We start from the raw sequence: 56471 nt of genomic DNA, 5'->3' as shown, positions 1-56471 counted from the left end.
CGAGGAAGTGAGAAAGGCCCTCCATAATTCATACAGATCCATACGATATGTGATGGGCGAATACACGAAGATGATGAAGGAGGTTTAGTATATCACCATTTCTGCGATCGATAGCTCCATTTTTTTTAGGTCTTTTATCTCGGTTACAAAAATTTGCCCTTCCCGCCGATAATCTTCTCTCTTCAATATCCAACCTTTTAAACCCTCGCATGGGAACAATGTATTTTGATAGTTGAAAAGTCTTACAAACTGGTCGTAATAGCTATTACTTATCTTGTCCGTAATCCAAAGTACTGAAATCAATTTTTGATTACTCACATCCAAAAGCTTCCATTTTTGACACCTGAAATTCAAGATGGTATCATATTCATTCAAAGCCTCAACTTGTAACAATGGCATATTAAGATCTATAGTAGGTGTAATTACCTCAAGATTTCCTGAAGCATCCATATTTTTCCGGGTCATGTTATCAGCATTGGAGTAAAGCGTCCCAAGGTTAATTGTTGGGGCTTTTGCTACAGACATAGTGTGTTTTTCTAAATGATCCTTAAACCAATATGTTGAAGAAGATGATGGAATAGTGTCTTTTTCAATTACACTGTAGCTTTCATAAGTCAGCCTACCTTCAAAGTTTTGTGCTGATGTCTTTAAAAATGAAAGTGAAATTAGAATTGCCAAGAAAAATTTCAAACTAAACCTCATAAGGTAAAAATGGATTGACATCACCACCATATCTGTGTACTTCACGTATGATGCTTGAACTTATTGGAGCTAGCTCCGGAGATGTAATCAAAAAGATGGTTTCCAAATCTTCATTTAAATACCTGTTGATCTGAGAAATACTGTTTTCATATTCAAAGTCAGTGGTGTTCCTGAGTCCTCTTACCAGAAATCCGGCTTCATATTTCTCAGCGAGTGAGGCGGTTAATTCATCGTAGACTTCCACTTCCACTCTGCTTTCATTTACAAAAGCCTCATTGATTTTATCAACCATCCACTCCAGCTCAAAGTAGCGTTTGTTCTTTTTTGTATTGTGACCGATTGCGATGATCACACGATCGAAAAGATCCAGGCTTCTCATCACAATATCGAAATGTCCTTTGGTGAATGGATCAAAAGATCCTGGAAAAATGGCTGTTTTCATACTGTTAAAATTATGAAGTAAAAACTCCAAATTTCATTTATAATGACACTTTTATTCTCATACTGGGAGCAGTTCGGAGTTGGTAAAAGAGGTGGTTTTCACTTAATCCAGATGATTAAACACATAGGTACCCACTCAGCACATCAAAATACTGGTGATCTTCCACTTCGTCGTATAGGTAGCTAAAACGCAAAAAGGATGGCTTGGAGCCAAAGGAAATGTTGCGGATATATCGTTTTAGAAGAGACATTTCTTCTGAGGCAGGTTTGATAAAGCCCCAAAGGAATACGTGACTTTCCTTTCCACTCATTTTCAGTTCGTTGAAAACCAGCATGATGTATTTGAGGTAATCCTCTTTCTTCCTTGCTGCAAACTGATTGTAGTAAAGTAATTTCTTACCCTCTGTAGCTACAATGTGAAGAATACCTCTATCCACATAGCAGTACATGCTTTTTTCATCAATGTGGTCGGCATGTTTCAGGAATCCTTCAATAAGAGCACTACCCTGATGAATAATGTGCACTTTCTTTTTCTTATAGATGGACTCAATCCATCTACACAGCTTTGTCTCTGCGGCAAAGACATTGACCGTATCTACTGCTACTTGCTTGTAGTAATTAACTTCTTCAAAAGATGTTTTTATTTCACTATTAAGCGCCAGATAGTCCGCCGCGCTTTCCTGCACAAACATATTTGCCGGAACCAGTGAAAATTTATGTGTTTTTAGGCAAAGCTTGACATTTTTCCAAAAACCCGCGGTTAGGTATTCATGATTGTCAAGGATGTCTTTGATTAGTCTAAGACGACCATTTACCGTTTTAATTCCCTCTAGCCGGTAATCCTCCAGACCCATCACTACATTGTCCTGGGAGTCTACAACTGCAAACTGCAGATCGTAAATCCCGACCTGCATGATAAGCGAGTAATGATCCAGTTCATCAATGGTGAACTTGGTATCCTTTACTCGCTTAACAAGCTTATAAGTCGATGTGTCTTGTGCAATCAAAATATTTTATTCCCAGTTACCTGCGGTGGTCACACTCGTACGTGATCCAAACCTCAATGGCTTTCTGGTGTTATATTCACTGTCTTCATCCCGGGTCGGATCTACCGGAGCAGGATTTTTCACCTCAATCGCATTTACATACAATCCAGCCTTCAAAATCTTGTCAGCCCAGACATCAAACTTAACAGGAGGTTGGCTGCCAGGCACATATGGCAAGGAAGCCAAATTAAATCTTGGCCATTTCTCTTTCTTGAAAAGGGAATCCATCACCGGTACTGTTCCCAAGGTATCGATTTCTACCACTATACTATCCTTTCCGTAAGGAAGTGTGATAATGGTCTCCGATTTCTCAGTCAGATAAAAACTGCCTGTATCAACGAAGGCAAGTAATTTATCCCAATCGCTCGTATACTGTCCATTGACAGACATGTAGGCAATTTCAGCTTCACGGATCATCTTGAGCTGCTCGATGATTCGAGCTTCTGCATTTTCGATTCGTTTGGCTTCATCTATGGATGATTTGATACTGTATACTAAAAATACGGCCAATGACACCCATACCACGAGCATGACCACAGAAACAATCTTCGTTTTACTCATTGCTAAATTTCTTTTTCGCTAGGTTTTTGCAATTATAAATATTTAATGGTGATTCTTGAAGCACCGAATACTATTAATGCTTAAAAGTAATCAAACCCCTAAGTTCGGCAATTTTATCTCTTGCATTAGCGGTGTGAAACGCATTATGAATGGCATTTTCACGAAGATTATTTAATTCAACCCCCGAAAAGAAGCGTGCTTCGGATAAAATTTGCTGATCCTGAGCCAATTCAGGGTCTTTTCCCAATTCTAATTCTCCCGAAATTCGAGATACTTTAAAGAATAATTCAATTGCATGATGCTTTTTACCGATAAATTCATTGGTAAATAAATACTCATCGATATCAATGTCCAGGTTCGTCTCCTCTTTAAACTCCTTTTTTAAGGTCTTTTCCAAGCTTTCACCAAAAGCAACACCTCCGCCCGGGGGAGCCCATAAATAACCTTCCGGACCGATATTATCATGTTTTAATAGTAATACACGATCATTTTCGAACAAAAGACCGCAAACCCTAACTCGGACGATATTCTCAAACTGTGATACTGTATTTTTTTTGTTCAACATTTAAATTTGATGTTCGTTAACTTTGAGTTAGAGAATTACACATTAAGCAAGGTAGGAGATGGACTATCCTTCTATGAAAATTTAAACAATTAACATATGAAATATTTAGCGTCATTGCTGTTGGTAGGATTTGCATTTTTTGCGACAGCACAGGAAGATGAGCCAATGACTGGCCCAAAGATTTCATTTTCAGAAAAATCTTTTGATTTTGGTGAAATCACACAAGGAGAGAAAGTAGAACATATTTTTGAATTTGAGAATGTGGGCAATGAGCCGCTCATTTTATCTGATGTCAGAACTACTTGCGGCTGCACAGCTCCGGAATGGCCGAAAGAGCCCGTAGCTCCGGGAAAAACGGCTAAAATCAAAGTGGTCTTTAACAGCGCAGGAAAAATGGGTATGCAAAACAAGGTGATCACGGTGATGTCCAACGCGGTTAATAACCCAGAGCGTGTGAAGATTGTGACCAATGTGATGCCTCCGGATCCTAATAACTAGTCATTCTGAACTTATTTTGGAATTTATGAGCGTGATCCAAATATTGCGCTACCGATTCTGACCATATTACTGCCTTCTTCGATGGCGATGTTATAATCGCCACTCATACCCATGGAGAGGATGTCCATTTGGACATTGGTATGGTCAGAATTTTTTATTTCATCAAAAAGTGCTTTAAGACTTTTAAACTCTCTTCTTACCTGATCCTTATCCTCCGTGAAAGTGGCCATGCCCATTAATCCAACTACCTTGATGTTTGACATTTCCTTGAGTTGATCGCTATTCAATATTTCGTCTAATTCCTCCCGATCCAGACCAAATTTGGTGTCCTCTTCAGCAATGTGCATTTGCAGCAAACAATCAATCACCCGATCTGCCTTTTTAGCACGTTTGTTGATTTCCTTGAGTAATTTGAAGGAATCCACGCCATGAATTAGGTGAACAAAATCAACGATGTATTTCACCTTGTTTCTTTGAAGGTGGCCAATCATATGCCAACGTATGTCTTTAGGTAATTCTTCTGCTTTTTGTGTGAGTTCCTGAACTTTATTCTCACCAAAATCCAAGTGACCGGAATTGTAAGCTTCTCTTACATCAGCGTTGGGTTTTGTTTTGCTTACTGCCACTAGTGTGCAGTTTTTTGGAAGGCTTTCCTTTAAATCTTTAAGTTGGCTTGATATTTCACTCATTATTGTCTCTTTTACATCCCTTAAATTTGAAATCTAAAGAATAAGTTTCAATCATATTGAATGGCAATTTTAGGTACATTACTCAAGAAGGGAATCATGTTGCGCGAAAGTCTGGAGCAACTGTATACTTCTCCGCTTGATCTTCAAAAACAGGAATTAAGAAACTTACTTATACACTGTCAAAATACGCAATTTGGAAAAGCGTACCAGTTTGATAATATACTAACCTCATTTAAAGGCGATCAGGATGACTTTTATAAGTCATTTACTGCCAATGTACCCATCTATGATTACGATAAGCTTTACGATGAATGGTGGCATCTGGCTAAAGAAGGTCAAAAGGATGTCTGTTGGCCTGGAAAAATAAAGTATTTCGCGCTGAGCTCGGGCACCTCCGGAGCATCTTCGAAATACATACCCATCACGAGGGATATGGTCAAATCCATCCGAAAGACCTCTATGAGGCAAATACTTACCATGAGTAAGTACGATCTGCCTGCCTCATTATTTTCAAAAGGGATTCTTATGCTTGGTGGTAGTACTGACCTCAAAAAAAGCGGTCATTACTTTGAAGGCGACCTATCGGGGATTACCGCTGCACAAATTCCATTCTGGTTTCAACATTTTTATAAGCCCGGAAAAAGAATCGCAAAGACCAAAGATTGGAATGACAAGCTAGAGGAGATTGTAAAAAAAGCTCCAGACTGGGACATTGGCATTATAGTAGGAGTGCCGGCGTGGCTTCAGATCATGATGGAGAAGGTTATTGAAAAATATCAATTAAAAACGATCCATGACATTTGGCCTAACCTTCAGATTTTCGTTCACGGGGGTGTTTCTTTCGAACCTTATAAGCGAGGCTTTGAAAAATTGTTAAGCAAGCCGCTTTATTACATGGAAACCTATCTAGCATCTGAGGGATTTATTGCTTTCCAGGCATATCCAAATCGAAAATCGATGAGACTGGTACTGAATAATGGAATATTCTATGAATTTGTCCCATTTAAAGAATCAAATTTTGATGATGATGGTAAGCTGATACCAGGTGCTGAGACCCTTAAAATCAATGAGGTAGAAGAAAATAAAGAATATGCACTGCTCATTACTACCAATGCAGGTGCATGGCGGTATATGATTGGAGATGTGATCAAGTTTACTTCCATTGAGGAGACTGAAATTGTCATTACCGGCAGGACTAAGCTTTTCATGAGCCTTTGTGGTGAACACCTTAGTTTAGATAATATGAATAAGGCCATTGAATTGGTTGAAGATGAATTAAAAATTGATGTAAGAGAGTTTACCTTGCTTGGTGACCGATCGGGTAGTTTATTTGCACATCACTGGTATATCGGTACAGATGACTCTGTAGATAAAGAAGAAGTGAAAGAAAGAATTGACTTTCATCTAAAAGAACTTAATGATGATTACAAGGTGGAACGAGGTTCAGCATTAAAAGAAATCAGAGTGTCTATTTTACCGACTCAAATATTTTATCAATGGATGGAATCCCAAGGAAAAGTAGGAAGCCAAAACAAATTTCCTCGTGTACTTAAGAAAGAAAAAGCCCAACTTTGGAAGAATTTTCTAATAGACCAAAATATCTCTACTAGCTAGATGCCCCCAATTATTAACGGACTGATCTTTGGCCTGATCTTCATTTTTGCATTAGGTCCTGCTTTTTTTGCGCTGATACAAACGAGTATTCAGCAGGGACTTAAAAAAGCGATTTTCCTGGCTGTTGGAATTTCTGTAAGCGATGTATTTTATGTTTTGATCGTTCTTTTTGGAATGGCAAAAGCATTAGAAACCGATGATTTTAAGTTTTGGATGGGGATCTTCGGTGTGATAATGCTCTGTGCTTATGGAGTTTACTCATGGTTTAAGATCCCAAAAATTCACACGGAAGATACCGTGGTAGATGAGTCCAATAACTTTAAGCAATTCGCGAAAGGGCTACTCTTAAATGGACTTAATCCTTTCATCATCGTTTCATGGGTAACATTGGTGAGTGCCATTGCTATCAATTTTGAATATCAGTTCAATGAGCAGATTCAATTTTTTGGAGGGATGCTTATCACCATTCTTACAATGGATATTGGAAAAGCATTTGTTGCGAATCGCTTGAAACATTTGATTACGGTGAGGTTTGTGAGAAATATGAATCGTACAGTAGCTGTGATCCTGGTTCTTTTTTCCCTACAGATTGTCTACTTTCTGCTAGTGAATTATGCATAAAAAAAGCGCATCAGTAAATTGACTGACACGCTTACCTTTGTTAACAACCTAACCTAACTATTTACTGAATAGTAAAACCAAATACTTTTTCGTCGTTTTTTGTATTTACAACCAGCGTGTAAGTACCCTCATCTAGCTTAGTGATTTCAGATAATTCCACTTTTTTTGATCGGATTTCTTTTTCTGCCTCGTTTAAGAAAATTTTGATTTCTTCTTTTTTAGGATTTGATAACCAGATTTTGGTTCCTTTATTAAAAACGGGTTGTCCGCTTTCGATGGCCACTGCTTTATCGCCGAATTGAATCTCCACATCTTGTGGTTGATTTTCAGCCTTGGTAGTACCAAATGAAACAACAAAGTTGAACGATACTACCGAAATAAGAATTGAAACTAACTTTATCATAACCTGCTTTCCTTTCTTTTACTAACACAAACAACGAGAAAAACCCTCACTTGGTATGAGGGTTTTAGTCAAGTCTTGAGAATTTTTAGGTGAATTGCAGGAATGAGCCGTTTAGGCTTTCAAATCCCTTTTATTGAGCACCCAGGTAATAAAAGTCATGTAAATAAATGCCCAAATGATAGGAATAATCCACTCAAACCAAAGTGGACCTTCTTTAATTTCCTGAAAGATGTATTTAGCAAAAGGACTCTCGTAAAACTTACCGCAAAGTTTTTCAATCGAGTAGATTGGGAAGAATTTGACTATTCCTTCTGTGTAGTCTTTCGTAAACGGCGCAAACTCTAAGATGCCGGTAATGATTGGCTCAAAAACGATGCTATATAAGAAAATAAGTACAATAGCGAACCCTGCCTTTTTAATCACCATGGCGATACTAAAAGCAAAAAGCCCAAAAACAACCAACTGCAAAAAGTAAGCTACCAGGTGTTCCATGTCTGCAAATACATACTTCAACTCTAATACATGAGAGTACTGAAAGCCTGCAATCAAACCTGATACAAAGAGTACCAGCGTACACACGGTTGCCAGAAAAAGGATCAGGGATAGCTTGGAAAGTAAAAACTCCCTTTTACTGATTCCATCTATGATGTTTTGACGTAGCGTATTATATGAGAGCTCATTGTTAACAGAGACAATGATGATAAATGAAATCAGAATTTTGACGTATGAACCCAACCAAGTGGAGTTGTGCCAGATGTCAGGGAAGTCATAGATAGGCAGCAATGTTGGTGAAATTCCTTCAATATCTGCTCCCTTGCTTTCCAACCATTCAAGGAAGAAAATTCCTCCATTGGTGATGATCAATTGTGCTAGCAAATAGAGACCAAACAGGATCCAGAAAACCCTATAGTGCTTCAGTTTAAGCCATTCCAGTGTAAAAGCTCTAATCATTTTCTTTTAATATTTTTAAGAATTCCTGTTCCAGTGATTTCGATTGTGGGATGAGTTTTTTTAATGCAATGCCTTGATCAAAACAGAATTGATTGAGGTGATCGGAGGTCTGACCGTCTTTCAGATAAGCCAGTAGCGAACCATTCTCCTTTTCTAACTTTTCTATGCCATCAAATTTTTCAACAGCATTTGATAGGGAGTCCAAATCAGAGGCTGCTATTTCTACTACGTTGGTTTCTCCGAGTATTTCATGTACAGAACCTTCGTGCAGTTTTACTCCCTTTCGGAGTATGCAAAAGTCGCTGCAAACCTTCTGAACTTCATCCAGCAGGTGACTGGCCATGATGATGGTTTTGCCCTGTGCTGCTATGTCACGGATGAGTTGCCTGACTTCAGCAATACCTTCCGGATCGAGACCATTTGTTGGTTCATCCAGCATAAGAACCGGAGGATCAGATAGGAGGGCAGCCGCTAGGGAGAGTCGTTGTTTCATTCCAAGACTATAGGCCTTGAACTTATCATTTCGGCGCTCATAAAGATTGACTTGCTTTAGGATATCATCTATTCTGTCCGTTCCACATTTTTTGATGTGAGCGACTATTCGGAGATTCTGAACGGCTGATAAATAGCTGTAAAAGCAAGGTGTTTCCAAAATGGATCCGATTTTTTGCCGGGCTTCTACATTATTCATTCCTCCAAACCATTCAAAACTGCCGCTGGTTGGCGCCACAACTTCCAGAATCATCCCTAGGGTGGTCGTTTTACCGCTACCATTTGGCCCTAGTATACCATATACCTGGCCTTCTTTGATTGTGAGATCAAGCTGATCTACAGCGGTTAGTCGGCCAAATTTCTTGGTGAGTTTATTGATTTTTAATACGCTCATTTAAATTGGTCAGTTATCATCGGTAGCAAATTGTCACTTTGGAAGCTTTGGATCAGTTCAGGAATTTTAGCGAAAGGTATAGCTCCTCGCAGGTAGAAGCACATCGCATTTTCTTCGACAGCTATCACTCCTACATATTCATCGTCTTTCCCGATGACTTTAACTTTCTGTTTTCCATAGAGGCTGATATATTCTTCATATCCTTCATTTTCATAGTCGCTTAAAAAATCGCCATATGTTTTATTGGCAACAGTAGTAGAGTCTAATGTATAAATCAGCACTTTTTCAATGTCATTGACTAGCTCATTAAATGCTGGATCCTGAGCGATATTGATCATGCGAAGGGTGCTTGGGTAAAAGCACAATGGATTCATCCAACGAGTGGTTCTCCTTGGCTCAGCAAATTCTTTGATGATGGATTCCTGCGCAAGAATGTTCCAGGATAGTGTGAAGGTGAATAAGAGTAGTAATATTTTTTTCATGTAGGTGCAAAATAAAAGGCGGGCGAAGAAAACCTCACACCCACCTTGTCAACTAACTGTCTTTAATCTACTGCTTTGTCAAGATTTTCTAAGTATTTCAATTGGTTTACCCTCATCAGGCTTGCAAGTTTTGAAATTTGCTTCAGGTCTATTTCTCCGTAGATACTCACCATCGCAAACTTCTCTTTGCCTCCTGCTATAAGTATCAGCTCTTCGATGATACCACCTTTTTCACGAATGGATATTTTCACATTTTCTTCGGCATCTTTTACAGTCATCAATTCTTCAAAGCCCGCTTTTTCTACATCTGCTACTGCTCCATCATACATGGCCTTTGGACTTGATACCTTTTCACTTGCAATCACTTTCATACCTTTCAGCTTGCTAGTAATATCGTAAAAAAGCTGTTCATCTTCTTCACTTCCCTCCATCTCTGAAAATAGAGAGAACATTTTACTACTGACGGACACTTTAGTAAAGGTCTCGTCAGTTTCATACTTATCCATGTATTTACTTACTACCTCTTGGCTAAATGCCAGGGTGGCTATGGATAGAATCATAATTGTTAATAATACTTTTTTCATGGTTATAATTTTTATGGTCTTAAATCGAGGTTTTGGTTTTCAGGATAGTTAAAAGTCCTTTAGGAATCTTCCTGAAGTTCTTCTTGTGCTTTGTTGAACTTGGAAAGTTCAAGGGTGTGTTCCTTTCCCTCTTTCAGCTCTCCACTAATCATCATCAAAGCATTTTTAGTTGCTTCAAAGGCCTTTTGAGGGTCTTCGATAGCAAATGGATCTTTTTTAGCATCATTGAACACCAATGCCGCCGTAATGATCCCAATGGTAACAGTAGCTGCAGCCGAAATCCATGCACGCTTTTTATTGACGCCTTTTGACCCTTCGTACTTCACTGACTTTTCGTTTGTGAGGTATCGGAAATAGTGACTTTCATTGGTGAGTGCCGGGTTGGATTTGAAATGCTTTTTGAGCATTTTTTCTTCCTCCAGACTGGTCTCTCCGTTCCAGTACTTTTCCAGTAGTTTATCAATTTGCGATCCCATAAGCATCTATTTTTTGCATTGCTTCTTTCACTTTCTTTCGAGCCCTGTGAATATTGACTTTTACATCACTTTCAGAGAGCCCACACGTTTCAGCTATGTCCTGATAGCTCAAGTCTTCCACTTCACGAAGGTGGAAGACCTCCTGCTGCTTAGCCGGTAGCTCTTTTAAAACCTGCTTCATCAATGACATAAAATCATTGGTGATGGCTTGGTTTTCTACCGGATCAGAATGTCTCATATTCACCACTTTCTCATCCAGGTCTGCATATCGGTTTCTTCGCATGATCTCGATGCATCGATTTCGGACGATACGAAAAGTCCACGCGTTGACTTTTTCTACTTTGTCCAGATCCTTGCGAATACTCCAGATTTTCGTGAGGCAGTCCTGCACGACATCCCTCGCCGTTTCCGGCTCACGTACAATTGATAACGCGTATCTGTACATGCCGTCACTGGCGGGTAGGATTTCTTTATGGTATAGTTTGTGTGACATTCAGTGAGATGATGGACATGTTGTAAGTAAAGTTACAGGAGTGGTGAAAAAAATTATCTTAAGGTAACTAAAACCTGATTTGAATATAAACTAGTTTAAAACCTTAATAGTATCAATAAAATTCTTTTGGTCTTTTAAATTTGCCGTTTAACGTAATAAAAAAGCTCTAAAATGACTAGTTATATTTTTTTCACTTTATTAAGTATAATAATAAGTTTTAATTCTTCAGCTCAATCACCAATTGGTTATTTTGATTCGGCTGGTACTGGGAGTAATTCTTGTTATGGGTGGGCAATAGACCCTGATTATCCCAATTCGTCTTTATCTATTCACTTTTACATTGATGGGCCAGCAGGTATTGGTCAGTTTATTGGATCAACAATAGCAAATAAGCCAAGACCTGATGTTAACTCAGCAACTGGATATCCAGGAGATCATGGATTTAACTTCACAATTCCAAATAGGTATAAGTCGGGATACAGGAAAATTTATGCATATGCTATTAATTTAGGTGGTGGCTCGAATTTACATTTAAACAATAGTCCTAAGTCTATTGGAAGCGTGCCTAATGGTAATTCTACTATATCAAATTGGGCAGGAGTTTCGAATATTGTAATTAGAACTAACAATAGGGTTGCCGGAGCAATATATTCTTTAAAATGGTATGGAAAGGAATTTATAAACAATTATGATCATGGAAGACAGTTACAATCTGCATGCATGTTCTATATGGATACTTATCTTGATGAAGCGACTGGTGAATGCTACAATCCTACGGAGGCAGGATCTGTTTTGGATGGCACAGGGAGCACTAGTACAAGTAATCTTCAAGCCCTATCAACAAATGGGGCAATTTTACAAACCCAAACGCAAATGGCATTTTATGGCGGAGTGGGATATTCTGGAAGAACTTATTATTGTAAGCAATTACCTAATCAAATTCAATATCAAAACACTCAACCAATCTCAAACCATATTTTAAAGAAAAAAGTTAAAATAGGGAGTCATGGTGTTGACCATGCTATTAAATATGATACTGAGTTTATTATTCCTAATAATGAGTCTTTTGCAGGCGCTCAGTTTGAAGTGAATGCAGTCTATTTAGATGGTAGCTTTAATAAATTTATTGGTTATGATCCTATTTCAGATACTCAAGTTTATTATAATTCATCAAATACTCCAGGGGAGCAAAGGGCATACTTACCAATAGCATATGCAAATTCTACCTATGCAATTGGAGTTTTTTCTGAAGATTATAAGCAAATAACTGGTCCTGAAATTGGTTATGTTATGCAGTATTTTGGAGGGATTAGTTCTCCAACTGGCAAAATAGGACTAGTGAGAAGAGTACCCAATATAGCCTCGAATTCAAAGCACAATTTCACGAGCTATATTGTTGTTGGGTCATTAGATAATGTTAAAGTCGCCATGCGGCAACTGTATTCTGAACTGGTTTCACCTTTAAATCTAGATTAGTGATTTGTTTCCTCGTATTGAATTAATACTACTTTGCTTTGCAAAAAAGGAAGTAAGGATTTTACCATTAACCAACATCATGTATTATTAAGTAGTATGAAACTAATATTTTTCAATGATTTACTTTAAAGTTTAAATGAAGTTTATAAATAAATTGAATAGGCTATTCAAAAGAAAAGGAACAATGAACCCACCTGATAATATAGTAAATATTAATAGTGGTGATTCATTAATAATTGGCAATGCATTCTTAAAACATTTCGTTGAATTAGGAGGACTAAAAAGGAATGATGACGTCTTAGATGTTGGATCTGGTTACGGACGGATGGCTATTCCTTTGACTGACTACTTGGAATCAAATAGCCGATATGAGGGAATTGAAATTATACCAAGAGCTGTCGATTGGTGTGTTAATAACATAACACCTAAATATGCCAATTTTAATTTCACAAGGATCAATGTGAAGAATGGACGTTATAATCCAAGTGGTACTATTAATGCACATGAATATAAATTTCCTTTTGAAGATGAGTCTTTTGATTTTGTGTTCTTAACATCTGTTTTTACACATATGCTCCCAAAAGATTTAGAAAATTATATGGCTGAAATATCAAGAGTATTAAGAAAAGGTGGGATATCATTCATTACTTATTTTATTTTAAATAATGATTCAACACCTCTTATTGATAGTGGAAATAGTACATATCATTTAAAATTTACATACGAAGGATGCCGTATAGAAAAACTAGAGGATCCAGAATATGCAATTGCATATGAGGAAGATTATATAAGTTCTTTGAACTCAAAATTCAATCTTAAGATTCAATCTACTTTCTATGGGAATTGGTGTGGACGAGATAAGTCAACTGATTTTCAAGATATAGTAGTTGCAGAAAAACTATAGTACCCCTGTCCTTTTAATTGAAGGTTAAGTCAGTTATGCTAACTACATATTATTGTAGGATTTCATTATAATATCGGTTGTTATGAAGTAATAAGTTGTGTGACATTCAGCAAGATGATGTGGAAGACAAATGAAAAGTTACAGAAGAATATAAAATTTTTTCTCAGCTATGATTTCTCACTCGAATATATTGGTCAGGTATTTGTTTCTAATGTCCCAGTAAATATAAAAGTCAGAGTCTATGGAGATGATCTCCCGATATCCTGAAAGCTCAGAAACAACCACCAACGTTGCATCTGCCAAATCCATGGGAACATCATTAAATTTTAGCGTGAGCTGTTTGATCCGTCCAATCTGATTTTCTGGTAAATCATATATTCGTAAACCTCCGCGATCCACCCATTCGAGAAGAGCTTGTTGTGCTTTTGAGTTGAAGTCCAACATATGTAGTGCTTCTGTTAAAACTGGCCAGGTCGTCCATAAGAAACCCTCATATCCTTCAAGAAAGCGCACTGCCTTGAGGTGATATTGATCCGATCGATCAAAGAGTGCAATGATCGGACCTGCATCAATGAGTGTGTTTCTCACGAAGCTTGGATTTTACTTTGCTTTTATAGGTAGCAGAGAGGTCTGCTTTCCCACTTTTGGCTGTGCCGAATAGATCACTGCCTAGTGCAAATGGAAGTTGCTTTGATTGTTCTTTATTGAAATACATGGCTAGTGCTTCTTTAACAATAGCGGATTTGGAAGAACCATGCTGCTCGCTATACTCAGTCAGTATTCGATTGGTGGCATTATCCAACCGAACATTCAGCATTTTTTCTTTTTTATCTTTCATTGTATTACAAATGTATTACATTCTTATCGGAATCAAAAATACGCTTATTTCAATCTTCTCTTTTTTCTTACCCAATAACCGATCAGGAGAAGAACAATTAAAATAGGAATTAGGTACCAACCCTTCCATTCAAATTGATACTCCAAAGGTTCCGGATCAAATAAAAGTGCAATAAGTATGAGTTGAATCTTAATCATTACAACAAGTTATGCATTAGGGGTATTTAAGCCAAATGGAGCTAGTCTGTCAACACATTGGTAATAAAGGTTGACTTGGAAAGTAGCCAAAGTAGAAGAAATACTGCGGCCCACTTCAGGTAGACATAATAGAAATCCGTCGTGTCTTTGTATCGTGTTTCTTTGATCTCAGCCTTTTCCAATCGATCAATTTCATCAAACACCTGAACAAGTGCCTCCTTGTCTGAAACACGATAGAATTTTCCATTCCCAATTTGAGCAATTTCTCTTAGGGTAGATTCATCAAAGGTGTTTTCTACCATTCTGGGACGACCGAAGAAGTCAGTACCAAAAGGGACCTTGCCCTCACGACCGATGGCAATGACATACATCTTAATGTTGTATGCATTTGCAAGGTTAGCTGCAGTGATGGGATCCACATTTCCTGCTGTATTATCTCCGTCACTTAGGAGGATCATCACTTTTGAATCTGAGTTTGATTCACGAAGAAAATTAATACCTGATGTAATGGCGTTACCAATGGCGGTACCTCTGCTTTCAATTTTATCAAAGTCAATGTCCTCAATCAATTCATAAAGAAGCCCGTAATCGGTGGTTAAGGGGCAGGACGGAAGCGCATCTCCTGAGAAAATCACCAGCCCTATTCGGTCCTGGAATCTTCCAGCCACGAAGTTTCGGGCGACCTCTTTAGCAGCTTCTAATCTGTTGGGTAGAAAATCCATGATTTGCATGGATTCAGAAATATCAATATTAAGAACAATATCAATTCCTTCGCTCCATTGCTCCACCTGTTCATTGGTTGTTTGTGGACGAGCAAGGCTGGTCATTATGAGTAGCAAACTAATGACGAAAAAAACAGAAGGAATAAATCTCAAGTACGTGATGGGATCACTTTTCAAGTCTTTCTTTGTAAGAGCGACCGGAAGGTTTTGTCTAAATCGATTGGCAATTATCCAGCGAAGGATGAAAATGAATGGAATAGCCAACATGGCATAAAACCAAAGTGGATTGGCCCAATCAAAGCTTTGCAACTTCTCCGGAGAAAACCATTCAAGTGAAAACCAATGTGCTACTTTACTTTCCATCTCTGATTTCGGCTACTTTTTTAGAATATCTATCCTGCGTAAAGTTTTCTAATTGTTGAAAATCCTGGTAAACATCCTCTTGCACTCTTTTTCCATAGACTACTCGATCAATTGATCTAAGAGGTTCAGTTAATTCATCAGTATAGTCAAAGCTTAGAATCTCTTTTGTAGTCAAAACTGAGAAGGGAGCCTTATCAAGATTTTGCTGATAATTTTTCCATAAAATGAGTGTCTTTTCTGCTAACTCCGGTTCCGGATCAACTTTCATTTTTTTGATATAACTGTTAAAGACTTCAGAAAATTGCTCATACTGAATACGCAACCTTCTCAGTTTAAACCATTTGATAATTCGCTTTCCGAAAATCAAAAGAAGAATGACAACAAGTATGATCAAACCTCCGATGATGTAGTACATCAATGGATAGTTAAACTGAGTATCGACTGCTTGATAGTCTAAGTTAGTCTTGAGTTTCGTAGAGTCTGAAACAATTGGAGCAAGTTCTGTTAGGAAGATAGAATCAAGGGGTGTTTCCAGGATCGTTGAATCCGAACCTTTCAGGATTACAGCTGGTAATTTTAAATATTGAACTTTATCAATCTCGAAAGACTGGATTGTATAAACAGTGGAGTCATAAGCCAGGCCATCCACAATTTGAGTGGAAAAGTAAGTTTTGCTGCTAAATTCAAACGGAGCGAATGAGTGAAGGCTATCCGGGAAAACCATCTCCAGGTCTGGAGGGTAGATGGCTGACATCCAGAAATTTACATCCTGACCGATGAGTAAGCTATCTTCTACAAAACCGCCTTTAACGGTGATTTCTTGTGCACTTAGATTAAATGCACATAAAAAGGCAATGATCGTTAACCAGCTTTTACCTTGTCCGTCTCGCATTGCTTCGGTTTCTGTGTCTGAAAAGTTTTATAAGTTTTGGTACGTAATCGTCCTCAGTGCCTATGGAGATATAATTCACGTCATTTCTTCTACAGAAGTCAGAAAGAGACTCTTTATTTTTTCCATGTGTTTTTTCCACTGCATTTTTAAATTCTTTCGAAGAGGTGTTTAACCAAACGGTCTTGCCGGACTCCTTTTCATGTAAAGGAACAATTCCTAAGTGGGGTACTGCGGACTCTCTTTTATCTGAAATATGAACAACGACTAAGTCGTGCTTTCTCGCCAATCCACGCATGGAATGGGTGAAATTTTCATCAATGAAATCTGAGATAATGAAGACAATGGCTTTCTTATTGAGGAGGTTTAGGGTATACTTTATACCTGCATCAAGGTCTGTTTTTTTAGATTTTGGCTTCAATGAAAACATGCGATTCACGATTTCATAGGCATGTTTCATCGTCTTGCTTGGTTTCACATAGTCTTCTACCTGATCCGAATAAGCAAGTAGTCCTACCTTACTCCCTTCTCGAATTGCAGATAGAGCTAGCAATCCGGCCATTTCTTTGGCAAGGTCAATTTTTTGACGTTTATCTTTTCCAATTTCCTGAGAGGCAGAAACATCCAGCAAGAAGAAAACGGTCTGTTCTTTTTCTTCAATGAAGGTTTTCATAAAGGTACCATGCCCTTTTGCGGTCACTCGCCAGTCAATGTTTCTTACATCATCTCCCCACTGATACGGGCGCACATCATCAAATTCAAGGCCTGAGCCTTTAAATATAGAATGAAAATCACCCTGCATTTGCGAGTTAATCGCCTTTCGAATGCGAATTTCGTACCTTCTGAGTCGTTTGAGGATGTCCTTATTCATTGATTTTTTTTGCTTATCAAGTTTGGCATTAATATGGCATCATTGATAATTGCAACGCATTGTATGATCTTTGTATTTGATCAAACAATTCTTTGACCTTCAAAATTATATTTTCACGAATTCTTAGACCGATTTGAGAAACATTTTTTTAACCGCTCTTGTAATACTTTACGCTTGTTCAGGTCCTGAAATACCGGAAGACCTGATTGGTAAAGATAAAATGGTAAAAGTGATGATGGAAGTTCATCTACTTGAGGCCAAAGTAAATAGTGTTCCAATCGATCCTTATGATAGCACGCAGGCTGTTTACGAGCATTACGAAAAGTTGTTGTTCAAGGATCTTGGAATTTCGCAGGATCAGTATGAGCGTAGTTTCAATTATTATGTTGACAACCCAAATGAATTTGAAAAAATCTATAGTGCGGTGGTTGATTCATTGATGGCAAGGGAGCAAAAGTTTAAATAGTGAAAGTTTATCCGCAGGATATTGAGGAGAAGTTGGGTTTTGATCAGGTGAGAGATCACCTGATTCGCTTTTGTCAAAGCAATAGGGGAGAAGAGCTTGCCAGAAAGGCTAAACCAACTGATACATATGAAGTACTGGTCAAATGGCTGAATCAGGCCAAGGAAATGATTCGGTTGAAGGGTAGTTCGGAAGATAAAGTTTCTTTTGAATTTCCTGATATTGATGATTATTTGACCAAAGTAAAAGTACCTGGATCTTTTCTTGATCCGGAAGACTTCCACGAATTGAAAAGGGGAGTAAATACGCTAACCTCCTGGGTTCAATTCTTTCAAAAGAAGGGTAGTGAGTATCCGGAATTACTTGCCTTATCCAGTCACATCGAAATAGACCCGAATCTCTCTATTCACATTGACAAAACCATTGATGATCGGGGTGAGGTGAAAGATTCAGCTTCTCGTGAACTTGCTGATATCCGGTCGAAAATTTCAAAATCTGAGCGAGCGGTTAGGTCTGCCATTCAAAAAGTCTTGAAAAAGGCGAAAGAAGATGAATTTACGGATGAGGACAGTACACTCACAGTGCGCGATGGGAGGCTGGTAATTCCGGTAAAGGCAGAGCATAAAAAGCGTATCCAGGGATTTGTGCATGATGAGTCTGCAACAGGTCAGACAGTCTACCTGGAGCCGGGTGAGGTATTAGACCTAAACAACCAGGTGAGGGAGTTAAAGTATGCCGAAAAGCGTGAGGTCATACGAATTCTAGTTGTGCTTTCTGATCATGTTCGAGCTAATCTAAAGGATTTAAAAAACGGAGCATCCCTTCTGGAAAAGCTTGATTTTATCCATGCCAAGGCGTTACTGGCAGATTTGATTAATGGAGTTATACCTCCAACGGATAAAGCCACTCAGTTTTCATTGATTAATGCAATTCATCCGCTCTTGTATCTATCCCATAAAGAAAATGGCAAGCCAGTAGTTCCACTCAATCTATCGCTTGATCAGGAAAAGCGAATTCTAATCATTTCCGGGCCTAATGCTGGAGGTAAGTCGGTGGCTTTAAAAACGGTTGGACTGCTTCAATACATGCTTCAAACGGGATTGCCTGTATCCATCAATGAGGAAAGTAGAATGGGGGTGTTCTCATCCATTTTTATTGATATTGGTGACACCCAATCCATTGAGGATGACTTGAGTACGTACAGCTCTCATCTCACCTCAATGAAGTATTTCCTTGAGCACACAGATAAAAGGTCGATGTTTTTAATCGATGAATTTGGAAAGGGTACCGAACCTCAGTTTGGAGGTGCTATTGCAGAATCTGTATTGCACGAGCTAAATAAAAAGCGTGCGCATGGAATTGTTACTACTCATTATCAAAATCTAAAAAAGATCGGTGATGAAACATCTGGCTTGCTAAACGGTGCAATGAAATATGACCTGGATGCGTTGGAGCCACTTTTCGAATTGGAGGTTGGAAAACCCGGAAGCTCGTTTGCTTTTGAGATTGCTGGAAAGATTGGCCTACCCAAAGACATCATTGAAAAGGCACGAAAGAAAATAGGAAGCTCGCATGTGGCATACGATCAGCTTTTAAATCAACTGGAAAAAGAAAAGTCAAGGTTTGAAAAGTTGACAAAGAAACTGGAGAAGGATCAGGGCGATATCAATAAGGTCCGTAAGGATTATGAGGATTTAAGATCCATGCTGGAGGATGATAAAAAGCGGATCATTAAAGAGGCCAAGCAAGAGGCAAAACAAATCCTTGAAAATGCCAATAAGGATGTAGAGCGAACGATCCGTGAAATAAAGGAGAGCAAAGCCTCCAAAGAGCGAACAAAAGCAGCTCGCGAAAAACTGGATCTGAAAAAGGAACGATTTGAGGAAAAACCAAAAAAGAAGTCTGCTGACTTAAAAGCCGGTGATGTGGTTAAGATGATCGGGCAAGATACCACTGGTACGATCCAAAAGGTCAAAGGGAAGCAGGCAGAAGTGCTTTTCGGATCTCTGAAATCGATTGTTTCTGTGGATAAGCTTCAAAAAGCAAACAGTTCACCTCAAGTAAGTTATCAGAAGAAAGTAAAGAAAATGGGCATTGATATAAGTAGTAAAATGGCCAACTTCAATCATGAGCTTAGTATCCGAGGCATGCGTGCAGATGAAGCAATGAATACGGTCGAGTCATTTATCGATGAAGCATTGCTGGTAGGTGCTGATGAGGTGCGCATCGTGCATGGGAAGGGCCATGGGGTGCTTAGAGAGATTGTAAGAAATGTTACCAAAGGCCATCCCAGCATAGCCAGTGTGGAGGATGAGCATGCAGATAGAGGAGGTGCGGGGATTTCAGTAATTAGGCTGCAGTAATGGAGTTTACTAAACACCAACTGGCTTTACGAAATGGCAATGAGAAAGAGGAAATCTGGATTGCCTACAAAGGAGTGATTTATGATGTGACTCATTCCAAGCTTTGGCGAAATGGAAAACATTATGAGCACTGGGCAGGGCAAGATTTGACAGATGAATTGCAGGATGCTCCGCATGATACAAAAGTTTTTGAGAAATTGCAGGTAGTAGGAAGACTCGTATGAAGATAATCGAATCAGGAATCAAGAATGGATCGAACGCTACCATTATGCCAGTTGAAATTTGTGATCATGTGGTTATAGGTGCAGGTGCTGTTGTTACGAAAAACATTAATGAGCCAGGGATTTATGCTGGTAATCCGGCAATGAAATTGAGGGATTTATGAGTGTTCCATTTGTGGATTTAAAGGCTCAATACGAGTCAATCAAAGAAGAGATTGATCAAGCTATGGCTTCTGTCATCAATCAAACAGCCTTTATTGGAGGTGATGTTATTGAGGCGTTTGAATCAGACTTTGCTAAGTATGTTGGAGCTTCCCATTGCATAGGAGTAGCAAATGGTACGGATGCCATTGAGATATCACTTAAAGCACTTGGAATTGGTGAAGGCGATGAAGTCATTGTACCAGCATTGACCTGGATTAGCACAGCCGGAGCTGTAAATAACGTAGGGGCAGAACCAATTTTTGTAGATGTCTCAGCAGATGAACGAACAATTAATCCTGAGCTAATCGAAGGTAAGATATCAGATAAAACCAAGGCAATAGTCCCAGTTCACCTATACGGCCTACCTGCTCGAATGGGTCAAATTATGGCTATAGCCAAGAAGCACAATCTAAAAGTGATAGAAGATTGTGCACAAGCACATGGTGCTGAAATAGACGGAAAACGTGTGGGGACAATAGGTGATATTGGTACATTTAGTTTTTATCCAGGGAAGAACTTAGGAGCCTACGGCGATGCAGGTGGAATAGTTACCAATGATGAAGAGCTAGTAAAAACCTGCCGGATGCTTTCCAACCACGGCCAACTTAAAAAACATAATCATCAGGTCATCGGTAGAAACAGCCGTTTGGACACGATGCAGGCGGCCATTCTAAAAACCAAGCTGCCCCATATTGAAAAATGGACAGAAGCTAGAGTTCAGGTAGCGAAATGGTATGAAAACCGATTAGCAGATGTGATTAAACCTATAACTCCAGCTAACATGCGTCATGTATTTCATTTATATGTTATCCAGTCGGAAAAACGTAATGAATTGATGGCTAAGTTGAAAGAGGAGAATATTGGATGTGCTATTCATTATCCAACACCACTCCCTCATCTTAATAGCTATTCATACAAAGGACATAGTAAAGGGGACTTTCCGGTTGCGGAGAAACTGTGCTCAGAAATCTTATCACTTCCAATTTTTCCGGAAATGGAGGAGCAGCAAGTCTCTATGGTTTCTAAAGTTATTGCTAGTTGAAAATCTCATCTCCAATTGGAATTTTTACCAATCTGGACTATAAAGATATTTTTCGACTGAGCTGCTCGAATAATCAAGAGTTGATCGATAAAGTATTGTAAAATTGCATACCCTTATCAAAACGATATCTACTCGAAGGTAGTTGAATATGTATTTTCCAAACTTAATTATAGGTGGACCCCCAAAAACTGGCACAACCTCACTCTACCAATGGCTAAAAAGTCATCCCGATTGTTATGCTTCTCCAATAAAAGAGACTTTTTTCTTTGATGATTACATCAATGCTTATAATAAGAATCTAAATTTTAAAAATCATGGATTAAGTTCTTATGCTAAATATTTTGATGGAAATAATGGCGAAAAAATCTTATTTGAAGCAAGTACTAGTTATATAAATTCTTCAACTGCCTTAGAGCAAATTCCTTTACTTCATTCTAACCCGAAAGTGCTTTTTGTTTTTCGAAACCCGATAGATAGAATTGTTTCTGAATATTTATTCCTAAAAGAAAAGAAGCAGTCCGTAACTGTAAGTTTTGAAGATTACCTTGGCTGGAACGGTACAGATTTTACAAGTTTGCAATTTAGACGAGGCAAAGTGGTTAGTCAGATGAATAAATGGATTAAGAGAATGGGTGAGGATAATGTGATTATTATTCGGTTTGAAGATTTAAAGCGACCTCATATTCTAATGAATAAACTGTCTGAACTACTTAGAATTGATGCTGATTTCTATAGCACTTATGATTTTAAAAAACTAAATGAAACCTTCAAAGTAAAAAATAGAACCTTGCATGAAGTGGCTAGAAGGTTAGGAAACAGACTACCAGAACCTATTAAATCCACGATTTTGAAAACTTACATGAAGATGAATGTTTCTAAAGTTGATAAGTCGATCATTAGCACTACGATGCTCGAACAACTTAAAATGGCTTATCACAATGAGTCTGAAGAGTTTTTATTAAAAAAACCACTTTCATAGTGACCCCTTTTCACATAAACAGTCGGTTTGTCACTAAGCTACTGCCAGAGGTAATTAAGACTTATCTTGGACAGAGTGTATATGAAAGAGTGTATGATAAGAAAAAGTTAATTTTTATTCATACACCAAAGACTGCTGGTACCAGTATTTCATCTGTGCTATATGGAACTGATCCGTGGCACTACTCTGCTAGTGAACTTAAAATGATCAATAAGAAGAAATTTTTAAGCTATCCTAAAGTAGGATTTGTCCGAAATCCATTTAGTAGATTGTTATCTACTTATCACTATGCATTCCAGTGGATAAAGCAAAATCCAAAAACTTCCGTGGCTTTTGTAACTAATTATAGTGATTTTGAAGCATTTATAAATAGAGGATTGACATCCGAAATAGTAAAGAATCATTATTTTTTTTGGTCCTACACTAGATATTTAAGTGAAAATGGAAAGATGTGTATGGATAAAATTGGGAGATTTGAAAACCTCAAACGTGATTTTAAGGACATTTTTGGAGAAGAGATGCATCTACCGGAATTGAATAGAAGTAAATCCTCACTTAATTACAAAGATTTCTATGATGCCAATATGATTGTAAAGGTTAAGGATTTATATAAGGACGATCTCATCTCATTTAATTATGATTTCTAAGAATAGGTTAACTGTTATTATTTGTACCTATAATAGGAAAGATCTTCTTAAAGAATGCTTGAATTCACTTACACGGCAAAAAAGAAAAGACTTTGACACTTTGGTGATCAATAATAATTGTACGGATTCTACTTCTGAGGTAGTGTCACAATTTGCTGATCTACTTAATATTCAAGAGATTTTTGAAGAAAATCAAGGATTAAGTTATGCCAGAAACACCGGTTATAGAGAAGCGCAAACCGAATGGGTCGCTTACCTTGACGATGATGCTAAAGCAAAAGAAGACTGGATCGAAAGAATCTACACAACTATAAAAACTCAATCCTTTGAAGGGTTTGGGGGGGTGTACCTTCCTTGGTATTTGTATGGAAAACCCAAGTGGTATAAAGATAGATACGCATCAAATAGTCATTTTTTTAAGAAAAAAGGAATACACGCATTAAGTGGTATCCAATTTATTAGTGGTGGAAATGCCATTTTCAGAAGAGACATTTTACTGGAATCATCCGGGTTTCCTTTAGAATTAGGAATGTCAGGGAACGAGTTGAAGTATGGGGAAGAGATTATTTTGCAACGGGAGCTGATAAATAAAGGCTATTCTCTTGGGGTAAATACTGAACTGATAATCTATCATCTTGTCCCAAAATATAAACTTAACGTCTCCTTTTTTCTGGAAAGCTATAAAAGGAAGGGTAGCGTATATTTTTCTCATAGAAATAACGCTCCTTTCAGGGTTATTTCATTCATAATTCAAGGCTTACTAAGTGTTAGTTTTGTCTTGTTAAAAAGTACTCTTCTTTTTTTAGCTAGAAACGATTACTATTTAGAAAACTGGAAAATTGATACCTTGACAAAATTCTACTTTTACATTCATGCTATTAAAGGCTATCAAGAAAAATGATTCCTAAAATCATTCATTACTGCTGGTTTGGAAAAAATGAACAACCCCCGTTAGTTAAAAAATGTATTGCTAACTGGCGGAAAACGCTTCCAGATTACCAAATAAAACTTTGGGATGAGACCAACTCCCCTATGGATATACCGTGTGTCAAGTATGCTTACAAAAAAAAGCACTGGGCATTCGTTTCAGATTACGTGAGGATTTATGCTGTTTTTCATGAAGGAGGTATTTATTTAGACACTGATACTGAGGTGATTAGAGATTTTAGCCCCTTATTGAACAACCACTGTTTCGTTGGATTTTCTCAAAAACGATATGTAACCAATGCTGTTTTAGGAGGCGAAAAAGGCTTTCATTTTTTAAAAGACATGCTTTCTTTTATGGATCAGATGCACTCAGACAAAAAGAGCCAATTAACGTCACCAAAAGTTACAACCGCAGTACTTAAAAAATATGGTTTAAATAGCTACGGTGAACAGTTGATTAATGGAGTGAAAATATTACCAACTGAAGCATTTTACCCTTATAATCCATTCGATCCAGATCGACCTTTAAATAATTTCTTTTATGAAGATGTTAAACCTGAGACATATTCAGTTCATCATTATATGGCCAGCTGGAATAAGCAAACGTGGATACAAAAAATAATTAATTACATAAAATCGAAAAAATGACACGATTTAGTATCAAAAAAATACCAATACTTGGCAGTTTGATCAGTAGGGTTCATGATAGATATAAATATGAAAAGAGAAAGCGAATGTTCATTTCTTCAAGCGATTTTTGGAAAAATAATTACAAAGCAGGTGGGCATTCAGGATATGGCTCCTATAATGAACTCGCAATTTTTAAGGCAGAAGTAATTAATGAATTCATAGATAGCAATGAATATGAATCATACGCTGAATTTGGTTGTGGAGATGGTAATCAAATTGATTTAATTCACTATCCGAGTTTTTCAGGATATGACATAAGTGAAGAATGTATTGAAATCTGTAAACAGAGATTCAAATCAAAAGAAAACATGTCATTCTCCACGATGAAGGAATATGTTGGCCAACAATATGATGTTACACTTTCTCTTGATGTGCTTTTTCACCTGGTTGAAGATGAAGTTTACAAAGAATACTTAGATACGCTTTTTAAAGCGAGTAGATACCAAGTAATTATCTACTCTTCCAATACTAATGACAACAGTTCAAACTACTATCCTCAGGTAAGGCATAGGAAGTTTACGGAAGATATAAAGCTATGGTACCCTGATTTTAAGTTGAAGGATACCATTTCAAACAAATTTCCATTCAAGGGGAGCTCAAAGTCAGGATCTTTCTCGGATTTTTATTTTTTTGAGAAAAGTTGACTTTGCTTTAGGCTAAAAAATGACATTATTAAGAATAATAAAATCACAAGTAAAGAGCTTATTAAAACGATAGTATTCCCCAGGAAGTAAGTTTTTGGCTTAAATTCAAAAACAATCTCATGATTACCACTTGGAATCTCAAGAGCTCTCAGAACATAATTTGCACGAAGAATCTCAACAGACTTTCCGTCAATCGTAGCTTCCCATCCTTCCGGATAGTATATTTCTGAGAATACTCCTAGTGCTGTTCCATTTGATATATCCGCTTGATAACTGACTCTATTTGGGGTTTTCTCAGATAGAATTATCGTACCGGATCCGGAAATTTGTGGAATTTCAAACTTTGTTTGATCTATTAAAGCTTCATTTTTTGTATCAATCGAACACACATTAGAAATTTCTTCGTCAGGAGAATTGACAGGTATGACATTTGAAACCGTCCATGCATTCCCATTTGCATATCGATTTGGAAATACTGCATTTTGCTGTGTACCCGCATAAAGCACTTTTGTGTTGAGCATATTCAATGCCGGAAGATTTGAAAAATCCATCGATTGATTTTGTAGCGATTGATACGCGCTTTGCAATTCCGATTGCAAGCAATAGTCTATCAGATCCTGATAGCGCCGGATTTTAGCTCCATGATATCCCCCAATAGACTCATGATAGTAGGATGTTCTGTTTTCATTGAATGGATTTTGCAGATTTAACACACGGTCTCCTGCAGTAGTGAGTGAAGCTATTGCCTTGTCAGCTTCAGTCATAGAGAAAAATTCTTTTGAAGGATTTTTGGTAAACTTTTCTTCTCCTAAAAAACGCTTTGTTAATGAAAAACTATCAACCAGAACTATCACCAAGAATCCAATCATCACTTGCTGTGCTCTTACTTTCTTTTTAAAGAGGGACCATAGAAGTACTGCAAATGACACCACGAACATGAGTGCTCTTAGTGTATCCTTCACAAGTAGGGATTGACGATCTTCTCTGATAGCTTTTAGAAACCAGTCAGGAAGTTGAGAATCAATTGCACCTCTATACCCTAGCGCTCCTGAAAAAAGTAATAGAGCAATTAAAAATCCGCCACCAATCCCAAAAAGGATGAATACCTTTTTCTTCAATTCAGTATTCCACTCTGAGCTAATCAGCTTTTCAAGTGCTACGAACCCTAATAAATTCATAGCAAAAATGGTGATGATGATCGTGAATGTTACAGATCTGAATTTATTGTAACCAGGCAAGTAGTCGAATAAGAAATCATTGAAACCCTGAAAATTTTTACCCCAACTCATCATAATACCAAGAACAGCAATCGATATCAACCACACCTTTTGGTTTTTTGGAAGAATGAGAATTCCTAAAATAAAGAGCAGGACGGTGAATGTTCCGGCATAATAAGGGGCGGTTAAAGGTTGATCCCCCCAATACGTAGGAATGGCCTGAACCTGCTGGGCTATTTGTGATCGATTATACCCAGCATCTTTTAATGCGTCCGCTACAGCAGATTTGGTAGAAAGCTCTTGTTGAGAAGAACCTCCAAAAATGTTCGGAACGAAAAGAAAAAGCGGCTCTGCTATTCCATTGCTGTATCTAAATGCATATTCTCTATCTAGTCCGGAAGATGATTGTTGATCACTTTTCAACTCCGATTTTCCCCGGATGGTGTATTTACTATATTCAAGTGTTGTAGCTAGTCGGCCATAATTAGCACCGACAGCCAATAAAGCTGCTAAAATCATCAATGCAGCATTGATACTAAACGATTTAAAATTCTTTTCCTTGATTACATCAATAAGAGTATTTATTCCATAAGCTGCTACAATTATGACGAGGTAATAAGTAATTTGTGGGTGATTCGTTCGAATCTGAAGGCCCAGTGCAAGAGCAGTTAATCCAAATCCAAACCACCTCTTACCAGTAAACGTCAGGTGTATTCCGGCTAAAACAAGTGGAATTAGAGCAACCGCCGCAATTTTAGCATTATGACCTGCCATAATACCTATAACATTAAATCCATTTAGGCCGAAAGCAATTGCTCCTGCTGCAGCTATTAATGGTCTTACTTTGAAACAAAGCAGCAGTATATAGAAACTTACAAAACAGGCAAATAGAATACCTTCTGGATGCCCTAATCCCAGGAGATATATCTGGTAAACATGTTTGAGCATATCACCTGGGTATTGAACCCCCGTCAAGTAAGCCGGCATGCCACTGAACATATTTGGATTCCAAAGTGCTTCTTTACCGGTTTCTGTTCTGTATTCTGTTAATTGATTATTACCACCTTGTCCTTGAAGAATATCATGTTGGTCTATCTGTTTATCTCCAAGTATGGTTGGATAATGAACTAAAATGGTTATCAAAAGAAAACCAAGAATAATCAGGCCATGTGTAAGTATATTTTTCTTAAGCTCAGCGTTCATTTTGGCAGGTTAATTTTTAAAAATCGATCAAAGGTAGAATGAATGATTTTATTGATATCCTCGGAGATTCTGAATCTATAAATCAGAAAAATAAAAAAGACTGAAGTCAAAACAGAACGAATGAGAATATCAATAGCAGGATGAAATCCTGGTTGAAAAAAGTATGCAACAGTTGCTACTACCACACCAATTACAAGTAATGGGAGATGGGCAGGTATAAGAGGTTGAATACCAAAGTGATAATTTACAAAAAGCACTTTTAGTAAAATATGAAAAACAATTGCTACTAAATAACTAATGGCTGCACCATTTAAACCCCAAATAGATATTAGGTAGTAATTCAACACAATCAGCATGATGGCTGCAAAGGCTTGGAAAAAAAGATTATATCTATACAAATGAGAAAAATTAATGATTTCGCCAGCAAAGCTAGAAGCCATCAAGGCTAACTTCGCTAAGCATACTGCAACGACCACCCAAAAACCTCTTTGAAATGCCTCACCTTTTGGGATGAAGTCAAAGAGATCTTGAAGATTGGTAATAATACCAATAAACAGAAGCATGCCTATTACAGACATGGTTATCGAACCACGCTTATAAAGGCTATCCACCTCGTTCATATTTTGCTTAGCAAACTCATTTGATAAAACCGGACTAGTAACTTTACTCATATTTCTACGAGGCATTTCAACAATTACAGCAATAAAAAAACAAGTCGTGTAAATGCCATTTAAGTCACTACCAAGCTGCGAAGTTATTTGGTCATAAGATATATTGTTGATGATCGCAAAGCTGCCAGCCAGTGCCATTGAATAAGTACCAAACCTGAATAACCTACCTCTCCATTCCTTAGATAAATTTCCAAAGCGGAAATCAAAACTAAAGTTATGCCTAATTAATAGTTGTATTAATAGTAGTATAAATGCAAGGAAGTAAACAAGTCCAAGACCCGTCACAGCCATGTCAAAACTCCACCACTCAAAAGCAAACCCAATAACTAAAAGTAGTGAGCCGAGTCGCAAGTAAACATCTCTCAAGAAAGAAGGGAAAATAACTTTCATGATTGATCGACTGTAGCTAAAAAACAACTCAAACAGGCTATTCGCAATAATTATTATGGCAGTGATAGAAAGATAATTAATATAATCAGGGGCTGTATCTACATATCTAGCAGCTATGATATCCTTTAAAAAATATCCGAGTAGGAGAATAATAACATTACCAGCAAGGGTAACAACTAACAAAAAGCTGAAAAAACGATTTCTTTCACTTTGTTTGAATGTTGGAAAAAACTTGATGAATGAACTACTCATTCCAAATGATGATATTGGAGAAACCATCATCGCATGTGCTGTTATTAGAGTGAAAAGCCCTATTTGAGAGAGGTCTAGATACTCTGCTCGAAAGTAAAGGGTATTTAAGTACCCTACTGCCACACCTAAGTAGGCCATAATGGTACCCCAAAAACTTTGCTTGATTACTACTCCCACAGGTTTGATTTAGAAAAACCACAATTTAATGGAAAGGGCAATTACCATGACTAGTAAAATCATTCGGATAAGTCGATCACTTTTCCCAACGGACCAACGGCTACCTACCCAGGCACCTATTGAATTACCTGCAGCTAAGGTTAAGCCATATTCCCAACGAATTTTCCCTTCCAAATAAAAAACAATAACAGCCGCTACTGTATAGCAAAGGATAACGAAAACTTTGATGCTATTCGTCTTTGCCATATTGAATCCATGAATACTGGTCAATGTGGCAATGATTAAAAAACCAATTCCCGCTTGTATGAAGCCACCATAAATACCCAAGAAGAAAAAAACAACTACGCTCATCCACGTCTTTTTCTTAGTAATGATCTCAGACGGATCAATATTGATGGAAGGCCTGAAGATAGATATACCCATTACCAAAAGCATTACGACCGCAAGAATCCGATTGAATAGCTTATCCCCAATGTCCACGGCAATGTTTGATCCAATGATCGCTCCCATTATCGCAGGTAGTGCAACGTAAATTGCAAAAGGAAAAACATAAACACCCTTGCTTCGATAGCCCGCCACAGAAAAGATATTCTGGATGAAAATTGCTACTCGATTCGTTCCGTTGGCCTCTGCAGATGGCAATCCCATGAATATTAACAAGGGCATAATAAGTAAAGAACCACCACCAGCTATGCTATTTACAAATCCTGCAAAAGCACCGGCTAAAACCAAAAGAATACCCTCTATTACAGACATTAAAGTTTGTAGTCAGTCAGTTTGCAATCTAACTCATCCGAACAATCAGCAAGTAATTGCATATTGGTTTTTGATAATTTAGGATGAATTTCCAAAGGACACATTTCAACCAGCGGCATCAGTGTAAATCGTCTATTCGGGATGCCTGGATGCGGAATAGTTAGATTTTCTAATTCTAAGCTTGTATTGTGATAATAGAGTATATCTATATCGATGCACCGTTCACCCCACTTTTCTTTTCTAATTCTACCCAGTGATTTTTCAATATCCAATATCGTTTTAAGAAGCTCATCAGGAGATTTAGATGTCTCAATCTGAAGCACAACATTCAGAAACCAATCCTGATTTTCCTTGCCCCAGGGTTCCGTCTCATAAATAGATGATTCATCCAGTACTTGAATGCCAGCTGCGATCAACTGCTGCTCAGCTTCTTTTAGGTACTCCAACCGATTGCCCATATTGCTGCCCAGTAGTAGGTAAATTCCGTTCATCTAGTTTCTTGATCTATTGTTTGCAAACCTCGTCTTACTTTTGCGAATTATCAATAAAGACAAAGTAAGCTTTTGTCAGTTTTCTAATAGACAAACTAAAGGTACCAAATACAACTAAATGGCTTTTTTAAGGAATCTTCTGGCTACACTCGTTGGCCTCTTCATTTTTACAATTCTTGGATTCTTCATGCTGGTAGGTATTGCCGCTTCAGCATCAGCGGATGAGGCACCAACAGTAAAAAGCAATTCTGTACTCTATTTCCCAATGTCTGGGTTTTTAATGGAGAAAACAGTAGACGACCCATTCCTAAATGCTTTTTCCGATGGACCAACTCCATTAAGCCTTTTGGATATCATTACGGCCATCAATAAGGCAAAGACCGATGATCGGATTAAAGGAATTTACATTGAGCCAATGTACCTGGCTGGAAGCTATGCAGGTTTGCAGGAAATCAGGGATGCATTGCTTGACTTTAAAGAATCCGGGAAGTTTATCTATGCATACGGTGAGTATATCAGCGAGTCAGATTATTATGTTGCTTCAGTAGCCGATAGTTTGTTTTTGAATCCTACAGGAGCAATAGAATTTAATGGCCTAGATGTCAACATTACCTTTTGGAAAGGCATGTTCGATAAACTGGATATACAGCCGGAAGTGTTTAGGGTAGGTGAGTTTAAAAGTTATGTGGAGCCATACATTAGGAAAGACCTGAGTGAAGAAAACCGTCTTCAGTATAGTGAGTTGCTTGCTTCTATGTATGATATATACCTGACCAATGTGGCTAATTCAATCCGAATTCCCTCAGATAAGCTAGCGGAAATCTCAGATCAAATGAAAGTAAACCTCCCTCAGGATGCAGTGGATGTTGGCTTGATTAATAAACTGGGGTATGAAGATGAATTGAAAAGTGTTATGAAAGAGAAGCTAGGTATAGCGGATGATAAAGAGCTCCGTACCATGAAAATGAACAAATACATTCAGGCCATCCAGTCTGAAAGTAATTACTCTAGCAATCGGATAGCTGTAATTGTCGCGGAAGGTGATATCGTGATGGGAGGAGACGAAGGAATAGTGGGAGCAACTTATGCAGAGGAAATACGAAAGGCTAGGAATAATAATAAGATTAAAGCAATCGTGATGCGTGTGAATTCCGGTGGTGGAAGTATGACAGCATCAGATATGATCTGGCGTGAATTAATGCTAACGAAAGGTAAAAAACCAATCATTGCTTCGATGGGGGGAGCCGCTGCTTCAGGTGGATACTATATTGCCATGCCAGCTGACACAATCATTGCCCAACCTAATACAATTACCGGGTCAATCGGCATATTCGGGATGTGGTTCAATTTCGGTGAGTTTTTGGAAAATAAGATTGGCATCACTCACGATGTAGTTAAAACAGGAGAATATTCAGACATCTATACGGTAACAAGACCATTAAGAGATTCTGAACGAGCCATTATTCAGCGAGGTGTCAATGAAGGATATGAAGCGTTTACACAAAAAGTGGCAGATGCGAGAGGTATGACTCAAGCTGATGTAAAGAAAATTGCAAGTGGACGTGTATGGAGTGGTGAGCAGGCAGCAAAAAATGGCTTAGTGGATCAGTTAGGTAGTTATCAGGATGCAATAGAATTAGCAGCTAAGGCAGCAGGAATAGAAGACGACTATTCCGTATCATATTACCCAAAACAAAAACCTTTCATCGAGGAGGTATTAGAAAAAATGAGTGCTAAGGTACAGTTTACCCTATTTGGAATGGACGCTGACCCTGTTGCAAAAGCAGTGAAAGAGATAAACCATCATAAGGGTCTTCAGGCCAGAATTCCTGGGAACATAGAGGTTAGGTAATAAATAGTGAAGGTTTCCGAATTATTTTAACATTAAACCTGTCCACATTGTGAACAGGTTTAATGTTTTTTTATCTACTCATCCCTTAGCGAATTGACAGGGTTGGATAGTGCTGCTCGGATGGACTTATAGCTGACAGCTATCATAGCCACCAAAAGAGCGCCAATACCGGCAAAAAGATAGATAGCCAGGTTATCAATACCCCATAAGTCAATACGGTATTGGAAATCACTGATCCAACCTTTTAGAAAGTAAAAAGCGATAGGCCAGGCTATCACATTAGCCAGAATGATTAGTATCACAAATTCCCTCATTAGCAGCTGTACAATCTGCCTGACACTGGATCCAAGCACTTTTCTCACCCCAATTTCTTTCTTACGTTGCTCTACCATGAAGAAAGAGAGACCAAACAAACCAAGTGAAGAAAGAATAATTGAGAGTGCGGTAAAGGCATTCACCAGCATGGCAAATTGCTCATCGGAAGCAAATATTTGGTTAAACTCCTGATCAAAGAATTGATAATCAAATGGATAGTTTGGAAAAGTGACATTCCATTCTGCTTCCAGAAAGTCCAATGTTTCACGCATGTTGGAAGGATTCACTTTTAGTACCAGATTGCTATTCGGGCCTGGGTTGTAAAAGATCATAAGCGGTTCGATCTTGTGCCTCATGCTGGAAAAATGAAAGTCCTTGATCACACCAATAACCTTCCTTGTAGTATTATTTCCGAATACAAGGTTTTTACCCACTGCTTCATCCCACCCTAGTGATTCCATCATCGCTTCGTTGATAATGATAGACTCCTGCTGATCTGCTCCAAAGCCAGGATCGTAATTGCGACCTGCCACCAACTCCATACCCATTACATCTATGTAATTCTCATCCATAGACATAACGCTCACTATCCAGGGTTCGTCCTGATTGCCATCTTCTACATTCACACCACCTCGTCCAAATGTACTTCCGGGCATGTTATTTGAATACCCTGTACTGATGATGTCAGAATAACTATCCAGGCTTTCTTTGAAGTTTTCCATCCCTTCCGCCAGGCCAGGACTTCCTACATTGATGTTTATCACTTGATCCTTATCAAAACCGAGATGTTTGTTCTTGATGTAATCAATTTGTTTCGATACGATCAATGTAGTGCAGATCATACCAATTGCAGCCACAAACTGAAGTACCACCAGCGTTTTTCTGAGCCATATTCCCTTGGAGCTCGTTTGAAATTTTCCACGAAGGATGTTAACCGACTTTATGCTGGATAGGATAAATGATGGATAAACACCTGCGAGTGCTCCAATCACAAATCCCAAAAGAAGAAAACCAACCAATAGAATAGGGGTGTTGCTCATCAATGTCAAGAGATCAAAGCTTAGTCCAAGACTATCGTTGGCGGTCAAAGTTGAAACAAGAAATAATGAAATGATCATAGCCATAGTAGCCATTAAGATGGACTCTATCATATGTTGGCCAATGAGTAATGCTTTCGAACTGCCCACAACTTTTCTTATTCCAACTTCCTTTGCCCGGGTGGTTGATTGTGCAGTAGTAAGGTTCACAAAATTAAAGGCCGCTATCAGCAGAATAAATATTGCCACGCCCGAAAGCGTAAAGACATAAACCTGATCGCCTTTATTTTGATGGTAATAATCAAACAAGAGACCAGCTGACCCTAAATGGATTTCTTCAAGAGGCTGCAGTTGTGGAATCCAAAAATCATTGACATCATTTGCCAGGGCAATTTCGGCCATTTTCCCTTCCACTTGTAGTTCATTTGCTCCTTCGGATAGTACAGCATAACCCAGCATCCCAAGACCTCCCCAACCATTGATATATTGTGCAAGAGAAGAATCAGATTGAGCTGGATAAAGGGACATTAATGCGTCAAAACCAAGATGTGAGTTTTGAGTAATGTCATCCATTAATCCCACTACCTCCCAAGACTGATCATTGATGGTTAGTATTTGGCCGATAGACTCCTCATCACCAAAGACTTTTTCGGCATAAGCATCGGTCAAAATAAGTTTATGTGGCTGATTGAATTTATCCAGCGTTTCATCTTTGTTGCGAACGGGAAGATCAAAGATCTCAAAGAAGTCATTTTCCACATACAAGGCATATTCTGAATAATAGCCTATTTCACCTTTTTCCATTCGCTGCTCTCCGGCAAACATCATCCGAGAGGCGATTTCTACCTCAGGAATTTCTTCTTCTGCAGCTTGTGGCATACGGGGATTGGTAATAGCGACTTCATTGCTTGATACACCCAAAGCCTCGTCGATGGTAGTAAACCGATAGATTCGATCTGATTTTTCATGCCATCGATCATAAGAGACTTCATTGTATACAAATGATGCTAGCATCACGAAAGTGGAGAAGCCAAGAATCAAGCCTACAGCATTGATTGACGTAGAGAGTTTGTTTTTCTTGAAGCTGCGTAGAGCCACCAGTATGAATGTCCTTAACATAGTCTTTAAGTTTTTGAGTTAGATTAAGCTAACGACATTACTCGGATGAGTCAATAATGGTTACACCAAAGGAAAAGTGTGAGGATGAGGGGTGTTTTTTTGTGGGCATAAAAAAAGCCCACATTGCTGTGAGCTTCTAATTGTCTTGTTGTTAGCTACTTAGCTAATTGTACTCTTCAGATATTCTCGATTCATTCGAGCGATGTTTTCAATTGAGATTCCTTTCGGACATTCTACCTCGCAAGCTCCGGTATTGGAGCAGTTTCCAAAACCTTCTTCATCCATCTGCTTCACCATGTTCTGTACTCGATCATGTGCCTCTACTTGTCCTTGAGGTAGGAGGGATAGTTGAGAAACTTTTGCAGAAACGAACAATGAAGCGGAAGCGTTTTTACATGAGGCTACACATGCGCCACATCCAATGCAGGTTGCTGCATCAAAAGCTTTATCAGCATCATGCTTATCGATTGGAATGGCATTCGCATCCTGAGTGTTTCCACTGGTATTTACACTAATAAAACCACCGGCATTCATGATTCGATCAAAGGCGCTTCTGTCTACTACCAAATCTTTGATTACAGGAAATGCTTTGGCTCTCCATGGCTCTACATAGATGGTATCCCCATCTTTGAATTTACGCATATGGAGCTGGCAAGTAGTCATTCTTTTTCCCGGCCCATGCGCTTCACCATTGATATACATGGAACAGCTCCCGCAGATCCCTTCTCGACAATCGTGATCAAATGCGATTGGTTCCTCACCGTTTTCAATTAGCTGCTCATTAAGTATATCCATCATTTCAAGGAAAGAACTATCCTCCGAAATGTTAGATACCTGATAGGTCTCCATTCGACCTTTATCTTTTTCGCTTTTCTGTCTCCAGACTTTCAGTGTAAGATTTAATTCTTTTGCTGCTGACATATCTTCTATTATTTGTAAGAACGAGTCTTCAACTCTATGTTCTCATATTTTAAATCTTCTTTGTGCAATTTGGCTTTAGATGGCTCACCTGTGTATTCCCAGGCTGCTACATAAGTGTAATTCTTATCATCACGAACAGCTTCACCTTCTTCCGTTTGGTATTCTTCTCTGAAGTGACCTCCGCATGATTCGTTACGTTCCAGTGCATCTCTTGCAAAAAGCTCACCTAATTCAAGGAAATCTGCCACTCTACCGGCTTTTTCCAATTCTTGATTGATACCATCCGGAGATCCGGGAACTCTTACCTCTTTGTAGAACTGTTCTCGTAGTTCCTGAATTTCCTTTATAGCCTCTTTTAAGCCTTTCTCATTTCTTGCCATTCCTACTTTGTTCCACATGATTTTACCTAATCGCTTATGGAAATAGTCAACAGAGTGTTTACCTCCATTGTTGACAAAAAATTCAATCTTTTCCCTGACATTTTTTTCCGCTTCTTCAAATTCCTTTGTATCAGTTGGAATTGACCCGGTTCGGATGTCATCCGCCAAATAATCACCGATAGTGTAAGGAATCACGAAGTAACCGTCAGCAAGTCCTTGCATCAGAGCAGAGGCACCAAGTCTGTTTGCACCGTGATCAGAGAAGTTTGCTTCACCCAACGCATAGCATCCAGGAATGGACGTCATCAGGTTATAGTCAACCCAAACACCACCCATAGTGTAATGCACTGCAGGATAGATTTTCATTGGTGTTTTGTATGGATTGTCTCCTGTTATGTTTTCATACATTTCAAAGAGGTTGCCATACTTAGCTTCAACTACTTTTTCACCAAGCTCACGTACCTTTTTGTCATCTGCATCATGAATACCTTTCACGTTGACTTCTTCACGACCATATCTCATGATAGCTGCGTCAAAATCCAGATACACAGCCTCACCGGATTCGTTTGTTCCTACTCCAAATCCAGCATCACATCGCTCTTTCGCTGCTCTGGAAGCCACATCTCTAGGTACTAGGTTACCAAAAGAAGGGTACCTTCTTTCCAGGTAGTAATCTCGATCCTCTTCTTTAAGGTCGGTAGGTTTTAGTTTTCCTGCCCGTATAGCTTCAGCATCTTCTTTTTTAGCTGGCACCCAGATTCGCCCATCGTTTCTCAGTGACTCTGACATCAATGTCAGCTTAGATTGCTGCTCGCCATGCTGAGGAATGCAGGTAGGGTGAATTTGGGTGAAACATGGATTTGCAAAGTGGGCTCCTTTTTTATGAATTTTCCATGCAGCTGAAACATTGGATCCCATTGCGTTGGTCGAAAGGAAGAAAATGTTTCCGTACCCACCGGAAGCTATTACTACAGCGTGAGCTGAATGTCTCTCAATTTCGCCTGTTACCAGGTTTCTCGCAATAATCCCTCGTGCTTTGCCATCTACAATCACCAACTCCATCATTTCATGGCGATTGTACATTTTAATTTTCCCCTTACCGATCTGGCGAGACATAGCAGAATAAGCACCTAATAAAAGCTGCTGACCGGTTTGACCTTTAGCATAGAAAGTTCTGGAAACCTGTACTCCACCAAAAGATCGATTGTCAAGCAAACCTCCGTAATCTCTCGCGAACGGTACGCCCTGAGCCACACACTGATCAATGATATTGGTAGATACCTCTGCTAACCGATAAACATTCGCTTCTCTTGATCGGTAATCACCACCTTTTACCGTGTCGTAAAAAAGTCGGTAGGTGGAATCACCGTCACCCTGGTAGTTTTTTGCTGCGTTGATACCACCTTGAGCAGCAATGGAGTGTGCTCTTCTTGGTGAATCCTGATAGCAAAATGCTTTCACATTGTAACCCAACTCGGCCAATGTTGCCGCTGCAGAACCACCTGCAAGACCGGTTCCTACCACAATCACATCTATAAGACGTTTATTGGCTGGGTTTACCAGTCTGATGTTGTTTTTATGATTGGTCCACTTTTCAGCTATTGGACCTTCAGGTATTTTAGAATCTAAAGTTGACATACCTATTTATTTCTTATAAAGAATTGACATAATGATAAACCGCAATAAATATGAAACCAGCTGGAATCAATATCGCGTACGCTTTTCCAAGCTTTTGAATTGCCGGTGTGTATTTGTTGTGTCGTGCACCCATTGATTGGAATGCAGACTGGAATCCGTGCATCAGGTGTAGTGCCAGAAAAACAAAAGAAAGTGAGTATATAATTACCCGAACAGGGTTTTCAAACATATGCACTACTTCCTCATAATACCTGTCCGGATCTTCCGGCTTCATTTCAATGTATTTATAATTCATCTCTGGAATCCAGAAATCATAAAAATGAAATCCGAGAAAGAAAAGAATGAAAAGACCACTCCAGATCATGTTTCGAGACATCCAGGTTGAATTGGCTGCTCCATTATTTTTCGCATAGCTAACTTCTCTGGAATTCCTGTTTCTTATCTCAAGAATGAACCCCATAATGAAATGGAAAGCTACTCCGAACATAAGTACAGGTTGAAGAACAAATTGAACGAGCGGGTTTGTGCCCATAAAATGGGATAACTCGTTAAATAGCTCCTCGCTAAAAACAGAAGTGAAGTTGATAGAGAAATGCTGCAATAAAAATATGATCAGGAACAGTGCCGAAAGCGCCATGGCGAATTTTCTGCCGATGCTGCCTGAAAAAAGTTGCTTACTCATTTAATTTAGGATTATTGGATTTGTGCCAAAGGTAAATTCAGAATGTTTGTCGACCAATTCCAAATTTCATTTTTGACTGATTCTAAATAATATTCTTTGAGAAATAAGTTTTAACAGTTTTTAAATTGTTTGAATACAACCAAAGATGCATGATTCTTGTTCGGTAATCAATGTAAAGTGTCTTGCAAATCCATGTTAGATTTACAAATTATATTCAATTGGCTCCAATGAAGCATTTCAGATATATCCTTTTTCTTCTACTTCTAACAGCATCTCTTATATCAAGAGCAACACACATTCGTGCAGGAGAGGTAATTGTTAAGCATGTTTCCGGATTGACGTATGAAATTACTTTTATTGGATATCGAGATGTTGAAGGTGTGCCATTTGGGCAAGGTATTCTGGATGTTGGGGTTGGACAAGAAGGATTATATGGAGATGATCCTGATGAGAATATTCCCTGGGGACCTATCGAAGACTTAGGCAATGGCGTTGAAAAATGGTCATTTACAGTTGCATACACTTATCCGGGACCGGGGAATTACCTGGTTAGTTACAAAGAAGATTTCCGAAATGCAGAAATTCAAAACATCTCAGGATCTATCAGTACCACTTTTTATGTAGAAACACTTGTTGTTATTGATCCTTTATTAATCAATAGTACACCGTTCTTTACAGTGCCTCCGATTGATCAGGGAGTTGTAGGGGGTATTTTTGAACACAACCCTGGTGCGTTTGATCCGGATGGGGATAGCCTTTCTTATTTTTTCACTACTCCCAAGCAAGACCGTGACTTAGAAGTGAATGGTTATCTCTCACTTATTGATCCTTCTTTTTATGAGAATTTTGGGGAAGGAAATAGCCAACGAGACGGTGAGCCCACACTATCCATTGATCCTTCTACCGGAACCCTAACTTGGGATGCTCCTGGAGGTGCCACCATTCCAGACCAGGAGAATCGTGAATTCAATGTGGCCTTTGTTGTCGAAGAGTGGAGGCGTGTAAACGGTGAGTTGATACGATTAGGGTTTGTGACTCGGGATATGCAAATAATTATTTGGGATTATGAAAATGAACCCCCGGAACTAGAGATTCCTGAAGACACCTGTGTTGTTGCTGGTGAAACCATTACCAGCATTATAACCGGTACAGATCCGGATGGTGACCCAGTGAAGATAGAAGCATTTGGAGGGCCATTTGAAGTATCTCCTTCAGCATCCGTTTCTCCTGATCCGGGAGAATTCCAAGGCCCACCTTCGATTCTTAATTTTGAATGGGGTACTAGCTGTAGTCAGGTAAGGATCGCACCATACGAGGTTCAGTTCAAAGCCACGGATCAACCAAACATACCTGGTATACCAAATCCTCCGGGACTTGTAAATTTTGAAACCTGGCGAATTACGGTGGTTGGCCCACCTCCAACAGGTCTCACTGCTGAAACTACAACAGGAAGACGTATTGAACTAGCTTGGGATGATTATTCCTGTACAAATGCAGACTCCATGCAAGTTTGGAGGAGGGTAGGTGAGTTTGAGATTGATCCTACCTGTAATCCGGGTATCCCGGAAAATTCAGGATATGAATTGATTGAAACACTTGGTATCAATGAAACATCCTATGTTGATAATAACGCTGGAATAGGATTGTCTCCGGGCTCAAAATATTGCTACAGATTGGTGGCTAAGTTTCCTTTACCAGCAGGAGGTACGAGTATTGCTTCTGAAGAAGCATGTGATAGCCTGATCATTGATACACCGGTTATCACTAAAGTGTCTGTTGAAGAAACCGATGAAATAAATGGTGTAATAGCTCTCGAATGGACAGAGCCCATTCAAAGGAGTGCATTAGATGCTCCTTATCAATACGAGGTATTAAGAAGGAACGGTCAGGGTTTTGGAAATGATTTTGTATCAATCGATGGTCCTTCAACTAACCTGTCGTTTACAGATACAGGATTAAATACTGAGGATAATTCCTATTCCTATAAGATCGTCCTTTATGACAATACAAATCAGCCGGTAGATACCTCGCAGCAAGCTTCCTCTGTATGGTTGAGTCCAACACCATTAGTTGGAGCGATTCAGCTGGACTGGGAAGCCAATGTACCATGGTCCAACAGCTCCCAGTCATTCCCATATCATTACATCTGGCGAGACAATGTAAATAGTAGTGACCTTTCTAGTATTCAGCTGATTGATTCGGTAGATGTCACAGTGGAGGGCTTATCATATTTAGATGATGGCAGGTTTAATGGAATTATACTGGATGAAGAAATTGAATATTGCTACTATATCACTACAAGTGGTACTTATGATAATGAGCTATTACCGGAACCTCTTTTGAATAATGCTCAAATTGTATGTGTCCAGCCAAATGACACAATACCTCCTTGTCCGCCTGTATCCGTGCAATTTAATGCTTCACTAACATGTGAACAGCAACTGGAAAGTATTCCATGCGGTATCGATAATCAGTTTAGTAATGAATTTTCTTGGATTGAGGATGGAGACCCAAGCTGTGATGATGACATTCAACAATACCGGATTTACTTTTCACCAAGTGGATTAGAGGAGTCATTTGAGCTATTAGCACAAACAAATGAACTGTCATTCTCACACTCAGGGTTGACATCCCTGGCAGGGTGTTATCAAATAACTGCGGTTGATAGATCCGGAAATGAAAGTATATCATCAGAAGTCATTTGTAATGATAACTGTCCGAGATACATCTTGCCGAATGTGATTACCCCCAATGGTGATGGGAAAAATGACACATTCAGACCGCTTAAAGATCCTGAAAACTGTCCTCGTTTTGTAGAGTCAGTTTTGTTCAAGGTTTTCAATAGAGCAGGAGCGGAGCTGTTTGAGTATGATTCTGACGATCCGGAAAAGTCGATTTTGATTAACTGGGACGGAACGAATAAAAGAGGGCAAGAAGTTCCTGCTGGGATCTATTACTATTCTGCTGAAATACGATCAAAAAGACTGAACCCTGATGATGAAGTTCAGGTTATAAACGGGTGGGTACAGATCATTCGATAGAAAAACCGATTATTCTTTTTGATGGAGTTTGCAACCTCTGCAATTCTTCAGTCCAGTTTGTTATAAAAAGAGACGAAAAAGAGCAATTTCTTTTTGCCTCTTTACAATCTGAATATGCAAAAGAAAATCTTCCTGCTACATTATCTGAGGAGGATAACCTTCAGAGCATAGTTTTAAAACACAGAGGTTCAATCAAGACTAAAAGTACCGCTGCTTTACATATCGCGAGGAAACTTAATGGTTTGTGGCCGGCATTGTATGGACTCATTATCATCCCAAAATTCATTAGGGATTGGGTATATGATATTATAGCGAAAAACAGATATAAGTGGTTTGGAAAGAAGGATCAATGCATGATCCCATCTCCTGAGATGAAAAGTCGGTTTCTTGATTAATTGGATTGCCTACTTTTGTAGCGAACAAATATTAATTATGAGCAAAGCATACGTTTTTCCCGGACAGGGTGCCCAGTTTTCAGGCATGGGCAAAGAACTTTATGATAACCACTCTTCAGCCAAAGAATTAATCGATAAGTCAAACGATATTCTTGGTTTTGACATCAAGAGTATCATGTTTTCTGGCACGGATGAGCAATTAAAGCAGACTAAAGTGACACAACCTGCCATATTTATTCACAGTGTGGTAGCTGCTCTTACCTCTGAAGATTTTAATCCGGACATGGTTGCCGGACATTCATTGGGGGAGTTTTCAGCATTGGTAGCCAATGGAGTTTTAAGTTTTGAAGATGGACTTTCACTCGTATCAAAGCGAGCCATGGCAATGCAAAAGGCATGTGAAAAGCAGGAATCCACAATGGCAGCAGTTTTAGGGCTTGAAGACGAGACTGTGGAAAAGGTTTGTGAGGAAACAGACGGAATAGTAGTTGCAGCGAACTATAACTGCCCCGGACAGTTAGTGATTAGTGGAGAAGTTGCAGCGGTAAATGCAGCATGCGAAAAACTGAAAGAAGCGGGAGCAAAACGTGCACTGGTGCTTCCTGTTGGAGGGGCATTTCATTCACCACTCATGGAACCGGCTAGGGAAGAATTGGCAGAAGCTATACAGAATACAACCTTTAGCGCACCTAATTGCCCGGTTTATCAAAATGTGGATGCAAAAGGATATTCAGATATTGATTCAATCAAGAAAAACCTTGTTTTACAACTCACTTCTCCCGTTCGTTGGACACAATCTGTTCAAAACATGATTGCTGATGGTGCTTCAATGTTTGTTGAATGTGGGCCGGGTAAAGTATTGCAGGGCTTAGTAAAGAAAGTAGATAGAGAAATGACAGTTTCAGGTATTTCATGAAAATAAATCGATTCATAATCATCCTTTTTATGGGAGCGATCCTGATCGGCGCAGAAGGTTGTCGGAAAGGGCCGTCATCCTCTCATAAAAAGAACAATAAAAAAGTGAAGCGTGGTAAACCTATTCCTTGTCCGATAAAAGATTGCTAGTTATATGAAAATAGTAATAGCAATTGATGGATACTCAGGTACCGGAAAAAGTTCAACTGCAAAACAAGTAGCCTCACGCTTAAGTTATACTTACATAGACAGTGGAGCTATGTATCGAGCTATCACCTATTACCTTTTAACACACAATATCGACTTTCAAAATGAGCAGGAGCTAAGCAAGAGTTTAGCAAATTGTACTTTGTCGTTCGAAGGTTCTTCCATATTGGTCAACAATCAAAATGTTGATCATGAAATAAGAACCATGCAAGTGAATCAAAACGTTAGCCAGGTGAGTGCTATTTCCGAGGTTAGATCAAAACTGGTAGAACAGCAGCGGAAAATGGGGGAACAAAAAGGTGTGGTGATGGACGGAAGAGATATTGGTACGGTGGTTTTTCCCGATGCAGAGCTAAAGGTTTTCATGACTGCAGAAATGGACATAAGAGCAGAGCGAAGAAGAAAAGAGCTGGAGAAGAAAGGAATGAATGAGTCGCTTGAAGTCATTAAAGAGAACTTAAAAGAGCGAGATCGCATTGATAGCTCAAGGAAAGATAGTCCGCTAAAAATGGCTGATGATGCAAAGGAGATAGATACATCTCGTCTAACTTTGAATCAACAGATCGATAAAATTGTTGAAATGGCTGAATCGATAATATATGCAAGTTGAGATTGACGAAAATTCAGGTTACTGCTTCGGCGTAGAGTTTGCCATTCAAATGGCAGAAGATGAAATGGCTGAAGGTCAGGAGCTTTATTGTTTAGGTGACATTGTTCATAATTCCATGGAAGTGGAAAGACTTTACAATAAAGGTTTGAGAACCATCACCAGGGATGAATTGAAAAACCTTAAAAACTGTAAGGTTTTAATTCGTGCGCACGGTGAGCCGCCTGAAACATATCAGATTGCTATCGAGAATAATATAGAACTGGTTGATGCTTCATGTCCTGTTGTTTTGAAACTTCAAAACAGAGTGAAAAACGCATACGATCTGACCAAGCATAAAAATGGTCAATTGGTGATTTACGGCAAACCAGGACATGCAGAAGTGATAGGTCTTACGGGACAAACCGATAACGAAGCAATAATCATTACAGGGCCTGATGATTTAGAAAAAGTGGATTTTTCAAGACCCATTACACTTTACTCACAAACGACTAAGAGTACCAAAGGCTTTTACTCCATCAAAGAAGAGATAGAAAAAAGAATTGAAAAGCAGGGGCTACTCTCAGTTGCAGATGATTTCAATGCCAATGATAGCATTTGTCGACAGGTCTCTAACAGAGAGCCTCACATGGTAAAGTTCTCTCAAAAACACGATGTAATCATTTTTGTAGCCGGTAGAAAAAGCTCTAACGGAAAGGCTCTATATAATGTGTGCTTATCCAATAATCCACGAAGCTATTTTGTGGAAAGTGAAAAAGAAATTGATCTGAATTGGTTAGAACCGGACGATTCAGTTGGTATATGCGGAGCTACCTCTACACCTACATGGTTGATGGAACAGGTAGCAGCATATCTAAAAGATAACGAGCCTGCATTAGCTTGATGTAGCAAACCAAACACTGAAAATATAGTTTGTAGGACAATAGCTAATTAATGAGCTTTTTTATTGAAAATTTGACGGGGGTTAAATCGTATATTGATTAAGTTTGCCTCGTTTTTTAGACGTTCTCCCAAGTAAGAAATATGTCTCAGACAATAAAGCTGAAAAAAGGGTTTGACTTAAACCTGGCCGGAAAGGCAGAAAAAAAGATAATTGAAGTACCCCAGCCGGACACCTACGCGTTGAAGCCCACTGATTTTAGTGGCCTAAAGCGTCCCAAAGTGGTGGTTAAAGAAGGTGAAACCGTGAAAGCTGGCTCTCCGTTGTTTTTTGAACGAAACGATGAAGAGATTTTGTACACCTCTCCGGTTAGTGGTGAGGTTGTAGAAATCAAAAGAGGAGAGAAGAGAAAAGTACTCGAGGTAAAAATTCTAGCTGACAAAGAGGTAGAATTTGAAAGTTTCAAAAAGTACTCCCCATCAGATTTGGGTGGTTTATCCAAAGAAGATGCGCTAACTCAGCTGAAGCAGTCAGGTGGTTGGACAAATATTATTATGCGGCCATACGGTTGTATAGCCAATCCTGAGGATACCCCTAAGTCCATTTTTATATCTGCATTTGATAGCAATCCTTTAGGCCCTGACTATGATTTTATATTAAATGGGCAAGAGCAATACTTTCAGGCTGGTATAGATATCCTTAAGAAATTCACGCCTGGTACTGTTCACTTAAATGTTGATGGAAAAGCAGAAGTTTCTCAGCTTTTCTCTCAGACAAAAAATGTGCAGTTAAACGCTGTATCAGGTCCGCATCCGGCGGGGAACGTAGGTGTTCAAATACACCATATCGATCCAATAGCAAAAGGAGATGTTGTCTGGACGGTAAATCCGGTTGGAGTGGCATTGATTGGTAAGTTATTCCTGGAAGGGAAATATGACACTTCAAGATTAGTGGCACTTACAGGCTCTCAAATGAAGGAGAGAGGATATGCAAAAATGTATGCTGGTGCATGCCTTAATAAACTTGCAGATTCCATAGAAGGAACAGATAACAGATATATATCTGGAAATGTATTAACAGGTGAGGGAGTAGGAATTGAAGGGTACCTTGGATATTATCATAATCAAGTAACTGTAATTCCTGAAGGAAAGTATGAAGAATTCTTTGGTTGGATTTTACCAACTACTAAGAAGCTTAGTTTCCATAAGGCGTTCGGAATGTTGACGTTCTTGAATGGAAAGAACAAAGAATTTGAGGTTGATACCAACACCCACGGTGAGGAAAGAAATTTCGTAGTTACAGGCACTTTTGAAGAAGTGATGCCGATGGATATTTTGCCAACTTATTTATTTAAGGCGATCCTGGCAGAAGACTATGATGATATGGAAGCACTTGGTATTTACGAAGTGGTAGAAGAGGATGTGGCGCTTTGTGAATTTGTGGATGTGTCTAAAAATCCACTTCAGGAGATACTTAGAGAAGGAATTGATTTAATTAAAGAAGGATAAGCAGGAATGAAGTTTTTGCAGAAAAAATTCGATGATCTTAAGCCCCTTTTTGAAAAAGGTGGGAAGTTCGAAAAGTTCTATCCAATCTATGAGGGACACAGAACGATCTTTTTCGCACCTGATATTACCACTGGTAAGAGAGGAACGCAAATTAAGGATGCAACAGATCTAAAGCGAGTAATGATGACGGTGATCATAGCAATGATCCCTTGTCTGATTTTCGGAATGTGGAATGTTGGTCACCAGCACTTTATTGCAACAGGTGTTGAAGCAAGTCTTCTTGATAAGTTTTGGATTGGAATACTAAAAGTTGTTCCAATTATTGCAGTTTCATATGGTGTTGGACTTCTAACTGAATTCACCTTTTGTGTGATATACCAACGACCTGTAGAAGAAGGCTTTCTGGTAACCGGGATGCTTATTCCTTTGATCATGCCTGCCACTATTCCATTGTGGCAAGTGGCACTAGCTACTGTTTTTGCAGTAATTATTGGTAAAGAAGTATTCGGAGGAACCGGGATGAATATCCTGAATGTGGCGCTTACAGCCAGAGTGTTCTTATACTTTGCCTATCCGACTGATATATCCGGTAATGTATGGACCTATTTTGGTGATAAGACACCTGTTGATGGATTCTCAGGAGCTACAATTCTTGCATACGGTGCAGAAGCGGCTGCCAATGACACTAACATGATGGCTTTAGCGGAGAATCACTGGTATTCGGGAATGTTTGATTTCTGGAATATGTTTATGGGAGTAATTCCGGGAAGTATTGGTGAAACCTCTACACTTATGTGTTTGGTTGGTGCAATTATTTTGATAGCAACAGGCGTAGGAAGTTGGAAGATCATGCTGAGTGTAGTGCTTGGAACCTTGTTTATGGGTGGTATATTCAATTTGACGGGCGGCAACAGTTTCATGGAGATGCCGGCTTATTATCACCTGGTGATTGGAGGTCTTGCATTCGGAGCTGTATTTATGGCTACTGATCCTGTGAGTGCCTCTCATACAGAATTTGGGAAATGGATTTACGGTTTCCTAATTGGTGTTATTACGGTATTGATCAGGGTAATAAATCCTGCATATCCGGAAGGAATAATGTTAGCAATACTATTCATGAACGTATTTGCTCCATTAATTGATTTTTATGTTGTAGAAGCAAACAAAAAAAGAAGATTAAAACGTGCGACAGTCTAATTTATATGTCATCTTATTTGCTATCGCTCTAACGATAGTTTTCGGAGGAGCTTTATCGTTAGCTTCTGTAGGCTTAAAGCCATTACAGGATAAGCAAGTGGAGATTGATACCAAAAAGAAAATTTTAGGTGCAGTAATGGATATATCCACAATCGAAGACCCCAATGAACTTTTGGCGTTATACGATCAAAAGGTGAGTTCTATGGTTGTTGACATCAATGGGAATGAGGTTACTGAAGATAAAGACGGAAAACCCATTGTTGCTGAAAAAGTAAATATTCAAAGGAACTCCAAGTTTCCGCCGGAAGAAAGGTTGTATCCTGTCTTTATGTTTAGTGAAAGCGGTCAAGGAGTTGATTCCTATATTTTCCCGACGTTTGGATCGGGTCTTTGGGATTGGATTTCTAGCTTTATAGCGCTGGGACCTGACTTGAATACTGTTAAGGGAATAGCGTTTGACCATAAAAGTGAAACTCCCGGACTAGGCGCTCGAATAACAGAAGAAACGGTTCAAAATAGATACATTGGAAAGGAAATTTTTAATGATCAAGGTGAATTGGTTAGTATCAAGATGCTAAAAGGTGAGGGAAATCAGGGTTTGACTGAGCATCAGGTAGATGGAATGTCAGGAGCGACCATTACTGGTAAGGGAGTTAACGCCATGTTAGAAAATTACCTTGGACATTACAAATCTTTCATCGAGAAGAGAAAAACACAAAAAACAGCAAGTCTATGAGTTCGGATATAGCAGAAGTTTCACCAGAATCAGCTGTAGAGCTTAAAACAAAAGAGCAAGCAGAGCCTTTGTTTTCCAAGCGAAGAAAACGTATTGTTTCTGATCCCTTAAATGATGACAACCCAATTACAATTCAGGTATTGGGTATTTGTTCAGCGTTGGCTGTGACAGTTCAGTTTAAGCCCACGATGATTATGTCCATAGCGGTAATTTTCGTAATCGTATTTGCAAACCTTATCACCTCTGTGATGAGGAAATTGATACCAAATAGGATTAGAATTATAGTCCAGCTTGCCATCATTGCTACACTCGTAACATTGGTGAGCGAAGTACTTAAAGCATATAGCTACGACATGTATAAAGTATTGGGCGCCTACGTTGGACTGATTATTACAAATTGTATTGTAATGGGAAGATTGGAAGCCTTTGCTATGGCAAACAAACCATATGATTCAATTCTCGATGGATTCGGGAGTGGGTTCGGATATGCCTGGATCATTTTAGTAGTTGCTTTTTTTAGAGAATTGCTTGGTGGAGGTACCATGTTTGTAGGTACTCCATTGGAATGGGATGTGTATGGCTCAATTGGAAGCTTGTTTGGAACGGAGCTACAAACAAACGGTCTTTTCGTAGATTCGATTGGTGCGTTTGTTATTTTAGGAATTATTATTTGGATACAGCGAACGAAAAACGGTTACGTAGAACACTAAGATTATGGAAGCAATTAACATAGCAATAAAAGCGATCTTCATTGACAACATGGTTTTCGCATACTTTTTGGGGATGTGTAGTTTCCTTGCAGTATCCAAAAAGGTTAAAACGGCATTTGGACTTGGGATGGCGGTTATTTTCGTTTTGACCATCACTGTTCCTATCAACTGGATGATTCAAGAAAACGTATTGAAGGAAGGGGCTTTATCATGGCTTGGTGCTGATTTTGCATCAATAGATTTGACATTCTTACAATTCATAATTTTCATTGCTGTAATCGCGGCTATGGTACAGTTGGTCGAGATGATCATCGAGAAGTTTTCACCTTCACTTTATGGATCACTTGGTATATTTCTGCCGCTTATCGCAGTAAATTGTGCCATACTTGGTTCATCCCTATTTATGGTACAAAGAGATTACACCATTGTAGAAGCTACTGCCTTTGGATTTGGATCGGGTACAGGTTTCTTTTTAGCAATCATCGCATTGGCTGCCATCAGAGAGCGCTTGAAGTATTCGCATGTTCCGGACGGGCTGAAAGGTTTAGGTATCACCATGCTTATTACCGGCCTCATGGGATTAGCATTCAAATCATTTATTGGAGTAGCCCTCTGAAAAAATATTTAAAAAGGGTGACTAATCACCCTTTTTTTGTGTCTATAAAAAGGTGATATTCACCTGAAATTTTACTTAACACTAAAATCGTAATACAATGAAAAAAACATTACTAACATTAGCTCTTTTAGTTATATCCGTAATGGCTTTTAGCCAGGCTTCTGTAGGTATCGGTCTCAAGGGCGGTGCAAACTTTGCGAATGCGGATGCAGATTTTGATACCGATGGAGTAACTTCTTATCACGTAGGCGCCTATGGATTGATTAAACTTACAAACATTGGAATCCAGCCGGAATTATTATTCTCAAAGCAAGGAACAAGTGTTAGCGGCGATGATTTAGATCTAAGCTACGTGAATATTCCTGTAATGGTGAAGTTCTACCTACCAGCGGGACTTAACCTTCAAGCCGGACCACAATTCGGTATGCTTACTTCTGCCAAAGATGGTGATGGAGATGATGTCAAGGAATCATTCAAAAATAGTGACCTAAGTGCTGCTGTAGGGGCTGGATGGGATGCTCCTTTCGGACTTCAGTTCACTGCCAGATACGTAATTGGTTTATCGGACATCAATGATGAAGGTGTTGGTGGAGAGTTTAAAAACAAAACTTTCCAGTTATCTATTGGATATACCTTATTTAAGTTGGGTAACTAATATCTAGAAAATACTTTTAAGAACAGCCGAGGCATCTTGCTTCGGCTTTTTTTGTGATTTAGAAATAATGGTAGTGTTCCATTGATCTGATCTTAGACCAGCAAAAATGAGTAGTATGGCTATTAGAATACCAGCTAGCAGAATCAATATTTCTTTTCGACTCTTCACAGTTAGGTTTTTATTATCAAAAACCTAAAATGAAAAACCCTTATCTATCGTTTAATGACCAATCATATTCATGAAAGATGACTCGGTAGTCCTTCGGTACTTTGTAATACCTGTACAGATTCACATACTCTATGAGTGATCCAGCTTTGGCCACAAATTGATCCGTATACCAGTCAAAAATTTTATTCAATAGGACTGTTTTTTTGTCGTCATCTACATAAACGTAGTTCGGACGATCAATAATCAACTGAGCTCTCAATTCCAGCTGCTCTTGCAGTTTATTGGGATAAAATCCATTGTCATAAAGGAAAGGACAACTTCTTGCCCCACAACCAAGAGCAAAGTGTATTCGTGGATCCTTAGTTTCCGCAAATAATTTACTGAATTCAATTTGATCAAGAGTAAGTGTTTCACCCGCTACAGTCCAGGTCTTTATTTTAAAGAATCCATTGATGTCCATGGGGCTATCCACCGGATAATTATCTACAATCTGCTTAATGACTAAGATGTTGTAAGTATTGATGAAAAATGCTGTTCGATGATCTTGTGAGACTCCTTTCAGATTATACTCAGCGATATCTTTAATAAGGTTATTGAGTCTTCGTGGATTTTGTTTGATAGCGCTATAGTCAACCAGACCAAACGCTACATGATCCAGCATGAATTCGTTAAAGTCATCGAATATGGTAGTAGTGTCATTATCAATTGACTGACAGAGAACTGGATTAGCACTAATAAGACTAACGAGAAGCAGAATATTTTTCATGTAAAATTGATTAAGTCACCAATCAAACGATTTACTCAGATTTGGTTTGAGAATGTTAGATAAATTTGATCCTTATGTAAGTGGCGTGACAAAAAGTTGTGGGACAGCCTTAATGAAGTATGGGGCCAAATACTTCAATGAAAGGATCTTTATCTACTACAGTATAATAGAATATGGCACCTAGCCATCCATGAAATATTCCTAATACGTATACATTTCGCTGTTTAAGAAATACGTAGCTGTAGAAAAGGGCTAGAATACTCGTACCAAGTACAAGCCACCAATGTGGATAGTGTAGCAGACCAAATAAAGCAGAAGTCACAATTATAATCGACCTATTAGTAAGCAGGTTATAATCCTGCATATTTCCTGCAAATAGCGACATTAAAAGAACTTGCTGTAGTGTTCCAAAAAGCGGGTACAGGATAAGAATTGGTATAATATGCCATGTAATATTGATTGAATGCTGAATGAATCCAATTACCAAGCAGGTAATTATTGCTAATAGTCCAAACGGCAGTACTGTTTTTAGTACAGCTTTAAAATTGTCAGTTCTAAGCCCCCAACGAATCAGGTTTTCGGGATGATTCTTGGTTTTTCTGATTAGATAAACGCCCCAAAAAGCGAACATGATCAAAATATAAATAAGGCGTTGATTGAGTATATCGTAGAAGAGAAACTTGCCCAATGCTGTTAATACTATAGCGATAATTTCGAAACGGGCCTGACTAATTGATGGCATATGGCAAATCTATCATTAAAAATGGCTCAACTTAATTGACTGTGTTTCCGTTAAGTATGTAGGCTTTAAATAAAATACCACAAAAATGGTATTTCAAATAGCGGAATTAACAGCTAACTTTCTTTTATAAGAACAGAAATTTATGATTTTACTCACTATTAATCATGTAAATAATGAATCCCCAGCAAGTTATTACCAAGCTTCTCGTTCACATAGCCTTACAAGAACAATTTAAAAGCCGAGAGGAAACTAAGATATTTATCCCGTTTTCATTTGCGCACCAGTTAGAAAAGGAACTGAAGATTAAAACGTACCGAGATATACAGTTCGGTGGTTATCGACTCGTTAGTGGTCCTTTTGATAATATACTTGCCTATAACAAGGTAAAAGATGCGCAGCTGGTGATGACTACCTATGGGGATATTGTAGAGACTGTTGTTTAAAGAAATTAGCTATCTGGTAGTGCGTCAAACGTTCTTCGCTTACTTTCTAGCCATTGTTTCATATCATCAGGAGTCTTCATAAGCGCTTTCATTTTTTCCATTGCCTCTAGATGTGGTTTATCACCTTTCTGAAACATTTCCATGCCATGTTTTTTGCTTAGCTCCTCTATTTCATCGAAAGTGTTTGCACGGAATTCATGGTTACATGCACCTCCGAGCTGATTACAGGTCATTGTCTTCATAAGGTATCAGATATTTGTTCCAGAAAGGTAGTCAGTTAATATTTCAGATCTAATACAAAACCCTTGGAATAAAAAAACCTCATTCGAATTACGAATGAGGCTCGATTTTTTCAGGTTTAAATTTCCTAACAGAACTCTTCGTACACCTGCACCAGGTGATCAGCAATCATTTCTGCAGATCTTCCTTCAATGTGATGTCGCTCTACCATGTGTACCAATTCACCATCTTTGAACAAGGCAATCGATGGAGACGATGGAGGGAATGGAAGCGTAAATTCACGTGCTTTTTGTGTTGCTTCTGTGTCAAATCCAGCAAATACTGTCGTCAGGTTGTCCGGTTTTTTGTCGGACTTATCTAATGAAAGCAATACACCTGGACGACATGTGCCGGCAGCACATCCGCATACAGAATTGATCACCATCAAAGATGTGCCTTTGTGATCTGTTAAATGGCTCTCAACTTCACTTGCAGCGGTGAATTCTTGGAATCCATTTGCTGTAAGTTGAGCTTTCATCGGAGCTACTAATTCCGGTGGGTACATAATCGTTATTGTTTTAAATAGTTAATTCTTTATTCTACATAAACCCTAGTTCCAACTTTGCTTCTTCAGACATCATGTCTGTGGCATAAGGCGGATCAAAGGTCAATTCAATGTTTACATCGTTCACACCTTCTACAGCACGAACGCTTTCCTCGATTTCACTCGGGATACTTTCGGCTGCCGGGCATGAAGGTGAAGTCAAGGTCATTACAATCTCAACATTGTTTATTGGCATTATGTTGATCTCATAGATCAACCCTAATTCGTACACATCAACTGGAATTTCCGGATCATAGACCTTCTTGATTGCTCGCACAACCTCTTCTTTCAGCGCTAGTGTATCGTTATTTGATTTTGTTTCACTCATGACTCTTGTTTTGCTGTAAGTGCCAAAGCATACATTTTCATTTGTTTGATCATAGCTGCAAAGCCATTGGATCTTTGTGTTCCAATGAACCTATCCATCCCAATTTGCTTAGGAAAGTAGATTTCTGCATTCATAACATCTTGAGGTGTGGATTGATTCAATACTCTGACCAATAAACTCACCAAACCCTTAGTAATGGCAGTATTAGAATCAGCTTTGAATTGAACTCGGTCATTATCCATGCCTGCGGTCATCCATACTTTCGATTGACAACCTTTAACTATGTGGTCTTCAATCCTGTCTTCCTCAGCAAATGCACCTAACTCATCACCTAATTCCATGATGTAATCGAGTGTCATTTCCATATCACCATCCAACATGGAAAACTCTTCTATGATCTCTTCTTGCCTTTGTTTTATCAAATCCATCAACCAAATTTCTTAACGATGCTTTCCAGTGCGTCACAGAAAACATCAATTTCTTCTTCGGTGTTGTAAACTGCAAAAGAAGCCCGAACAGTTCCATCTATTTGAAGGAAGTCCATTAGAGGCTGGGTGCAATGGTGACCAGTTCTCACTGCAATACCTCTTACATCCAAAAGCTGCCCTAGGTCGTATGGATGTACATTTTCAATCAGGAATGAAATAACGCTGGCTTTATTTTTTGCGGTACCGATAGGAGTAAAGCCCTTAATCTTACGAAGCTTGTCATTAGCGTACATCAGAAGCTTATGCTCATATTCCTTAATGACGTCATGGCCAATATTATCAATAAAGTCCATTGCATATTTAAATGCAATTACTTCCCCAATATTAGGAGTGCCTGCCTCAAACTTGTATGGAATATCGTTGTAAGTAGTGCCATTAAATGACACATCTTTTATCATTTCACCACCGCCCTGATAAGGAGGCATCTCTTCAAGTAGATCTCGTTTACCATATAGCACACCAACTCCAGTCGGTCCATACATTTTGTGGCTTGATAAGGCAAGAAAATCACAATCCATTTCCTGGACATCAATTTTGATGTGGGGAGAAGCTTGAGCAGCGTCAATAAGCACTGTGGCTCCCACTTCGTGAGCTGACCTGATCATCTCATTCACCGGATTGATTGTCCCCAATGAGTTAGAGACATAATTGACGGCAACTAACTTGGTTTTGTCGCTTAATAACTTTTTGTATTCCTCTTGCAGGATTTCTCCTACATTGTTGATAGGAATAACCTTTATTACAGCACCGGTTCGCTCTGCTGCCAATTGCCAGGGAACAATATTCGAGTGGTGTTCCAGCTGAGAAATTAATATTTCATCACCTTCTTTGAGAAAAGTTGTTGCCCACGAATGAGCTACCAGATTTATGCTTTCTGTGGTACCCTTAGTAAAGACGATTTCGTCAGCTTCGCCAGCGTTAATGAATTGTTGTACACGCTCTCTTGTTGCCTCAAATCCCTTTGTTGATCGCTCAGCCAGTGTGTGGATGCCTCGATGAATGTTGGCATGATCTCTCTCATAAAACTGAACCAGTGAATCTACAACTGCCTTTGCTGTTTGTGATGAAGCAGCATTGTCGAAATAGATCAGAGGCTTCCCGTTTACTTCTTGATCGAGCACAGGAAATTGTGCTCTTATAGCTCTTAAATCAATAGCGGTGGCAACAGTGTTCATCCTGCAAGTTTTTGATCTACCAGTTGTTGGATTTCTTCTTTTACAGACGCTACTTTCACCTCATTCATGGTCTCTATTGCAAATGCATTCAGGATCATCGCTTTTGCATTCTTTTCGTTAATCCCTCTTGCTCTTAAGTAGAAAATAGCATCTTCGTCAAGCTGACCGGACGTACATCCGTGCGAACATTTAACATCATCAGCCCATATTTCTAATTGTGGCTTGGTATGCAAAGTTGCATCCTCAGAAAGAAGAATATTATTGTTTGACTGAAATGCATTTGTTTTCTGTGCATCCTGCCTTACATATATTTTACCGTTAAACACCCCGGTAGATTTTTCATCTAGTATGCCTTTGTATAGCTCATTACTATATGAATTAGGCTTTAGGTGATCGACAGAAGTGTTGTTATCAACATGTGACTTTTTATCCAAAAGGAATAGACCGTACATGTGTCCTTCGCAGTTTTCATCATCCAGATTGATGGTCAGGTTATTTCTAACCAAAGCTCCTTCAAAAGAAAATGTATTGTTATAGAAATGAGAGTCTCTGCTGACCTGTGCAAAAACTGTTTCGTGACTATACGTATTGGAATTGTAATTCTGGACTTTTGTATGATATCCAAAGGCGTTTTGTGCTACCGTAAACTCGATGTAAGAATTCGTAAACGTATTCACACCTTCAGGAGTAATTAGCTTTTCTACTATTCGTAACGTGTCACCTTTTTTAACATTTACTTTGATTCTCGGATTGGTAAATCCGTTTGAATTGAAGTGGTAAATAAATACAGGATCCTGATATCCAGACTCAATTTGAATTTCTTCTTTTGCGTATGCCGCATTTAGAAGACTAAATGGATCATGCTTACCTTCAGTGATTTCTGCCACTTTATAGGTAAGCTTACTATCGATGGTTGAGTGTTCCGTTGAAAGTATGCCATTGACAAATACCAAATGACTTCCATCTTCCTTGTAAAGTTTGGATGCATCGAATATATCGCTTCCTTCAAGGCTGAAATCAATGTTTTTTTCCAGCAAAGAGGTTATAGGAGTGAACTTGTATGCCTCAGATTTTTTGTGAGGAAGGCTCACTTCATTGAGCATATCAAGCGCTTTCTGTTGAATTTGATTGCCTTGGAAAGTGCTTGTTAAGTTTTCTAATATGGCAGGTGCATTCATAATCATACCGCTGCTACTTCTTCTTTGATCCAATCATACCCCTTCTCTTCCAGTTCCAGGGCGAGACTTTTATCTCCTGACTTTACAATTCTTCCTTTATAAAGCACGTGTACATAATCTGGAATAATGTAATCCAGTAGTCTTTGATAGTGAGTTACTACAATACTTGCAGTCTTGTCGCTCTTAAGCTTATTCACTCCATCAGCTACAATCTTAAGCGCATCGATATCCAAACCAGAATCTGTCTCATCTAATATAGAAAGTGTTGGCTCAAGCATTGCCATCTGGAAGATTTCATTTCTTTTCTTCTCACCACCTGAGAAACCTTCATTTAAGGAAC

At 38.8% G+C, this 56471-nt stretch carries 65 protein-coding genes (2 of these 65 cut by a window edge); 29 read left to right on the top strand and 36 right to left on the bottom strand.

The genetic code is table 11. The features are described 5' to 3' along the window. Window positions 1-88: the 3' portion of an NUDIX hydrolase gene (locus ACQK2H_RS15760; RefSeq protein ID WP_425392338.1), read on the top strand. It extends 587 nt beyond the left edge of the window; 88 of the gene's 675 nt are visible here — the last part of the coding sequence; its start codon lies beyond the left edge, outside the window; the stop codon is at window positions 86-88. Here ACQK2H_RS15760 and ACQK2H_RS15755 read toward each other — a convergent pair. The 5 genes from ACQK2H_RS15755 to ACQK2H_RS15735 form a co-directional block, all read right to left on the bottom strand. After that, a complete protein-coding gene (locus tag ACQK2H_RS15755) occupies window positions 85-678 on the bottom strand; it encodes a hypothetical protein (RefSeq protein ID WP_425392337.1) in 594 nt (197 codons plus the stop codon). The two genes, ACQK2H_RS15760 and ACQK2H_RS15755, sit on opposite strands and share 4 nt — an antisense overlap. Window positions 679-691: 13 nt before the next feature. Then, window positions 692-1144 carry a pantetheine-phosphate adenylyltransferase gene (gene coaD / locus ACQK2H_RS15750; RefSeq protein WP_425392336.1) on the bottom strand — a complete coding sequence of 151 codons (453 nt, stop codon included), beginning with the start codon at window positions 1142-1144 and terminating at the stop codon, window positions 692-694. 115 nt (window positions 1145-1259) lie between these two features. Continuing rightward, a complete protein-coding gene (locus tag ACQK2H_RS15745) occupies window positions 1260-2150 on the bottom strand; it encodes a DUF3822 family protein (RefSeq protein WP_425392335.1) in 891 nt (296 codons plus the stop codon). Window positions 2151-2156: 6 nt separating this feature from the next. Continuing rightward, entirely contained in the window at window positions 2157-2750 is a 594-nt protein-coding gene (locus tag ACQK2H_RS15740) for a hypothetical protein (RefSeq protein WP_425392334.1), read from the bottom strand. A gap of 73 nt (window positions 2751-2823) precedes the next feature. After that, a complete protein-coding gene (locus ACQK2H_RS15735) occupies window positions 2824-3315 on the bottom strand; it encodes an NUDIX domain-containing protein (protein WP_425392333.1) in 492 nt (163 codons plus the stop codon). 96 nt (window positions 3316-3411) lie between these two features. On the opposite strand from ACQK2H_RS15735, the gene ACQK2H_RS15730 reads away from it, so the two are divergent. Next, a complete protein-coding gene (locus tag ACQK2H_RS15730; RefSeq protein ID WP_425392332.1) occupies window positions 3412-3813 on the top strand; it encodes a DUF1573 domain-containing protein in 402 nt (133 codons plus the stop codon). 23 nt (window positions 3814-3836) lie between these two features. Here the strand turns inward: ACQK2H_RS15730 and ACQK2H_RS15725 are convergent, their stop codons facing one another. Next, window positions 3837-4535, bottom strand: coding sequence for a YggS family pyridoxal phosphate-dependent enzyme (locus tag ACQK2H_RS15725; RefSeq protein WP_425393142.1), 699 nt, complete (start codon window positions 4533-4535; stop codon window positions 3837-3839). Between the two features lie 27 nt (window positions 4536-4562). On the opposite strand from ACQK2H_RS15725, the gene ACQK2H_RS15720 reads away from it, so the two are divergent. Both ACQK2H_RS15720 and ACQK2H_RS15715 read left to right on the top strand, forming a co-directional pair. After that, complete coding sequence (locus ACQK2H_RS15720; RefSeq protein WP_425392331.1) at window positions 4563-6116, top strand: GH3 family domain-containing protein; 1554 nt, start codon at window positions 4563-4565, stop codon at window positions 6114-6116. Then, window positions 6117-6737 carry a LysE family translocator gene (locus ACQK2H_RS15715; RefSeq protein ID WP_425392330.1) on the top strand — a complete coding sequence of 207 codons (621 nt, stop codon included), beginning with the start codon at window positions 6117-6119 and terminating at the stop codon, window positions 6735-6737. A 61-nt stretch (window positions 6738-6798) separates the two neighbouring features. Here ACQK2H_RS15715 and ACQK2H_RS15710 read toward each other — a convergent pair whose 3' ends face one another. The 7 genes from ACQK2H_RS15710 to ACQK2H_RS15680 all read right to left on the bottom strand — a co-directional run bounded on the left by ACQK2H_RS15710 (window position 6799) and on the right by ACQK2H_RS15680 (window position 11012). Beyond that, complete coding sequence (locus tag ACQK2H_RS15710; RefSeq protein ID WP_425392329.1) at window positions 6799-7140, bottom strand: hypothetical protein; 342 nt, start codon at window positions 7138-7140, stop codon at window positions 6799-6801. 111 nt (window positions 7141-7251) lie between these two features. Beyond that, the gene (locus tag ACQK2H_RS15705) at window positions 7252-8091 is read right to left on the bottom strand and encodes an ABC transporter permease (RefSeq protein ID WP_425392328.1); all 840 of its coding nucleotides are present in this window, start codon (window positions 8089-8091) and stop codon (window positions 7252-7254) included. Further along, window positions 8084-8977, bottom strand: a complete 894-nt coding sequence (locus tag ACQK2H_RS15700; protein ID WP_425392327.1) for an ABC transporter ATP-binding protein — start codon at window positions 8975-8977, stop codon at window positions 8084-8086. The genes ACQK2H_RS15705 and ACQK2H_RS15700 overlap by 8 nt, the downstream gene beginning before the upstream one ends. Then, window positions 8974-9459: a hypothetical protein gene (locus ACQK2H_RS15695; RefSeq protein WP_425392326.1), complete on the bottom strand. Its 486-nt coding sequence runs from the start codon at window positions 9457-9459 to the stop codon at window positions 8974-8976. Before ACQK2H_RS15695 ends, ACQK2H_RS15700 begins: the two co-directional genes overlap by 4 nt. A gap of 62 nt (window positions 9460-9521) precedes the next feature. After that, entirely contained in the window at window positions 9522-10043 is a 522-nt protein-coding gene (locus tag ACQK2H_RS15690) for a DUF4252 domain-containing protein (RefSeq protein WP_425392325.1), read from the bottom strand. 59 nt (window positions 10044-10102) lie between these two features. Further along, a complete protein-coding gene (locus ACQK2H_RS15685; RefSeq protein WP_425392324.1) occupies window positions 10103-10519 on the bottom strand; it encodes a hypothetical protein in 417 nt (138 codons plus the stop codon). Then, window positions 10503-11012 (bottom strand): RNA polymerase sigma factor, encoded by a 510-nt coding sequence (locus tag ACQK2H_RS15680; protein ID WP_425392323.1) that lies wholly within the window; start codon window positions 11010-11012, stop codon window positions 10503-10505. Before ACQK2H_RS15680 ends, ACQK2H_RS15685 begins: the two co-directional genes overlap by 17 nt. A gap of 171 nt (window positions 11013-11183) precedes the next feature. On the opposite strand from ACQK2H_RS15680, the gene ACQK2H_RS15675 reads away from it, so the two are divergent. Then, on the top strand, window positions 11184-12488 hold the full coding sequence (locus ACQK2H_RS15675; RefSeq protein ID WP_425392322.1) for a hypothetical protein: 1305 nt from the start codon (window positions 11184-11186) through the stop codon (window positions 12486-12488). Between the two features lie 136 nt (window positions 12489-12624). Beyond that, window positions 12625-13392: a class I SAM-dependent methyltransferase gene (locus ACQK2H_RS15670; RefSeq protein WP_425392321.1), complete on the top strand. Its 768-nt coding sequence runs from the start codon at window positions 12625-12627 to the stop codon at window positions 13390-13392. Window positions 13393-13569: 177 nt separating this feature from the next. Here the strand turns inward: ACQK2H_RS15670 and ACQK2H_RS15665 are convergent, their stop codons facing one another. Genes ACQK2H_RS15665 through ACQK2H_RS15640 form a run of 6 tightly spaced genes read right to left on the bottom strand, consistent with a single transcriptional unit; the run spans window position 13570 to window position 17272 of the window. After that, complete coding sequence (locus ACQK2H_RS15665; protein WP_425392320.1) at window positions 13570-13980, bottom strand: type II toxin-antitoxin system VapC family toxin; 411 nt, start codon at window positions 13978-13980, stop codon at window positions 13570-13572. Then, a complete protein-coding gene (locus tag ACQK2H_RS15660; RefSeq protein WP_425392319.1) occupies window positions 13961-14230 on the bottom strand; it encodes a hypothetical protein in 270 nt (89 codons plus the stop codon). Before ACQK2H_RS15660 ends, ACQK2H_RS15665 begins: the two co-directional genes overlap by 20 nt. Before the next feature lie 44 nt (window positions 14231-14274). Beyond that, window positions 14275-14427 (bottom strand): hypothetical protein, encoded by a 153-nt coding sequence (locus tag ACQK2H_RS15655; protein WP_425392318.1) that lies wholly within the window; start codon window positions 14425-14427, stop codon window positions 14275-14277. 41 nt (window positions 14428-14468) lie between these two features. Further along, the gene (locus tag ACQK2H_RS15650; protein WP_425392317.1) at window positions 14469-15512 is read right to left on the bottom strand and encodes a VWA domain-containing protein; all 1044 of its coding nucleotides are present in this window, start codon (window positions 15510-15512) and stop codon (window positions 14469-14471) included. Further along, a complete protein-coding gene (locus ACQK2H_RS15645; RefSeq protein WP_425392316.1) occupies window positions 15502-16404 on the bottom strand; it encodes a hypothetical protein in 903 nt (300 codons plus the stop codon). Before ACQK2H_RS15645 ends, ACQK2H_RS15650 begins: the two co-directional genes overlap by 11 nt. Then, window positions 16385-17272: a DUF58 domain-containing protein gene (locus tag ACQK2H_RS15640; RefSeq protein WP_425392315.1), complete on the bottom strand. Its 888-nt coding sequence runs from the start codon at window positions 17270-17272 to the stop codon at window positions 16385-16387. Before ACQK2H_RS15640 ends, ACQK2H_RS15645 begins: the two co-directional genes overlap by 20 nt. A 133-nt stretch (window positions 17273-17405) precedes the next feature. Between ACQK2H_RS15640 and ACQK2H_RS15635 the strand changes: the two genes are divergently transcribed. The 10 genes from ACQK2H_RS15635 to ACQK2H_RS15590 all read left to right on the top strand — a co-directional run bounded on the left by ACQK2H_RS15635 (window position 17406) and on the right by ACQK2H_RS15590 (window position 25452). After that, on the top strand, window positions 17406-17738 hold the full coding sequence (locus ACQK2H_RS15635) for a DUF4296 domain-containing protein (protein WP_425392314.1): 333 nt from the start codon (window positions 17406-17408) through the stop codon (window positions 17736-17738). After that, on the top strand, window positions 17738-20098 hold the full coding sequence (locus ACQK2H_RS15630) for an endonuclease MutS2 (RefSeq protein WP_425392313.1): 2361 nt from the start codon (window positions 17738-17740) through the stop codon (window positions 20096-20098). The genes ACQK2H_RS15635 and ACQK2H_RS15630 overlap by 1 nt, the downstream gene beginning before the upstream one ends. After that, on the top strand, window positions 20098-20322 hold the full coding sequence (locus ACQK2H_RS15625; protein ID WP_425392312.1) for a cytochrome b5 domain-containing protein: 225 nt from the start codon (window positions 20098-20100) through the stop codon (window positions 20320-20322). Before ACQK2H_RS15630 ends, ACQK2H_RS15625 begins: the two co-directional genes overlap by 1 nt. After that, complete coding sequence (locus ACQK2H_RS15620) at window positions 20319-20483, top strand: hypothetical protein (RefSeq protein WP_425392311.1); 165 nt, start codon at window positions 20319-20321, stop codon at window positions 20481-20483. The genes ACQK2H_RS15625 and ACQK2H_RS15620 overlap by 4 nt, the downstream gene beginning before the upstream one ends. After that, window positions 20480-21565, top strand: coding sequence for a DegT/DnrJ/EryC1/StrS family aminotransferase (locus ACQK2H_RS15615; RefSeq protein WP_425392310.1), 1086 nt, complete (start codon window positions 20480-20482; stop codon window positions 21563-21565). The genes ACQK2H_RS15620 and ACQK2H_RS15615 overlap by 4 nt, the downstream gene beginning before the upstream one ends. 148 nt (window positions 21566-21713) lie before the next feature. After that, window positions 21714-22544: a sulfotransferase family protein gene (locus ACQK2H_RS15610; RefSeq protein ID WP_425392309.1), complete on the top strand. Its 831-nt coding sequence runs from the start codon at window positions 21714-21716 to the stop codon at window positions 22542-22544. Then, window positions 22544-23191: a sulfotransferase family 2 domain-containing protein gene (locus ACQK2H_RS15605; protein WP_425392308.1), complete on the top strand. Its 648-nt coding sequence runs from the start codon at window positions 22544-22546 to the stop codon at window positions 23189-23191. The genes ACQK2H_RS15610 and ACQK2H_RS15605 overlap by 1 nt, the downstream gene beginning before the upstream one ends. Further along, window positions 23181-24092 carry a glycosyltransferase family 2 protein gene (locus ACQK2H_RS15600; protein WP_425392307.1) on the top strand — a complete coding sequence of 304 codons (912 nt, stop codon included), beginning with the start codon at window positions 23181-23183 and terminating at the stop codon, window positions 24090-24092. Before ACQK2H_RS15605 ends, ACQK2H_RS15600 begins: the two co-directional genes overlap by 11 nt. Continuing rightward, entirely contained in the window at window positions 24089-24766 is a 678-nt protein-coding gene (locus ACQK2H_RS15595; RefSeq protein ID WP_425392306.1) for a glycosyltransferase family 32 protein, read from the top strand. Before ACQK2H_RS15600 ends, ACQK2H_RS15595 begins: the two co-directional genes overlap by 4 nt. Beyond that, on the top strand, window positions 24763-25452 hold the full coding sequence (locus ACQK2H_RS15590) for a methyltransferase domain-containing protein (RefSeq protein WP_425392305.1): 690 nt from the start codon (window positions 24763-24765) through the stop codon (window positions 25450-25452). The genes ACQK2H_RS15595 and ACQK2H_RS15590 overlap by 4 nt, the downstream gene beginning before the upstream one ends. On the opposite strand, the gene ACQK2H_RS15585 is transcribed toward ACQK2H_RS15590, so the two are convergent. From ACQK2H_RS15585 to folK, 4 genes are all read right to left on the bottom strand, one after another. Next, on the bottom strand, window positions 25431-27872 hold the full coding sequence (locus ACQK2H_RS15585) for a YfhO family protein (protein WP_425392304.1): 2442 nt from the start codon (window positions 27870-27872) through the stop codon (window positions 25431-25433). The two genes, ACQK2H_RS15590 and ACQK2H_RS15585, sit on opposite strands and share 22 nt — an antisense overlap. Then, entirely contained in the window at window positions 27869-29185 is a 1317-nt protein-coding gene (locus ACQK2H_RS15580; protein WP_425392303.1) for a polysaccharide biosynthesis C-terminal domain-containing protein, read from the bottom strand. Before ACQK2H_RS15580 ends, ACQK2H_RS15585 begins: the two co-directional genes overlap by 4 nt. 186 nt (window positions 29186-29371) lie before the next feature. Next, on the bottom strand, window positions 29372-30118 hold the full coding sequence (locus ACQK2H_RS15575) for a sulfite exporter TauE/SafE family protein (RefSeq protein WP_425392302.1): 747 nt from the start codon (window positions 30116-30118) through the stop codon (window positions 29372-29374). Beyond that, window positions 30118-30609, bottom strand: a complete 492-nt coding sequence (gene folK / locus ACQK2H_RS15570) for a 2-amino-4-hydroxy-6-hydroxymethyldihydropteridine diphosphokinase (RefSeq protein ID WP_425392301.1) — start codon at window positions 30607-30609, stop codon at window positions 30118-30120. Before folK ends, ACQK2H_RS15575 begins: the two co-directional genes overlap by 1 nt. 118 nt (window positions 30610-30727) lie before the next feature. Between folK and sppA the strand changes: the two genes are divergently transcribed. Continuing rightward, window positions 30728-32461 (top strand): signal peptide peptidase SppA, encoded by a 1734-nt coding sequence (gene sppA / locus ACQK2H_RS15565; RefSeq protein ID WP_425392300.1) that lies wholly within the window; start codon window positions 30728-30730, stop codon window positions 32459-32461. A 74-nt stretch (window positions 32462-32535) separates the two neighbouring features. Here sppA and ACQK2H_RS15560 read toward each other — a convergent pair whose 3' ends face one another. From ACQK2H_RS15560 to ACQK2H_RS15545, 4 genes are all read right to left on the bottom strand, one after another. Beyond that, window positions 32536-34932, bottom strand: a complete 2397-nt coding sequence (locus ACQK2H_RS15560) for an ABC transporter permease (protein ID WP_425392299.1) — start codon at window positions 34930-34932, stop codon at window positions 32536-32538. A 159-nt stretch (window positions 34933-35091) separates the two neighbouring features. Then, window positions 35092-35853 carry a succinate dehydrogenase/fumarate reductase iron-sulfur subunit gene (locus ACQK2H_RS15555; RefSeq protein WP_425392298.1) on the bottom strand — a complete coding sequence of 254 codons (762 nt, stop codon included), beginning with the start codon at window positions 35851-35853 and terminating at the stop codon, window positions 35092-35094. 8 nt (window positions 35854-35861) lie between these two features. Next, on the bottom strand, window positions 35862-37871 hold the full coding sequence (locus ACQK2H_RS15550) for a fumarate reductase/succinate dehydrogenase flavoprotein subunit (protein ID WP_425392297.1): 2010 nt from the start codon (window positions 37869-37871) through the stop codon (window positions 35862-35864). A 13-nt stretch (window positions 37872-37884) separates the two neighbouring features. Then, window positions 37885-38553, bottom strand: a complete 669-nt coding sequence (locus ACQK2H_RS15545; protein ID WP_425392296.1) for a succinate dehydrogenase cytochrome b subunit — start codon at window positions 38551-38553, stop codon at window positions 37885-37887. Between the two features lie 227 nt (window positions 38554-38780). On the opposite strand from ACQK2H_RS15545, the gene ACQK2H_RS15540 reads away from it, so the two are divergent. The 11 genes from ACQK2H_RS15540 (at window position 38781) to ACQK2H_RS15490 (ending at window position 50020) form a co-directional block, all read left to right on the top strand. Beyond that, window positions 38781-41594, top strand: coding sequence for a gliding motility-associated C-terminal domain-containing protein (locus ACQK2H_RS15540; RefSeq protein WP_425392295.1), 2814 nt, complete (start codon window positions 38781-38783; stop codon window positions 41592-41594). Then, on the top strand, window positions 41573-41989 hold the full coding sequence (locus ACQK2H_RS15535; RefSeq protein ID WP_425392294.1) for a thiol-disulfide oxidoreductase DCC family protein: 417 nt from the start codon (window positions 41573-41575) through the stop codon (window positions 41987-41989). Before ACQK2H_RS15540 ends, ACQK2H_RS15535 begins: the two co-directional genes overlap by 22 nt. Window positions 41990-42026: 37 nt before the next feature. Continuing rightward, a complete protein-coding gene (gene fabD / locus ACQK2H_RS15530) occupies window positions 42027-42905 on the top strand; it encodes an ACP S-malonyltransferase (RefSeq protein ID WP_425392293.1) in 879 nt (292 codons plus the stop codon). A gap of 153 nt (window positions 42906-43058) precedes the next feature. Further along, the gene (gene cmk / locus ACQK2H_RS15525; protein WP_425392292.1) at window positions 43059-43721 is read left to right on the top strand and encodes a (d)CMP kinase; all 663 of its coding nucleotides are present in this window, start codon (window positions 43059-43061) and stop codon (window positions 43719-43721) included. After that, entirely contained in the window at window positions 43711-44601 is an 891-nt protein-coding gene (locus ACQK2H_RS15520) for a 4-hydroxy-3-methylbut-2-enyl diphosphate reductase (RefSeq protein ID WP_425392291.1), read from the top strand. The genes cmk and ACQK2H_RS15520 overlap by 11 nt, the downstream gene beginning before the upstream one ends. 140 nt (window positions 44602-44741) lie before the next feature. After that, the gene (locus ACQK2H_RS15515; RefSeq protein WP_425392290.1) at window positions 44742-46106 is read left to right on the top strand and encodes a Na(+)-translocating NADH-quinone reductase subunit A; all 1365 of its coding nucleotides are present in this window, start codon (window positions 44742-44744) and stop codon (window positions 46104-46106) included. Between the two features lie 6 nt (window positions 46107-46112). Further along, complete coding sequence (locus ACQK2H_RS15510) at window positions 46113-47303, top strand: NADH:ubiquinone reductase (Na(+)-transporting) subunit B (RefSeq protein ID WP_425392289.1); 1191 nt, start codon at window positions 46113-46115, stop codon at window positions 47301-47303. Next, the gene (nqrC, locus tag ACQK2H_RS15505; RefSeq protein WP_425392288.1) at window positions 47290-48039 is read left to right on the top strand and encodes an NADH:ubiquinone reductase (Na(+)-transporting) subunit C; all 750 of its coding nucleotides are present in this window, start codon (window positions 47290-47292) and stop codon (window positions 48037-48039) included. Before ACQK2H_RS15510 ends, nqrC begins: the two co-directional genes overlap by 14 nt. Next, entirely contained in the window at window positions 48036-48749 is a 714-nt protein-coding gene (locus tag ACQK2H_RS15500; protein ID WP_425392287.1) for an NADH:ubiquinone reductase (Na(+)-transporting) subunit D, read from the top strand. The genes nqrC and ACQK2H_RS15500 overlap by 4 nt, the downstream gene beginning before the upstream one ends. Window positions 48750-48753: 4 nt before the next feature. Next, entirely contained in the window at window positions 48754-49365 is a 612-nt protein-coding gene (gene nqrE / locus ACQK2H_RS15495; protein WP_425392286.1) for an NADH:ubiquinone reductase (Na(+)-transporting) subunit E, read from the top strand. A gap of 97 nt (window positions 49366-49462) precedes the next feature. Beyond that, window positions 49463-50020, top strand: coding sequence for a porin family protein (locus tag ACQK2H_RS15490; RefSeq protein WP_425392285.1), 558 nt, complete (start codon window positions 49463-49465; stop codon window positions 50018-50020). Window positions 50021-50228: 208 nt separating this feature from the next. On the opposite strand, the gene ACQK2H_RS15485 is transcribed toward ACQK2H_RS15490, so the two are convergent. Further along, on the bottom strand, window positions 50229-50954 hold the full coding sequence (locus tag ACQK2H_RS15485) for a DUF547 domain-containing protein (protein ID WP_425392284.1): 726 nt from the start codon (window positions 50952-50954) through the stop codon (window positions 50229-50231). 109 nt (window positions 50955-51063) lie between these two features. Further along, window positions 51064-51696, bottom strand: a complete 633-nt coding sequence (locus ACQK2H_RS15480; RefSeq protein WP_425392283.1) for a CPBP family glutamic-type intramembrane protease — start codon at window positions 51694-51696, stop codon at window positions 51064-51066. A gap of 173 nt (window positions 51697-51869) precedes the next feature. Between ACQK2H_RS15480 and ACQK2H_RS15475 the strand changes: the two genes are divergently transcribed. Continuing rightward, window positions 51870-52139 carry a hypothetical protein gene (locus ACQK2H_RS15475; protein ID WP_425392282.1) on the top strand — a complete coding sequence of 90 codons (270 nt, stop codon included), beginning with the start codon at window positions 51870-51872 and terminating at the stop codon, window positions 52137-52139. A 5-nt stretch (window positions 52140-52144) separates the two neighbouring features. Here the strand turns inward: ACQK2H_RS15475 and ACQK2H_RS15470 are convergent, their stop codons facing one another. The 7 genes from ACQK2H_RS15470 to sufC form a co-directional block, all read right to left on the bottom strand. Continuing rightward, a complete protein-coding gene (locus ACQK2H_RS15470) occupies window positions 52145-52381 on the bottom strand; it encodes a DUF1059 domain-containing protein (protein WP_425392281.1) in 237 nt (78 codons plus the stop codon). Window positions 52382-52506: 125 nt separating this feature from the next. Then, window positions 52507-52923, bottom strand: coding sequence for a BrxA/BrxB family bacilliredoxin (locus ACQK2H_RS15465; protein WP_425392280.1), 417 nt, complete (start codon window positions 52921-52923; stop codon window positions 52507-52509). 34 nt (window positions 52924-52957) lie between these two features. Then, a complete protein-coding gene (locus tag ACQK2H_RS15460; RefSeq protein ID WP_425392279.1) occupies window positions 52958-53290 on the bottom strand; it encodes an iron-sulfur cluster assembly protein in 333 nt (110 codons plus the stop codon). Further along, window positions 53287-53718, bottom strand: coding sequence for a SufE family protein (locus tag ACQK2H_RS15455; protein ID WP_425392278.1), 432 nt, complete (start codon window positions 53716-53718; stop codon window positions 53287-53289). The genes ACQK2H_RS15460 and ACQK2H_RS15455 overlap by 4 nt, the downstream gene beginning before the upstream one ends. Next, on the bottom strand, window positions 53718-54953 hold the full coding sequence (locus tag ACQK2H_RS15450; protein WP_425392277.1) for an aminotransferase class V-fold PLP-dependent enzyme: 1236 nt from the start codon (window positions 54951-54953) through the stop codon (window positions 53718-53720). The genes ACQK2H_RS15455 and ACQK2H_RS15450 overlap by 1 nt, the downstream gene beginning before the upstream one ends. Further along, window positions 54950-56131 (bottom strand): Fe-S cluster assembly protein SufD, encoded by a 1182-nt coding sequence (gene sufD, locus ACQK2H_RS15445; RefSeq protein ID WP_425392276.1) that lies wholly within the window; start codon window positions 56129-56131, stop codon window positions 54950-54952. Before sufD ends, ACQK2H_RS15450 begins: the two co-directional genes overlap by 4 nt. 2 nt (window positions 56132-56133) lie before the next feature. Further along, window positions 56134-56471, bottom strand: the 3' end of a protein-coding gene (gene sufC, locus ACQK2H_RS15440; RefSeq protein WP_425392275.1) for a Fe-S cluster assembly ATPase SufC. It continues 418 nt past the right edge of the window; the window shows 338 of its 756 coding nt (coding positions 419-756); the start codon falls outside the window, past its right edge; its stop codon occupies window positions 56134-56136.

Origin of the sequence: Ekhidna sp., assembly GCF_965228795.1 — a bacterium.
Lineage (GTDB): Bacteria > Bacteroidota > Bacteroidia > Cytophagales > Cyclobacteriaceae > Ekhidna.
This window is presented reverse-complemented; position numbering and strand designations above follow the sequence as displayed.

Bases quoted from the DNA above. Each gene is read 5' to 3' on its own strand.
- coaD (WP_425392336.1), bottom strand. From the start codon at position 1,144: ATGAAAACAGCCATTTTTCCAGGATCTTTTGATCCATTCACCAAAGGA.
- ACQK2H_RS15740 (WP_425392334.1), bottom strand. From the start codon at position 2,750: ATGAGTAAAACGAAGATTGTTTCTGTGGTCATGCTCGTGGTATGGGTG.
- ACQK2H_RS15735 (WP_425392333.1), bottom strand. From the start codon at position 3,315: ATGTTGAACAAAAAAAATACAGTATCACAGTTTGAGAATATCGTCCGA.
- ACQK2H_RS15730 (WP_425392332.1), top strand. From the start codon at position 3,412: ATGAAATATTTAGCGTCATTGCTGTTGGTAGGATTTGCATTTTTTGCG.
- ACQK2H_RS15720 (WP_425392331.1), top strand. From the start codon at position 4,563: ATGGCAATTTTAGGTACATTACTCAAGAAGGGAATCATGTTGCGCGAA.
- ACQK2H_RS15715 (WP_425392330.1), top strand. From the start codon at position 6,117: ATGCCCCCAATTATTAACGGACTGATCTTTGGCCTGATCTTCATTTTT.
- ACQK2H_RS15710 (WP_425392329.1), bottom strand. From the start codon at position 7,140: ATGATAAAGTTAGTTTCAATTCTTATTTCGGTAGTATCGTTCAACTTT.
- ACQK2H_RS15705 (WP_425392328.1), bottom strand. From the start codon at position 8,091: ATGATTAGAGCTTTTACACTGGAATGGCTTAAACTGAAGCACTATAGG.
- ACQK2H_RS15700 (WP_425392327.1), bottom strand. From the start codon at position 8,977: ATGAGCGTATTAAAAATCAATAAACTCACCAAGAAATTTGGCCGACTA.
- ACQK2H_RS15695 (WP_425392326.1), bottom strand. From the start codon at position 9,459: ATGAAAAAAATATTACTACTCTTATTCACCTTCACACTATCCTGGAAC.
- ACQK2H_RS15690 (WP_425392325.1), bottom strand. From the start codon at position 10,043: ATGAAAAAAGTATTATTAACAATTATGATTCTATCCATAGCCACCCTG.
- ACQK2H_RS15685 (WP_425392324.1), bottom strand. From the start codon at position 10,519: ATGGGATCGCAAATTGATAAACTACTGGAAAAGTACTGGAACGGAGAG.
- ACQK2H_RS15680 (WP_425392323.1), bottom strand. From the start codon at position 11,012: ATGTCACACAAACTATACCATAAAGAAATCCTACCCGCCAGTGACGGC.
- ACQK2H_RS15675 (WP_425392322.1), top strand. From the start codon at position 11,184: ATGACTAGTTATATTTTTTTCACTTTATTAAGTATAATAATAAGTTTT.
- ACQK2H_RS15670 (WP_425392321.1), top strand. From the start codon at position 12,625: ATGAAGTTTATAAATAAATTGAATAGGCTATTCAAAAGAAAAGGAACA.
- ACQK2H_RS15660 (WP_425392319.1), bottom strand. From the start codon at position 14,230: ATGAAAGATAAAAAAGAAAAAATGCTGAATGTTCGGTTGGATAATGCC.
- ACQK2H_RS15655 (WP_425392318.1), bottom strand. From the start codon at position 14,427: ATGATTAAGATTCAACTCATACTTATTGCACTTTTATTTGATCCGGAA.
- ACQK2H_RS15650 (WP_425392317.1), bottom strand. From the start codon at position 15,512: ATGGAAAGTAAAGTAGCACATTGGTTTTCACTTGAATGGTTTTCTCCG.
- ACQK2H_RS15645 (WP_425392316.1), bottom strand. From the start codon at position 16,404: ATGCGAGACGGACAAGGTAAAAGCTGGTTAACGATCATTGCCTTTTTA.
- ACQK2H_RS15640 (WP_425392315.1), bottom strand. From the start codon at position 17,272: ATGAATAAGGACATCCTCAAACGACTCAGAAGGTACGAAATTCGCATT.
- ACQK2H_RS15625 (WP_425392312.1), top strand. From the start codon at position 20,098: ATGGAGTTTACTAAACACCAACTGGCTTTACGAAATGGCAATGAGAAA.
- ACQK2H_RS15620 (WP_425392311.1), top strand. From the start codon at position 20,319: ATGAAGATAATCGAATCAGGAATCAAGAATGGATCGAACGCTACCATT.
- ACQK2H_RS15615 (WP_425392310.1), top strand. From the start codon at position 20,480: ATGAGTGTTCCATTTGTGGATTTAAAGGCTCAATACGAGTCAATCAAA.
- ACQK2H_RS15610 (WP_425392309.1), top strand. From the start codon at position 21,714: ATGTATTTTCCAAACTTAATTATAGGTGGACCCCCAAAAACTGGCACA.
- ACQK2H_RS15600 (WP_425392307.1), top strand. From the start codon at position 23,181: ATGATTTCTAAGAATAGGTTAACTGTTATTATTTGTACCTATAATAGG.
- ACQK2H_RS15595 (WP_425392306.1), top strand. From the start codon at position 24,089: ATGATTCCTAAAATCATTCATTACTGCTGGTTTGGAAAAAATGAACAA.
- ACQK2H_RS15590 (WP_425392305.1), top strand. From the start codon at position 24,763: ATGACACGATTTAGTATCAAAAAAATACCAATACTTGGCAGTTTGATC.
- ACQK2H_RS15585 (WP_425392304.1), bottom strand. From the start codon at position 27,872: ATGAACGCTGAGCTTAAGAAAAATATACTTACACATGGCCTGATTATT.
- ACQK2H_RS15580 (WP_425392303.1), bottom strand. From the start codon at position 29,185: ATGAGTAGTTCATTCATCAAGTTTTTTCCAACATTCAAACAAAGTGAA.
- ACQK2H_RS15575 (WP_425392302.1), bottom strand. From the start codon at position 30,118: ATGTCTGTAATAGAGGGTATTCTTTTGGTTTTAGCCGGTGCTTTTGCA.
- folK (WP_425392301.1), bottom strand. From the start codon at position 30,609: ATGAACGGAATTTACCTACTACTGGGCAGCAATATGGGCAATCGGTTG.
- sppA (WP_425392300.1), top strand. From the start codon at position 30,728: ATGGCTTTTTTAAGGAATCTTCTGGCTACACTCGTTGGCCTCTTCATT.
- ACQK2H_RS15560 (WP_425392299.1), bottom strand. From the start codon at position 34,932: ATGTTAAGGACATTCATACTGGTGGCTCTACGCAGCTTCAAGAAAAAC.
- ACQK2H_RS15555 (WP_425392298.1), bottom strand. From the start codon at position 35,853: ATGTCAGCAGCAAAAGAATTAAATCTTACACTGAAAGTCTGGAGACAG.
- ACQK2H_RS15550 (WP_425392297.1), bottom strand. From the start codon at position 37,871: ATGTCAACTTTAGATTCTAAAATACCTGAAGGTCCAATAGCTGAAAAG.
- ACQK2H_RS15545 (WP_425392296.1), bottom strand. From the start codon at position 38,553: ATGAGTAAGCAACTTTTTTCAGGCAGCATCGGCAGAAAATTCGCCATG.
- ACQK2H_RS15540 (WP_425392295.1), top strand. From the start codon at position 38,781: ATGAAGCATTTCAGATATATCCTTTTTCTTCTACTTCTAACAGCATCT.
- fabD (WP_425392293.1), top strand. From the start codon at position 42,027: ATGAGCAAAGCATACGTTTTTCCCGGACAGGGTGCCCAGTTTTCAGGC.
- cmk (WP_425392292.1), top strand. From the start codon at position 43,059: ATGAAAATAGTAATAGCAATTGATGGATACTCAGGTACCGGAAAAAGT.
- ACQK2H_RS15520 (WP_425392291.1), top strand. From the start codon at position 43,711: ATGCAAGTTGAGATTGACGAAAATTCAGGTTACTGCTTCGGCGTAGAG.
- ACQK2H_RS15515 (WP_425392290.1), top strand. From the start codon at position 44,742: ATGTCTCAGACAATAAAGCTGAAAAAAGGGTTTGACTTAAACCTGGCC.
- ACQK2H_RS15510 (WP_425392289.1), top strand. From the start codon at position 46,113: ATGAAGTTTTTGCAGAAAAAATTCGATGATCTTAAGCCCCTTTTTGAA.
- ACQK2H_RS15500 (WP_425392287.1), top strand. From the start codon at position 48,036: ATGAGTTCGGATATAGCAGAAGTTTCACCAGAATCAGCTGTAGAGCTT.
- nqrE (WP_425392286.1), top strand. From the start codon at position 48,754: ATGGAAGCAATTAACATAGCAATAAAAGCGATCTTCATTGACAACATG.
- ACQK2H_RS15490 (WP_425392285.1), top strand. From the start codon at position 49,463: ATGAAAAAAACATTACTAACATTAGCTCTTTTAGTTATATCCGTAATG.
- ACQK2H_RS15485 (WP_425392284.1), bottom strand. From the start codon at position 50,954: ATGAAAAATATTCTGCTTCTCGTTAGTCTTATTAGTGCTAATCCAGTT.
- ACQK2H_RS15480 (WP_425392283.1), bottom strand. From the start codon at position 51,696: ATGCCATCAATTAGTCAGGCCCGTTTCGAAATTATCGCTATAGTATTA.
- ACQK2H_RS15475 (WP_425392282.1), top strand. From the start codon at position 51,870: ATGAATCCCCAGCAAGTTATTACCAAGCTTCTCGTTCACATAGCCTTA.
- ACQK2H_RS15470 (WP_425392281.1), bottom strand. From the start codon at position 52,381: ATGAAGACAATGACCTGTAATCAGCTCGGAGGTGCATGTAACCATGAA.
- ACQK2H_RS15465 (WP_425392280.1), bottom strand. From the start codon at position 52,923: ATGTACCCACCGGAATTAGTAGCTCCGATGAAAGCTCAACTTACAGCA.
- ACQK2H_RS15460 (WP_425392279.1), bottom strand. From the start codon at position 53,290: ATGAGTGAAACAAAATCAAATAACGATACACTAGCGCTGAAAGAAGAG.
- ACQK2H_RS15455 (WP_425392278.1), bottom strand. From the start codon at position 53,718: ATGGATTTGATAAAACAAAGGCAAGAAGAGATCATAGAAGAGTTTTCC.
- ACQK2H_RS15450 (WP_425392277.1), bottom strand. From the start codon at position 54,953: ATGAACACTGTTGCCACCGCTATTGATTTAAGAGCTATAAGAGCACAA.
- sufD (WP_425392276.1), bottom strand. From the start codon at position 56,131: ATGAATGCACCTGCCATATTAGAAAACTTAACAAGCACTTTCCAAGGC.